The 57,002-nt window shown below is 66.8% G+C and carries 51 protein-coding genes (1 of these 51 running past the window's edge); 21 read left to right on the top strand and 30 right to left on the bottom strand.

Going from position 1 to position 57,002, the window contains the following annotated elements; all coding sequences use genetic code 11:
* Nucleotides 1-583 carry the 3' end of a DUF3142 domain-containing protein gene (locus HV701_RS19875; protein WP_254595217.1) on the top strand. It extends 656 nt beyond the left edge of the window, so only the last 583 of its 1,239 coding nucleotides appear in the window; the start codon falls outside the window, past its left edge; the stop codon is at nt 581-583.
* Entirely contained in the window at nt 570-3,026 is a 2,457-nt protein-coding gene (locus tag HV701_RS19870; protein WP_175134737.1) for a hypothetical protein, read from the top strand. Before HV701_RS19875 ends, HV701_RS19870 begins: the two co-directional genes overlap by 14 nt.
* On the opposite strand, the gene ribD is transcribed toward HV701_RS19870, so the two are convergent.
* Complete coding sequence (gene ribD / locus HV701_RS19865) at nt 3,023-4,144, bottom strand: bifunctional diaminohydroxyphosphoribosylaminopyrimidine deaminase/5-amino-6-(5-phosphoribosylamino)uracil reductase RibD (RefSeq protein WP_175134757.1); 1,122 nt, start codon at nt 4,142-4,144, stop codon at nt 3,023-3,025. The two genes, HV701_RS19870 and ribD, sit on opposite strands and share 4 nt — an antisense overlap.
* 241 nt (nt 4,145-4,385) lie before the next feature.
* Between ribD and HV701_RS19860 the strand changes: the two genes are divergently transcribed.
* Nucleotides 4,386-4,955: a cysteine hydrolase family protein gene (locus HV701_RS19860; RefSeq protein WP_175134736.1), complete on the top strand. Its 570-nt coding sequence runs from the start codon at nt 4,386-4,388 to the stop codon at nt 4,953-4,955.
* A 12-nt stretch (nt 4,956-4,967) separates the two neighbouring features.
* Nucleotides 4,968-5,927: a GlxA family transcriptional regulator gene (locus HV701_RS19855; RefSeq protein WP_175134735.1), complete on the top strand. Its 960-nt coding sequence runs from the start codon at nt 4,968-4,970 to the stop codon at nt 5,925-5,927.
* A gap of 66 nt (nt 5,928-5,993) precedes the next feature.
* On the opposite strand, the gene nrdR is transcribed toward HV701_RS19855, so the two are convergent.
* Both nrdR and glyA read right to left on the bottom strand, forming a co-directional pair.
* The gene (gene nrdR / locus HV701_RS19850; RefSeq protein ID WP_006392798.1) at nt 5,994-6,473 is read right to left on the bottom strand and encodes a transcriptional regulator NrdR; all 480 of its coding nucleotides are present in this window, start codon (nt 6,471-6,473) and stop codon (nt 5,994-5,996) included.
* Between the two features lie 212 nt (nt 6,474-6,685).
* Nucleotides 6,686-7,936 carry a serine hydroxymethyltransferase gene (glyA, locus tag HV701_RS19845; protein ID WP_175134734.1) on the bottom strand — a complete coding sequence of 417 codons (1,251 nt, stop codon included), beginning with the start codon at nt 7,934-7,936 and terminating at the stop codon, nt 6,686-6,688.
* Nucleotides 7,937-8,141: 205 nt separating this feature from the next.
* Between glyA and HV701_RS19840 the strand changes: the two genes are divergently transcribed.
* A complete protein-coding gene (locus HV701_RS19840; RefSeq protein WP_175134733.1) occupies nt 8,142-8,777 on the top strand; it encodes a LysE family translocator in 636 nt (211 codons plus the stop codon).
* 78 nt (nt 8,778-8,855) lie between these two features.
* Here the strand turns inward: HV701_RS19840 and HV701_RS19835 are convergent, their stop codons facing one another.
* The gene (locus HV701_RS19835; protein ID WP_175134732.1) at nt 8,856-9,512 is read right to left on the bottom strand and encodes a YbhB/YbcL family Raf kinase inhibitor-like protein; all 657 of its coding nucleotides are present in this window, start codon (nt 9,510-9,512) and stop codon (nt 8,856-8,858) included.
* A 72-nt stretch (nt 9,513-9,584) separates the two neighbouring features.
* Complete coding sequence (gene tyrS / locus HV701_RS19830; RefSeq protein WP_175134731.1) at nt 9,585-10,814, bottom strand: tyrosine--tRNA ligase; 1,230 nt, start codon at nt 10,812-10,814, stop codon at nt 9,585-9,587.
* Between the two features lie 257 nt (nt 10,815-11,071).
* On the opposite strand from tyrS, the gene HV701_RS19825 reads away from it, so the two are divergent.
* Together HV701_RS19825 and HV701_RS19820 are read left to right on the top strand one after the other, a co-directional pair.
* Nucleotides 11,072-12,481 (top strand): M23 family metallopeptidase, encoded by a 1,410-nt coding sequence (locus HV701_RS19825; RefSeq protein WP_175134730.1) that lies wholly within the window; start codon nt 11,072-11,074, stop codon nt 12,479-12,481.
* 78 nt (nt 12,482-12,559) lie between these two features.
* On the top strand, nt 12,560-13,669 hold the full coding sequence (locus HV701_RS19820) for an anhydro-N-acetylmuramic acid kinase (RefSeq protein ID WP_175134729.1): 1,110 nt from the start codon (nt 12,560-12,562) through the stop codon (nt 13,667-13,669).
* An 84-nt stretch (nt 13,670-13,753) separates the two neighbouring features.
* Here the strand turns inward: HV701_RS19820 and erpA are convergent, their stop codons facing one another.
* The 12 genes from erpA to pmbA form a co-directional block, all read right to left on the bottom strand.
* Nucleotides 13,754-14,125, bottom strand: a complete 372-nt coding sequence (erpA, locus tag HV701_RS19815; protein ID WP_175134728.1) for an iron-sulfur cluster insertion protein ErpA — start codon at nt 14,123-14,125, stop codon at nt 13,754-13,756.
* 85 nt (nt 14,126-14,210) lie between these two features.
* On the bottom strand, nt 14,211-14,984 hold the full coding sequence (locus tag HV701_RS19810; protein WP_175134727.1) for a DUF6776 family protein: 774 nt from the start codon (nt 14,982-14,984) through the stop codon (nt 14,211-14,213).
* Nucleotides 14,985-15,024: 40 nt separating this feature from the next.
* On the bottom strand, nt 15,025-16,089 hold the full coding sequence (gene argC, locus HV701_RS19805) for an N-acetyl-gamma-glutamyl-phosphate reductase (RefSeq protein WP_175134726.1): 1,065 nt from the start codon (nt 16,087-16,089) through the stop codon (nt 15,025-15,027).
* Nucleotides 16,090-16,279: 190 nt separating this feature from the next.
* The gene (rpsI, locus tag HV701_RS19800) at nt 16,280-16,672 is read right to left on the bottom strand and encodes a 30S ribosomal protein S9 (RefSeq protein ID WP_006388641.1); all 393 of its coding nucleotides are present in this window, start codon (nt 16,670-16,672) and stop codon (nt 16,280-16,282) included.
* A gap of 9 nt (nt 16,673-16,681) precedes the next feature.
* Entirely contained in the window at nt 16,682-17,110 is a 429-nt protein-coding gene (gene rplM / locus HV701_RS19795; protein WP_006217309.1) for a 50S ribosomal protein L13, read from the bottom strand.
* A 325-nt stretch (nt 17,111-17,435) separates the two neighbouring features.
* Nucleotides 17,436-18,146, bottom strand: a complete 711-nt coding sequence (locus tag HV701_RS19790; RefSeq protein WP_175134725.1) for an ABC transporter ATP-binding protein — start codon at nt 18,144-18,146, stop codon at nt 17,436-17,438.
* Nucleotides 18,143-18,931 carry an ABC transporter ATP-binding protein gene (locus tag HV701_RS19785; RefSeq protein WP_175134724.1) on the bottom strand — a complete coding sequence of 263 codons (789 nt, stop codon included), beginning with the start codon at nt 18,929-18,931 and terminating at the stop codon, nt 18,143-18,145. The genes HV701_RS19790 and HV701_RS19785 overlap by 4 nt, the downstream gene beginning before the upstream one ends.
* Nucleotides 18,924-19,790: a branched-chain amino acid ABC transporter permease gene (locus tag HV701_RS19780; protein WP_175134723.1), complete on the bottom strand. Its 867-nt coding sequence runs from the start codon at nt 19,788-19,790 to the stop codon at nt 18,924-18,926. The genes HV701_RS19785 and HV701_RS19780 overlap by 8 nt, the downstream gene beginning before the upstream one ends.
* 2 nt (nt 19,791-19,792) lie before the next feature.
* Nucleotides 19,793-20,674, bottom strand: a complete 882-nt coding sequence (locus HV701_RS19775) for a branched-chain amino acid ABC transporter permease (protein ID WP_175134722.1) — start codon at nt 20,672-20,674, stop codon at nt 19,793-19,795.
* A gap of 249 nt (nt 20,675-20,923) precedes the next feature.
* Nucleotides 20,924-22,078: an ABC transporter substrate-binding protein gene (locus tag HV701_RS19770; protein ID WP_175134721.1), complete on the bottom strand. Its 1,155-nt coding sequence runs from the start codon at nt 22,076-22,078 to the stop codon at nt 20,924-20,926.
* 255 nt (nt 22,079-22,333) lie between these two features.
* The gene (locus tag HV701_RS19765) at nt 22,334-23,485 is read right to left on the bottom strand and encodes a TRAP transporter substrate-binding protein (protein ID WP_175134720.1); all 1,152 of its coding nucleotides are present in this window, start codon (nt 23,483-23,485) and stop codon (nt 22,334-22,336) included.
* A 233-nt stretch (nt 23,486-23,718) separates the two neighbouring features.
* Complete coding sequence (gene pmbA, locus HV701_RS19760) at nt 23,719-25,083, bottom strand: metalloprotease PmbA (protein WP_175134719.1); 1,365 nt, start codon at nt 25,081-25,083, stop codon at nt 23,719-23,721.
* Between the two features lie 58 nt (nt 25,084-25,141).
* On the opposite strand from pmbA, the gene yjgA reads away from it, so the two are divergent.
* The 6 genes from yjgA (at nt 25,142) to HV701_RS19730 (ending at nt 30,051) form a co-directional block, all read left to right on the top strand.
* Entirely contained in the window at nt 25,142-25,690 is a 549-nt protein-coding gene (gene yjgA, locus HV701_RS19755; protein WP_175134718.1) for a ribosome biogenesis factor YjgA, read from the top strand.
* A gap of 11 nt (nt 25,691-25,701) precedes the next feature.
* Nucleotides 25,702-26,379: an alpha/beta hydrolase gene (locus tag HV701_RS19750; protein ID WP_175134717.1), complete on the top strand. Its 678-nt coding sequence runs from the start codon at nt 25,702-25,704 to the stop codon at nt 26,377-26,379.
* Between the two features lie 301 nt (nt 26,380-26,680).
* Nucleotides 26,681-27,700 (top strand): ABC transporter substrate-binding protein, encoded by a 1,020-nt coding sequence (locus HV701_RS19745; protein WP_175134716.1) that lies wholly within the window; start codon nt 26,681-26,683, stop codon nt 27,698-27,700.
* Nucleotides 27,697-28,509 (top strand): ABC transporter ATP-binding protein, encoded by an 813-nt coding sequence (locus tag HV701_RS19740; RefSeq protein WP_175134715.1) that lies wholly within the window; start codon nt 27,697-27,699, stop codon nt 28,507-28,509. Before HV701_RS19745 ends, HV701_RS19740 begins: the two co-directional genes overlap by 4 nt.
* 3 nt (nt 28,510-28,512) lie before the next feature.
* Nucleotides 28,513-29,349: an ABC transporter permease gene (locus HV701_RS19735; RefSeq protein ID WP_175134714.1), complete on the top strand. Its 837-nt coding sequence runs from the start codon at nt 28,513-28,515 to the stop codon at nt 29,347-29,349.
* A gap of 9 nt (nt 29,350-29,358) precedes the next feature.
* Nucleotides 29,359-30,051, top strand: a complete 693-nt coding sequence (locus HV701_RS19730) for a cysteine hydrolase family protein (RefSeq protein WP_175134713.1) — start codon at nt 29,359-29,361, stop codon at nt 30,049-30,051.
* A gap of 21 nt (nt 30,052-30,072) precedes the next feature.
* Here HV701_RS19730 and HV701_RS19725 read toward each other — a convergent pair whose 3' ends face one another.
* Nucleotides 30,073-32,514 (bottom strand): bifunctional acetate--CoA ligase family protein/GNAT family N-acetyltransferase, encoded by a 2,442-nt coding sequence (locus HV701_RS19725; protein WP_175134712.1) that lies wholly within the window; start codon nt 32,512-32,514, stop codon nt 30,073-30,075.
* Nucleotides 32,515-32,634: 120 nt separating this feature from the next.
* Between HV701_RS19725 and gltX the strand changes: the two genes are divergently transcribed.
* Complete coding sequence (gltX, locus tag HV701_RS19720) at nt 32,635-34,041, top strand: glutamate--tRNA ligase (protein WP_175134711.1); 1,407 nt, start codon at nt 32,635-32,637, stop codon at nt 34,039-34,041.
* 102 nt (nt 34,042-34,143) lie between these two features.
* Here the strand turns inward: gltX and HV701_RS19715 are convergent, their stop codons facing one another.
* From HV701_RS19715 to HV701_RS19705, 3 genes are all read right to left on the bottom strand, one after another.
* The gene (locus tag HV701_RS19715; protein WP_175134710.1) at nt 34,144-35,337 is read right to left on the bottom strand and encodes an MFS transporter; all 1,194 of its coding nucleotides are present in this window, start codon (nt 35,335-35,337) and stop codon (nt 34,144-34,146) included.
* 130 nt (nt 35,338-35,467) lie between these two features.
* A complete protein-coding gene (locus tag HV701_RS19710) occupies nt 35,468-35,974 on the bottom strand; it encodes a hypothetical protein (protein ID WP_175134709.1) in 507 nt (168 codons plus the stop codon).
* A gap of 189 nt (nt 35,975-36,163) precedes the next feature.
* Nucleotides 36,164-37,063: a LysR family transcriptional regulator gene (locus tag HV701_RS19705; protein ID WP_175134708.1), complete on the bottom strand. Its 900-nt coding sequence runs from the start codon at nt 37,061-37,063 to the stop codon at nt 36,164-36,166.
* 74 nt (nt 37,064-37,137) lie between these two features.
* On the opposite strand from HV701_RS19705, the gene HV701_RS19700 reads away from it, so the two are divergent.
* Both HV701_RS19700 and HV701_RS19695 read left to right on the top strand, forming a co-directional pair.
* Entirely contained in the window at nt 37,138-37,989 is an 852-nt protein-coding gene (locus HV701_RS19700; RefSeq protein ID WP_175134707.1) for an alpha/beta hydrolase, read from the top strand.
* Nucleotides 37,990-38,054: 65 nt separating this feature from the next.
* Entirely contained in the window at nt 38,055-39,035 is a 981-nt protein-coding gene (locus tag HV701_RS19695; protein ID WP_175134706.1) for a Bug family tripartite tricarboxylate transporter substrate binding protein, read from the top strand.
* Nucleotides 39,036-39,396: 361 nt separating this feature from the next.
* On the opposite strand, the gene HV701_RS19690 is transcribed toward HV701_RS19695, so the two are convergent.
* Nucleotides 39,397-39,846 carry an Lrp/AsnC family transcriptional regulator gene (locus tag HV701_RS19690; RefSeq protein WP_049071146.1) on the bottom strand — a complete coding sequence of 150 codons (450 nt, stop codon included), beginning with the start codon at nt 39,844-39,846 and terminating at the stop codon, nt 39,397-39,399.
* A 138-nt stretch (nt 39,847-39,984) separates the two neighbouring features.
* Here HV701_RS19690 and HV701_RS19685 point away from each other — a divergent pair, with 138 nt between their 5' ends.
* The 5 genes from HV701_RS19685 (at nt 39,985) to HV701_RS19665 (ending at nt 49,608) form a co-directional block, all read left to right on the top strand.
* Nucleotides 39,985-43,491, top strand: a complete 3,507-nt coding sequence (locus HV701_RS19685; protein ID WP_175134705.1) for an indolepyruvate ferredoxin oxidoreductase family protein — start codon at nt 39,985-39,987, stop codon at nt 43,489-43,491.
* A 304-nt stretch (nt 43,492-43,795) separates the two neighbouring features.
* Nucleotides 43,796-46,726 carry a ribonucleoside-diphosphate reductase subunit alpha gene (locus tag HV701_RS19680; RefSeq protein ID WP_175134704.1) on the top strand — a complete coding sequence of 977 codons (2,931 nt, stop codon included), beginning with the start codon at nt 43,796-43,798 and terminating at the stop codon, nt 46,724-46,726.
* A gap of 20 nt (nt 46,727-46,746) precedes the next feature.
* A complete protein-coding gene (locus tag HV701_RS19675; RefSeq protein ID WP_175134703.1) occupies nt 46,747-47,946 on the top strand; it encodes a ribonucleotide-diphosphate reductase subunit beta in 1,200 nt (399 codons plus the stop codon).
* 345 nt (nt 47,947-48,291) lie between these two features.
* Complete coding sequence (locus HV701_RS19670) at nt 48,292-48,879, top strand: histone H1-like DNA-binding protein (RefSeq protein WP_175134702.1); 588 nt, start codon at nt 48,292-48,294, stop codon at nt 48,877-48,879.
* Nucleotides 48,880-49,047: 168 nt separating this feature from the next.
* Nucleotides 49,048-49,608: a YggT family protein gene (locus tag HV701_RS19665; RefSeq protein ID WP_175134701.1), complete on the top strand. Its 561-nt coding sequence runs from the start codon at nt 49,048-49,050 to the stop codon at nt 49,606-49,608.
* Between the two features lie 70 nt (nt 49,609-49,678).
* On the opposite strand, the gene HV701_RS19660 is transcribed toward HV701_RS19665, so the two are convergent.
* The 8 genes from HV701_RS19660 to HV701_RS19625 all read right to left on the bottom strand — a co-directional run.
* Complete coding sequence (locus HV701_RS19660) at nt 49,679-51,124, bottom strand: D-alanine--poly(phosphoribitol) ligase (protein ID WP_175134700.1); 1,446 nt, start codon at nt 51,122-51,124, stop codon at nt 49,679-49,681.
* Between the two features lie 16 nt (nt 51,125-51,140).
* Nucleotides 51,141-52,268, bottom strand: coding sequence for an MBOAT family O-acyltransferase (locus tag HV701_RS19655; protein ID WP_175134699.1), 1,128 nt, complete (start codon nt 52,266-52,268; stop codon nt 51,141-51,143).
* 7 nt (nt 52,269-52,275) lie between these two features.
* Complete coding sequence (locus tag HV701_RS19650) at nt 52,276-52,485, bottom strand: hypothetical protein (RefSeq protein WP_175134694.1); 210 nt, start codon at nt 52,483-52,485, stop codon at nt 52,276-52,278.
* A complete protein-coding gene (locus HV701_RS19645) occupies nt 52,482-53,660 on the bottom strand; it encodes a D-alanyl-lipoteichoic acid biosynthesis protein DltD (protein ID WP_175134698.1) in 1,179 nt (392 codons plus the stop codon). Before HV701_RS19645 ends, HV701_RS19650 begins: the two co-directional genes overlap by 4 nt.
* Nucleotides 53,638-53,877, bottom strand: a complete 240-nt coding sequence (locus HV701_RS19640; protein ID WP_175134697.1) for an acyl carrier protein — start codon at nt 53,875-53,877, stop codon at nt 53,638-53,640. Before HV701_RS19640 ends, HV701_RS19645 begins: the two co-directional genes overlap by 23 nt.
* A 418-nt stretch (nt 53,878-54,295) precedes the next feature.
* A complete protein-coding gene (locus HV701_RS19635; protein ID WP_175134696.1) occupies nt 54,296-54,799 on the bottom strand; it encodes an outer membrane lipoprotein in 504 nt (167 codons plus the stop codon).
* 207 nt (nt 54,800-55,006) lie between these two features.
* On the bottom strand, nt 55,007-55,948 hold the full coding sequence (locus tag HV701_RS19630) for a carbohydrate kinase family protein (RefSeq protein ID WP_175134695.1): 942 nt from the start codon (nt 55,946-55,948) through the stop codon (nt 55,007-55,009).
* A 12-nt stretch (nt 55,949-55,960) separates the two neighbouring features.
* Nucleotides 55,961-57,002: DUF3426 domain-containing protein (locus tag HV701_RS19625; protein ID WP_254595216.1), on the bottom strand; the 1,042-nt coding region annotated here is incomplete at its 5' end.

The following is a 57,002-nucleotide window of genomic DNA, read 5'->3' as shown; positions in this document are numbered from 1 at the left end:
TTACGCCCAGCGCACCGGCAAACCTTGGCGGGTGGCGCTGCCGGCCTACGGCAGCCGGGTCGCATGGGACGAACAAGGCCAGATCGTTGCGGTCGAAAGCGAACGGCCAGCGTTGATGCCGGGCGGCCGTTCGGCCGAACTGCTGGCGGCGCCAGGCACCGTCGCGGCCTTTGTCGGTGCGCTCGATCGCGCGCGCCCGGCGCGCCTGGCCGGCATCGTCTGGTTCCGCCTGCCGACCCAGGCCGACACGCGCGCCTGGAGCCTGCGGACCTGGCGCGCGGTGCTGGCGCGCCAGCCCCTGGCGCCGGCGCTGGCAGTCGCGATCAATCCGCCGGACTCCGGCGGCGCGCGCGACGTGCTGCTGGCCAACCGCGGCAACGCCGACATGCCGCTGCCCTTCATGGTCAGACTGGACGCCCGCTGCGCCGCCGCCGACGGCATCAACGGCTATACCCTTGAGTACGATCGCGAGGGCAGGTATCTTCGGCGCGCGCAGGATGGCCTGCTGCGCGCCGGCGCTGAACGCGCCATAGGATGGATCCGCTGTGACTCCCCAACGCCGAGCTTGCATGTACAACCGTAAAACGCTGGCCGTCGCCCTGCTGCTGGCCGGCACTGGCCTCGTCATCGCCTGTGGTCCCGACTTCCCGCCGCAATTGCTGGATGATCGCGCGAGCACCCTGCAAGGCACGCCCGCCAATTCATTCGCCTATGAGGCGGCGCGGCTGGTGCCCGCCACGGATGCGCTGCGGGCCAATGAGTCGCCGCTGCTGCCGGACGGCAGCTACCGCTCCGACGCCATCCCGGAATCCTACGACACCACGCTCACACCAACGCAATACGAACAGGTGCGAACGATGCGCGCGCGCGCCGATGGCGACCAGGCCTACGCCGCAGGCGCGGGCCTGCCCGAAGCCGTCCGCCTCTATGCCGCGGCCGCGGTCGACTACCGCACGGCGCCGCAAGCGCCGGACGAGGACCGTTGGGAACGGGCGCGTCAGCGCCTGCGGGCAATTCTGGCGCTACCCGCCGAACAGGCCGCGACACGCAGCGTCTGGGCCACTTACATGTTGGCCGAGATCACGGATGCGGCAGCAGCGGCGCAGGGCTATGCCCGCGTGCGCGACCTGGCGCGGCATGGGGCTCCCGATCCGCTCGGCCTGGCCGTCGCCAGCTACGGCCAGCAGGCGCGACTGTCGTTGCGCGGCAATCTGGGGCAATGCGCCTACGCAGACGTCGTCAACGCGACGCCCTGTCTGGACGCCGTGGCGCCCCCCGATCTGCAACAGGCGGTGCGCCTGTACGCCGCCCAGGCCGCGCGCGACTCGGTCAGCGGGCGCGAATCGCTGCGCCTGATCGCCGACTGGGCGCTGACCTCGCCGGCCCGCGCCGGCCGGCTGATCGACGATCCGGTCGGTCAGCGCCTGCTGGTGGCGTATGGCCTGGCCCGGATCGGCGACATTGTCGACGGCAAGCCCGACAGCGCGCGCGACCCGTTCGCCAACTTCGAACGCAGCGGCCGCCTGAGCCTGGCCGATGCCGCCGACGGCGCTCCCAACGTGGCGCCGAACCCGGCCCTGCAATCGCTGGCGGCCGCGTTGCAGACCCAGGAACCGCAGCGCATCGCCAACGCTGACCGGGTCGCGGCGCTGGCCTACCGCGTCGGCCGCTACGATCTGGCCCAGGCCCTGGCCAACCGGCTCGACACGGCATTGGCGTGGTGGGTACGGGCCAAGCTGGCCATCCGCCGCGGCGACAACGAACTCGCCGCCCAGGCCTATGCGCGCGCCGTCGGGGCGTTTCCGCGCGCCGATGGCAGCGTCGAACCGGAATCGGGCGCGCGGCTCAAGGCCGAGCAAGGCGTGCTGTCGCTGTCGCGTGGCCAATACGTGGAAGCGCTGGACCAGCTGTATCGCGCGGCCGCGGCCGGCGACGGCGCCAACCGGCCCGCTGAAGGCTGGACCCAGTCGCCTTACTGGAACGACGCCGCCTACGTGGCCGAACGCGTGCTCACCACCGAGGAACTCAAGGCCTATGTCGACCGCCTGCCTGCCGCCACGCCGGCGCCTGCGCGCCCGGCCGGCTTTGGCAGCTATACCCCCGACCAGTTCTATGCATGGCGCCGCCTGAATCCCCCGCCCGCGCACGACCGCCTGCGCCAGCTGCTGGCCCGGCGCCTGGTGCGCGAAGGCCGCGCAGCCGAGGCCCTGCCTTATTTTCCGGCCGATGACGACCCGCGCTTTGCCCGCGTCGACGATGACGACGGCAATTGGACGATCCGGGAGTCCGACGTGCGCCTGCGCGCCGCCCAGTATGCAACCGCGCTGCAGACGGCGGGCAGCGCCTGGGGCCGCACCCGCCGCGCCAGGGCCTGGTATGACGCCGCGGCGCTGGCGCGCCGTGACGGCATCCGCATCATGGGCTACGAGCAGGGGCCTGACTACGCCGTCTACGATGGCAACTACTCGGCGGGCGCCGGCCGCGATGCCAACCCCTGGTGGCGCGAGGCGCGCGCAGACGCCGGGCAGCCAATGGATACTCCCCGGCAACGGGCCGAGGCGGACCTGCCCGGCCCTTACGTGACCCCGGAGGAACGCGCCCGCTACGCGGCCAGCGAGGCGCGCCCCAACGTGCGCTACCACTACCGCCAGATCGCCGCCGGCTACGCACTGAAAGCGGCCGACGAACTGCCCTCCCGCTCGCAGGCCTTCGCGGCCGTGCTGTGCCACGGCGCAAGCTACGTGATCGATGACACGCCGGCGCGCGCCACCGCCATCTACCTGCGGTATGTGGATCAGGGCGCGCGGGTGCCCTTCGGCGACACCTTCGGCCGCGAATGCCCGGAGCCGGATTTCCAGTCGGCCGCGCGCTTTCACTACATCCAGGCATGGAAGGCCTGGGAACACGCACGCCAGCAGCATGCCGGCCTGTTGCTAGCCAGCGGGTTGCTGGCCCTGGCGGCGCTTGGCGCCGGCCTGTGGGCCTGGCGCGATGGCGGCCCGGCCGCCACCGGCAGGAGACGCTAGGGCTCCTCTGCGGCGGGCAACGCGACCCGCCGCAGCAGTCCGCGCCAATGCTCCGGCACCCGCGCACGCACGCGCAGGTCGGCGGCAACCCGCTCGGCCTCGATGAATTCATAACGCGGCGCGCCATCCAGGCGCTCAAGCAGCGGCAGCTTGACCACGCCGGCGGCGTCGCCCAACAGCATCGGCGCCATATAGATCAGCAGTTCATCGATGCAGCCTGCCGCCACCAGCGCGCCGCTCAGGCCCGCGCCGGCCTCGACGTGGACTTCGTTGCACTGCTGCGCGGCCAGCCAGTGCATCATCGCCGGCAGATCGACCCGATCGGGCGTCTCGGCCGGCATCGGCACCACGCGCACATTCCGGGCTTCCAGCCGCGCCTGCTTGGCGGCATCGGCGCGGGCCGTGAACACGATGACCTCGCCGCCATCGAACAGGCGCGCGTCCTCGGGAATCTCGAAGCGGCCGTCGACTACCGCCCGGCGCGGCTGGCGCGGCGTCGCCACGCTACGCACGGTCAGTTGCGGGTCGTCCTTGAGTATCGTGCCGATGCCGGTCAGCACCACGCAGCTGCGCGCGCGCCAGCGATGCCCGTCGGCGCGCGCCTCGGGGCCGGTGATCCATTGCGACAGGCCGTTCTGCAGCGCGCTGCGTCCGTCCAGCGACGTCGCCATCTTGAGCCAGGTCCAAGGCCGCCCGCGGCTCATGCGCGCAATGAAACCGGCATTCAGCGCCAGCGCCTCTTCGCGGCAGATGCCCGTGGTGACGGCAATGCCGGCCTCGCGCAGCCGCGCCAGGCCCTTGCCGTTGACCAGCGGATTGGGATCGCCGATCGCCACCACCACGCGCGCCGGCGCAGCCGCCAGCAGCGCCTCGACGCAGGGCGGCGTACGGCCGAAATGGCTGCACGGCTCCAGCGTGACGTAAACGGTGGCGCCCGCCACCGATTCGCCGCGCGCCTGGGCATCGCGCAGGGCGCAGACTTCGGCGTGCGGCCCTCCAGGCGGCTGGGTCGCGCCTTCGCCCAGGACCCGGCCATCGCGCACGATGACGCAGCCGACTCGGGGATTGGGCGCGGTCGAGTACATGACGGTCTGCGCCAGCGCCAGGGCGCGCCGCATCCAGGACAGGTCTTCGGGTTCGCTGGGGTTCACGCTGGGGTTCATCATCATGCTGGGATTGTATGTCCGCGGCGCGCCGCCGGGGCGTATCGTCGCGGGGCGCGCTATGATGCTTCCCGGGCCTGCCGCTCAATGTCCGTTTCAGGCCGATGCTGGTCTGGAGCCGGCCTCGCCCGGCGCTGCCGGCGGCATCACAATATGCCACAACCCCCTGAAATACCTCGGCAAGGAGCCCGCAGCCATGAAACAGGCATTGATTGTCATCGACGTCCAGGATTCTTTTCGTCAACGTCCGTTTTGGGATGAATCGGAATATCCGGCATTCATCTCGCAACTGCAGGGCCTGATCGACGCCGCCCGCGCCCGCGGCGTCCCGGTGCTGCAGGTATTCCACACCAGCGCCGCCAATGATCCGGCCAACCCGTTCTCGCTGGCCTCCGGCCACGTCAAGACCCTGAAGGAACTGCACATCGAACCCGACGCGGTGTTCCACAAGACCGTGCACTCCTCGCTCTACGCCAGGGATGCCGACGGCGCCACCTTGCAGGACTGGCTGCGCACGCACGGTGTCGAGGGCGTCATCGTCAGCGGCATCCGCACCGAACAATGCTGCGAGACCACCACCCGCCACGCCAGCGACGACGGCTTCAAGGTGGTGTTCCCGACCGACGCCACGCTGACCTTCGCGATGCAGAGCCCGTCCGGCAAGCACTACACCCCGGCCGAGATCCGCGATGCCACCGAACTGGTGCTGCAGGGCCGTTTTGCCCGCATTGCCCGCGCCGCCGACGTCTTCTCCGACGCGCACTGAGGACGAGCCGCCATGATTCCCGTGCACTTCATCCTGCCCCGGGGAATCGTGCTGCTCGACGTGGCCGGACCGGCCGAGGCGTTCCGGGTCGCCAACAAGCTGTGTCCCGGCGCCTTTGAGCAGCATTTCTGCGGCCCCTCGACCGAAATCGAAAGCGGCATTCCCGGCCTGCACCTGGCGCGGATCCAGCCCTTGCCCGAGCAGTTGCCGCCCGAGGCCCTGGTGATCATCTCGGGCGTGGTCGGCAAACCCACCCGGCTGGACGAACCCGAGGCCCGCCGGATCATCGACTGGCTGGCGCGGCGCCACCCGGTCGACGGCTTCACCTTGATGACCGTCTGCGCCGGCGCGCTGTTCGCCGCCGCGGCCGGCCTGACGCGCCAGCGCGAGTGCACCACGCACCACAGCTGCCTGGCGCAGCTCGCCGACATGGATCCGAGCGCCCGATTGCACGACAACCGCATCTTCGTCGAGGATGGCAACCTGGTCAGCAGCGCCGGCATCACCGCCGGCATCGATCTGGCGTTGCACATGGTGTCGCGTCACTGCGGCCCGCGGGTGGCCAGCGAAGTGGCGCGCGACATGGTGGTGTACCAGCGGCGCGCCGGCAGCGACTCGGCCTTGTCCCCCTGGCTGGAGCACCGCAACCATATGCATCCCGGCGTGCACCGGGTGCAGGACGCGGTCGTGCGCAACCCGGCGGCGCCCTGGTCGGCGCAGTCGCTGGCCGAACAAGCCCACACCAGCCCGCGCCACCTGACGCGCCTGTTCCATGAACATGCCGGCTGCACGCCGATGGATTACCTGTATCAGATACGCGTGGCGCTGGCGCGCGACATGCTGCGCGAAACCCGCTTGAATCTGGAAGCCGTGGCGGAAAAATCGGGCTTCGGCTCGGCCCAGCACCTGCGCCGCGTGTGGCGCAGATTTCAGCCGCAGACGCCCAGCATGGCGCGCGCGCCGGCGCCGTAGCCGCCTAGTGCCAGCAGCCGGCCGGCCGGGGCGGCGCGCGCCGCGCCGCTGAAGCGGACGGGCGGCTCACTCCTTGCGCAGCTTGCCCGGCAGCACCGGCCCCTGCATTTCGCGGATCGCCTCGACGAATTCGCCGATGTCCTCGAAGCTCTTGTAGACCGAGGCGAAACGTACGTAGGCCACTTTGTCGAGTTTGCGCAACTCGTTCATGACCAGTTCGCCGATATGGCCAGAAGCCACTTCGCGCAGGCCGCTGGCCAGCAGTTGTTCCTCGATGCGGGCCACGGCGGCGTCCACGTCCTCGGTGCTGACCGGACGCTTGCGCAGCGCCAGGCTCAGGCTGGCGCGCAGCTTGGCGGGATCGTAGTCGCTGCGGCTGCCGTTGCGCTTGACCACGGACGGCAATGCCAGCTCCACCCGTTCATACGTGGTGAAGCGCTTGTCACAGGACTGGCAGCGGCGCCGACGACGAATGGCGTCGCCCTCTTCCGAGACACGGCTGTCAACGACCTGCGTTTCGGAGTTGCCGCAAAATGGACACCGCATGTGTGATCCCTGAAAACACGGAAAGCAATAATTCGCCCATATTGTAACGATGCGACGGCTTGCCCGTGTCGATCATGACAAATTCGTCCCTAATATTTTTGCCCTGGAGGCCGCCGACACGCAAGCGCCATTGGCCCTAAAACAAAAGGACGGCCCCTTGCGGAGCCGTCCCCTCTAGGCGCGGGCGGCGCGGAGCCACCGCCGTGGCGGCATTACTTGCGGCCGTACACCGGCAGGCGCGAGGTCAGTTCGTTGACCTTGGCGCGCACGGCGGCGATATTGGCCTCGTCGCGCGGGTTGTCCAGCACGTCGGCGATCAGGTTGGCGGTCAGCTCGGCCTCGGCTTCGGTGAAGCCGCGGGTGGTCATGGCCGGCGTGCCCAGGCGGATGCCGCTGGTCACGAAGGGCTTTTCCGGATCGTTCGGGATGGCGTTCTTGTTGACCGTGATGTGGGCCTGGCCCAGCACCGCTTCGGCTTCCTTGCCGGTGATGCCCTTGGAACGCAGGTCCACCAGCATGACGTGGCTTTCGGTGCGGCCCGAGACGATGCGCAGGCCACGCTTGACCAGCGTGTCGGCCAGCACCTTGGCGTTCTTGACCACTTGCTGCGCGTAGGTCTTGAATTCGGGTTCCAGCGCTTCCTTGAAAGCCACCGCCTTGCCGGCGATGACATGCATCAGCGGGCCGCCCTGGATGCCGGGGAAGATGGCCGAATTGACGACCTTTTCGAATTCCGCCTTCATCATGATGACGCCGCCGCGCGGGCCGCGCAGCGACTTGTGCGTGGTCGAGGTGACGAAATCGGCGTGCGGCACCGGGTTCGGGTAGGCGCCACCGGCCACCAGGCCGGCATAGTGGGCGATGTCGACCATGAACAGCGCGCCGTTGTCATGGGCGATACGGGCCATGCGCTCGAAGTCGATGTGCAGGGCATAGGCAGAGGCGCCAGCGACGATCAGCTTGGGCTTGTGTTCCTTGGCCAGTTGCTCGACCTGGGCGTAGTTCAGGACTTCGTTTTCGTCCAGGCCGTACGAGATGAAGTTGTACAGTTTGCCCGAGGCGTTGACCGACGCGCCGTGGGTCAGGTGGCCGCCTTCGGCCAGGCTCATGCCCAGCACGGTGTCGCCCGGCTTCAGGACGGCCATGTACACGCCCTGGTTGGCCTGCGAGCCCGAGTTGGGCTGCACGTTGGCGGCTTCGGCGCCGAAGATCTGCTTCAGGCGATCGATGGCCAGTTGCTCGACCACGTCGACGTATTCGCAACCGCCGTAGTAACGCTTGCCCGGGTAGCCCTCGGCGTACTTGTTCGTGAGCTGCGTGCCCTGGGCTTCCATGACGGCCGGGCTGGCGTAGTTCTCCGAAGCGATCAGCTCGATGTGCTGCTCCTGGCGAACGTCTTCCTTCTGGATGGCGGCCCAGACTTCCGGGTCAGCCTTGGAGAGGGTGAGGTTGCGGTCAAACATGACGGGGGGTTCCTGAGGCGGTAAGAGAGGAGGAAACTGCGCCCGGGCGGGTAAACCCGGATAATGACGGATAGTTTACCGCGTCACGCCACTTTGCCTGTCGTCAAAATGCCCCGAATGGAGGCAAAATTCCCCTCAAGGACGCGAAATTTCCGCCATCCCCGCGCGGCCGGAAACCCCTCTCAACCCGACTTGAGAAACTTTCATGCAAACGCAGACTCTGCTTGCCTACACCCTGGTCGCCGCCGTCAGCGTCATCACGCCCGGCCCCGCCAGCATCCTGGCCATGCGCAATGGCGCCGCCGGCGGCCTGCGCGCGGTGTTGCCGTCATCACTGGGCAATGTCACGGGGCTGTTCCTGCTGTCCGCCGCCGCCATGCTGGGCCTGGGCGTGGTGCTGCAGTCGTCGGCCCTGCTGTTCGCCGCCCTCAAGATCGCCGGCGCCGCCTACCTGATCTACCTGGGCCTGCGCCACCTGCTGGGCCGCAGCAGCGTGGCCGCGCCGCCGCCGGGCAGCGCCGGCGCGCCGCGCGGCGCGCTGGCGCTCTATCTGGAAGCGGCCTTCGTGGCCGGCCTGAACCCCAAGCCGATCCTGTTTTTCACCGCGCTTTTTCCGCAGTTCCTGAACGCGGCCGAGCCCCTGCTGCCGCAGTTCTTCATCCTGACCGGCATCTTCATGGGCCTGTCGCTGCCCTCGCTGCTGGCCTACGGACTGCTGGCGCGCCGCGCCCGCCGCCTGTTCCAGCAGCCGCGAGCGGTGCGCTGGATCAACCGGGCGGTGGGGTCGGTGTTCGTGGCCTTCGGCGTGGCGCTGCTGCGGCTGAAACGCGCCAGCGCCTGAAAGCGGCGCGCGGGCGGCAACGGTTCCACAAATGAAAATGGGCCGCAGGGATCGCGGCCCATTTTGACGCCCCGGCGCTCAGGATGCCGAGGTTGCCCCGATCAGCTTGGGCGCCAGCCTCGGGTTGAGCGTGTAGGTGCCGGTCAGCGACGCCTGCGCCAGCACGTGCTTCTGGATGGCGCGCAAGGCATCTTCACCGTTGAACGAGCCTTGCAGGTTCAGCGAATGGACGTCCAGCGCGTACAGCGTGAACACATAGCGGTGCACCAGCGAGTCGTTCCAGGGTGGGCACGGGCCGTCGTAGCCGAAGTAGTCGCCGCTCATGTCGTGGTCGTTGGCGAACCAGGACGAGTACGAGTTGATGCCCTGACGGGCATCCAGCGGCGCCAGCGGCCCGCCCTTGCCACGCGGCGTGATGCCACTGGAGAAGGCGCCTTCCTCGATTTCGCGCATGTCGGCGGCCAGGTCCACCAGCACCCAATGGAAGAAATCCACCCGCGGCAGGTCGGCCGGCACCTCGCGGCCTTCCTGGTTGACGTCGTCGGGCTTGGAGGGGACGTCCGGATCGTGGCAGATCAAGGCGAACGACTGGGTGCCCGCCGGGACGTCGTCCCAGGAAAACTGCGGGTTGTAGTTGTCTGCCAGCGCGACGTGCGATTGCGCATCGATCTTGCCGAAGGCGTAGCGCTCCGGAATCGACTCGTTATCGGAAAAAGACAAACTCGAAAGTTTCATGTCGTGCTCCTTGAAGTGCTGCGAAGGCATCCCAGCCTTGAACGTCCCTCCAGCGTAGCAAAATCTACGCGATTATGGGTTCAACTTAACACGCGCGAACTTGCGCTTGCCCACCTGGACGACGTAAGTCCCTGCGGGCAGTTGCAACGATTTGTCTTCGACCCGGTCGCCATTGACGCGCACCCCGCCTTGCTCGACGTTGCGCTGCCCCTCCGAACCCGATGCCACCAGCCCCGCCTCGCGCAGCAGCTTGAGGATACCGACCGGCGCGCCGCCGATGCTGACCTCGGGCATGTCTTGCGGGATCGCGCCGTCGCGGAAACGCGCCTCGAACGCGGCCAACGCGTCGTCGGCCGCCTTGGCCGAGTGGAACCGGGTGATGATCTCCTGCGCCAGCATGACCTTGGCATCGCGCGGATTGCGGCCGCCATCGATCTCCTGACGCAACGCCGCGATGTCTTCCAGCGAGCGGAACGAGAGCAGCTCGAAGTAGCGCCACATCAGCGTGTCGGAAATCGACATCAGCTTGCCGAACATCGAATCGGGCGACTCCGAAATGCCGATGTAATTGCCCTTGGACTTGGACATCTTCTCGACGCCGTCGGTGCCGACCAGCAGCGGCATCGTCAGGATGCACTGCGGCTCTTGCCCATATTCCTTTTGCAGCTCGCGGCCGACCAGCAGGTTGAACTTCTGATCGGTGCCCCCCAGCTCCAGATCGGACTTCAGCGCCACCGAGTCGTAACCCTGCATCAGCGGATACAGGAATTCATGCACCGAGATCGGAATGCCGCCTTTGAAGCGCTTGGTGAAATCCTCGCGTTCCATCATGCGCGCCACGGTGTAGCGCGACGCCAGCTGGATCATGCCGCGCGCGCCCAGCGGATCGCACCACTCGGAGTTGTAGCGGATCTCGGTGCGGGCCGGATCCAGCACCAGGCTGGCCTGCGCATAGTAGGTCTTGGCGTTGGCCTCGATCTGTTCGCGCGTCAGCGGCGGACGGGTGCTGTTGCGGCCGCTGGGATCGCCAATGGTCGAAGTGAAGTCGCCGATCAGGAAGATGACCGTATGGCCCAGGTCCTGGAGCTGGCGCATCTTGTTGAGCACCACCGTGTGGCCCAGGTGGATGTCGGGCGCGGTCGGGTCCAGCCCCAGCTTGATGCGCAGCGGCACGCCGGTGGCGCGGCTGCGGGCCAGCTTGCGGGCGAATTCGGATTCGACCAGCAGCTCATCGCATCCGCGCTTGGCAATACGCAGATCGGCTTCGACTTCGGGGGTGATGGGGGCTTCTGAGGGTGACATGTAAGGGGGGCCAGGACGGCTTTAGCCGATAAAAGGTGTAAAAAGTGACGAAAACTATCGAAAATTCTAGCCGAATCAGCTAGGATACCGCCCTAATCATACGCAACTGTCATATGTACGCAGTTGCGCTTCCGGTTACCACCCGTTGTTCACAAGATGCGCCCCGCGCCAGCCCTTGCCCCGAAAAACGTGGCGCGCGGGGGCCGTTCGTGTCACGCACCCTGCGAGCTCATGCCACCTGAGAGGGTATCTTCACGATGAATCGTGGCCTCCACGACCTGGCGAGTAGCATCAAGCGCAAAGTTGCCGCCGTATTTGCGCCCGTCGAACCCAAGTCCCATCGTTCAGGGCTTTTCCGCCGCACGCTTCTGGTCACCGCCGTGGGTCTGTTTGCCGGCGCCGCCGCCTTGGGCATGGTGCAGCAACCCGACCGCAGCGAACTCCCCCCCACCCGCGTCATCCAGAGCATTCTGCCGCTCACCACCGAGCAGGTCGAAGTCAGCACGCCCAGCGCCGCGCCCTACATCAGCGAAACCCGCATCCGGCCGGGCGACACGCTGGCCGCCGTGCTGCAGCGCCTGGAACTGGATTCGCCGGGCCTGCAAGCCTTCCTGACCCATGACGCCAGCGCCCGCAGCATCTACAAGCTGTACCCCGGCCGCTCGGTGCAGGCCGCCACCGACGCCGAAGGCAAGCTGATCTGGCTGCGCTATATCCACACCCCGGGCAACGAGGCCGAAGGCCAGGTCGTCACCCGCATGCTGCACGTCGCGCGCACCGACGATGGCTACAAGGCCGAGGAAGTCACCGAGAACACCGAGCGCCAGACGCGCGTGGCGGTCGGCACGATCCGCTCCTCGCTGTTCGGCGCCACCGATGCCGCCGGCATCCCCGATTCGGTCACCATGCAGATGGCCGACATCCTCAGCGCCAAGATCGACTTCTTGCGCGACCTGCGCCAGGGCGACCAATTCCGCGTGGTCTACGAAGTGCGTTCGCACGACGGCCGCTACGCCGGCGCCGGCCGGGTGCTGGCCCTGGAATTCATCAACAACGGCAAGACCTACAACGCCGTCTGGTTCAGCCCCGACGACAAGACCGGCTCGTACTACGATTTCGACGGCACCAGCCTGCGCGGCGCGTTCCTGCGCACCGCCCTGAAGTTCAGCCGCATCAGCTCGACGTTCGGCATGCGCATGCACCCGATCCACAAGACCTGGACCGGCCACAAAGGCGTGGACTACGCCGCGCCCTCGGGCACGCCAATCCACACCACGGCCGACGGCACGGTGGAATTCGCCGGATGGCAGAACGGCTACGGCAACGTCGTGATCATCAAGCACCACGGCAAGTACTCGACCCTGTATGCCCACCAGAGCCGCATCGCCGCGGGAATCACCAAGGGCACCAAGGTCTCCCAGGGCCAGCTGATCGGCTACGTGGGCGCCACTGGCTGGGCGACCGGGCCGCATCTGCATTATGAGTTCCGCGTCGACAACCAGCCCATCGACCCGCTTTCGGTGGACCTGCCCGTGGCCCGCACCCTGGAGCCCGCGGAAGTCCGCGCCTTCAATCAGGCCGTGACGCCGTACAAGCAGCAGATCCAACTGCTGACCCAGTTCCAGCAGACCCTGCCCGACACCCTGACCAACGTGGCCAGCCGCTAGGCTGGCCGGCATGATGCACCCGCAAGGCGGCCCGCGCACCTCGATGCCGGGCCGCTTTTTTTTCAGGCAGCCATCGCCATGACCGCACCCCAGCATTTCATCGGCCTCATGTCCGGCACCAGCGTGGACGGCGTGGATGGCGTCCTGGCGCAACTGCGCCCCGGCCAGCCGCCGCGGTTGCTGGCCAGCGCCAGCCTGCCCATGCCGGCCGCATTGCGCGCCGAGTTCCTGGCGCTGAACCTTGCCGGCGAAGACGAACTGGCCCGCTCCGCCCTGGCCGCCAATGAACTGGCGCGCCTGTATGCGCGCGTGGTGGCCGACCTGCAGGCCCACGCCAGCCTGCCGGCGCGGGACATCGCCGCCATCGGCGCCCACGGCCAGACGGTGCGCCACCGCCCCGATCTCGGCTACACCGCGCAATTGAACGCACCCGCGCTGCTCGCGGAGCTGACCGGTATCGACGTGGTGGCGGACTTCCGCAGCCGCGACGTGGCCGCCGGCGGCCAGGGCGCGCCGCTGGTGCCGCCCTTCCACGCCGCGGTGTTTGGCGCGCGGCAGGGCCGCGCGGTGCTGAATCTGGGGGGTATCGCCAATGTCACTCTGTTGGTGCCGGGCCAGCCGCCGCGCGGCTTCGATACAGGCCCGGCCAATGTCTTGCTGGACGGTTGGTGCCAGCGGCACCTGGGGCGGGCTTACGACACCGATGGCCGCTGGGCCGCCAGCGGCCAGGTGCTGGCGCCGTTGCTGGAGCAACTGATCGCCAGCGAACCCTGGTTCGCGTTGCCGCCTCCCAAATCGACCGGCCGCGACTTGTTCAACCTGCGCTGGCTGGACGACCGGCTGGCCGCCTTCGACGGCCCCACCCCCGCCGCGCAGGACGTGCAGGCGACCTTGCTGCGCCTGACGGCCCGCACCGTCGCCAACGCCATCGACGCCGCGGGCGCCGATGTGCGCGAACTCTATGTGTGTGGCGGCGGCGCCCATAACCCGGGCCTGATGCGCGAATTGGCGTATTGCCTGCAACGCCCGGTCCACCCCACTGACGCGCTGGGCGTGCCGGCGCAGCAGGTCGAAGCGCTGGCTTTCGCCTGGCTGGCCCAGGCCTTCCTGGCGCGGCGGCCCGCCGGCCTGCCCAGCGTCACCGGCGCGCGCGGCCCACGCATCCTGGGCGCCCTCTACCCGGCCTGAGCCCGCCAGGCGCCCAATGAAAAAGCCCTTCGGCTTGCCGAAGGGCTTTTTTTTGACTGGCGGACGATCCGCCGCCAGCGCGGTTTACACCGAGAACGACGAGCCGCAGCCGCAGGTGGTAGTGGCGTTGGGATTGCGGATGACGAACTGCGCGCCCTCCAGGTCTTCCTTGTAGTCGATCTCGGCGCCGACCAGGTATTGGAAGCTCATGGGATCGACCAGCAGTTGCACGCCAGCCTTGTCGAGCACAGTATCGTCTTCGTTGACGACTTCGTCGAACGTGAAACCGTACTGGAAACCCGAACAGCCACCGCCCTGCACGAACACGCGCAGCTTCAACTCGGGGTTGCCTTCCTCGGCCAGCAGGTCCTTGACCTTGGCGGCTGCCGAGTCGGTGAACACCAGGGGAGCAGGCGGGGCGGCCTGCAGGTCGACGGTTTCGGTCACTGCATTCATGATTCACTCCTGGCCGCTGGGGCCATATTCCGATGAGCGGCTGCGCCACTCGCATGTAGTCACTATAGCGCAGCGCCGCCCGGACTCAAAGTTCGAGCTTGACGCTGCGGGAGGCACGGACCACATCGCCCTCCAGCACGCTGATGGTCACGTTTTCAGGGACGAATCCCTCGGGCAGCGCCAGGATGCCCTGGCTGCGCTGGTACTGGTCGAACTGCAAGGCAAGCGATGCAGTCGCGGCGTTCTCGGCCGTGGCCGGCTCGGAGCCGTTCTCGGCCGTGGCCGGCTCGGAGCCGTTCTCGGCCTTGACCTGCATCGGCGCCAGGTCCACGGTAACGATTTCGCCCTTGAGCATGCCGGTGGCCTGGAACCGCAGCGTGCCGGCAAACGGCGCCGCGCCGCCGCGGCCGCTGCGCATCAGCAGCACCTTGTAGCGCAGGCCGGCGCCATCGCGGTCGATCTGGGCGCCGCGGATGCCCACGGTGCCTTCCGGACCAGGCGGCAGCAACTGTTCGTAAAAGGCCAACTGGTCACGCACGCGGCCGAGTTCGGCCTGCGCGCCATGCAATTGGGTTTCGAGTTCCTGACGCGCCGAGCGCTCGATCACCAGCTCGCCATCGGCGGTATCGAGCTGGCCACGCACGTAACGCAATTGGACCGCCTGCTGACGCATGGCCTCGTCACGCGCCTCGACCTGCGCGACGCTGAGCACCACCGCGTCCACTGGCCGGTAGACCACGCGCGCATAGTAGTAACCCGCCGCCGCGCCCGCCAGCGCCCCCGCCAGCACGCCGGCAGTGACCCGCAAGGCAACGCCGGGGCGGGAAGCGCGAGGGAGGCCGGGAGAATCGTCGGACATGGTGAACGGGCCGGCGGCGGACCGCCAGCCCGACCGCAACTCAGGGCAGGATCGCGACCTGATCCAGGCCGAGGGTTTCGGTGAAGCCGAACATCAGGTTCATGTTCTGCACCGCCTGGCCGGCCGCGCCCTTCACCAGGTTGTCCTGCACCACCATGATGATGAGCTGGTCGCCGCCGCCCGGACGCGACAGCGCGATACGCAGGTTGTTCGAGGCGCGCACCGAGCGCGTCTCGGGCAGGCTGCCGGCGGGCATGACGTCGACGAACGGCTCGTCGGCATAGCGCTGCTCGAACAGAGCCTGGAAGTCGGTGTCGCGCGCCTCGGGCTGGATGCGGGCGTAGAGGGTCGAGTACATGCCGCGGATCATCGGCACCAGATGCGGCACGAAAGTCAGGCCGACCTTGCCGCCAGCGATCTTCTCGAGCTGGGCAACGATTTCCGGATGATGGCGATGGCCAGCCACGCCGTAGGCCTTGAAGTTGTCCGACGCTTCGGAGAACAGCGAGCCGACCTCGGCCTTGCGGCCGGCGCCGGACACGCCCGACTTGCAGTCCGCGATCAGGGTCTGTACGTCGACCAGCTGTTTGCCGCCTTCGAGCAGCGGAGCCAGGCCCAGCAGCACCGTGGTCGGATAGCAACCCGGGTTGCCGATGACGCGCGCCTTGGCGATGGCTTCGCGGTTCAGCTCGACCAGGCCATACTGCGATTCAGCCAGGATGTCGGGGCAGGTATGGGGGATCTTGTACCAGCGCTCGAAGGTAGGCACGTCCTGCAGGCGAAAGTCCGCGGCCAGATCGATGACCTTGGTGCCGGCGGCGATCAGTTCCTGGGCCTGGGCCATGGCCACGCCATGGGGCGTGGCGAAGAACACCACATCGCAGTCGGTCAGCGTGGCCTTTTCCGGCGCGGAAAAGGCGATCCGCACGCGGCCGCGCAGGTTCGGGTACATGTCGGCCACCGGCAGCCCGTCTTCCTTGCGGGACGTGATGGCGGTCAATTCCACATGGGGATGCTGCGACAGCAAGCGCAGCAGTTCGACGCCGGTGTAACCGGTGCCGCCGACGATACCAACCTTGATACGGGAGTTCGATGCTTGGGCCATGATGTGTGCTCTACGTAGAACGAGGCTCGATTGTATCGCTCGGACAACCGGCCTTGCCGCCGCACGCTTGAAAGCGCGCGGCGACCGGAGTCCGACCGGACGAAGCCCGCGGAGTTCCGCGGGCCTGGATCGGGGCCGGGGCCCCGGAATGTAAAAAAAGCCCGCACGAGGCGGGCTTTTTTCGCAGCGATTAACGCTTGCTGAACTGCTTGCGACGGCGCGCCTTGCGGAAGCCGACCTTCTTGCGTTCGACTTCGCGGGCATCGCGGGTCACAAAGCCAGCTTGCGACAGCGCGGGCTTCAGGGTCGCGTCGTAGTCGATCAGGGCACGCGTGATGCCGTGACGGACTGCGCCGGCCTGGCCGGTTTCACCGCCGCCGTGCACGTTGACCTTGATGTCGAACGATTCCAGGTGGCCGGTCAGTTCCAGCGGCTGGCGCACGACCATGCGGCCGGTTTCACGAGCGAAGAACTCGTCGACGGGCTTGCCGTTGACGACGATCTTGCCGGTGCCTTTCTTGATGAAAACGCGAGCCACCGAAGTTTTGCGACGGCCGGTTCCGTAGTTCCAGTTACCGATCATGGCGTTTCCTTAGATATCCAGCGTCTTGGGCTGCTGGGCGGTGTGCGGGTGCTCGGCACCGGCATAGACCTTCAGCTTCTTGATCATGGCGTAGCCCAGAGGACCCTTGGGCAGCATGCCCTTGACGGCCTTCTGAATGGCGCGACCGGGAAAACGCTCTTGCATCTTCTCGAAGTTCGTTTCGCGGATACCGCCCGGGTACGTGGTGTGGCGGAAGTACTTCTTGTCCTTCGCCTTGGTACCGGTGACGACGATATCGGAAGCGTTGATGATGACGATGTAATCGCCGGTATCAACGTGCGGCGTGAATTCAGGTTTGTGCTTGCCACGCAGACGACGTGCGACTTCGCTGGCCACACGACCGAGGACTTTGCCCTTGGCGTCGATCACAAACCAGTCACGTTGGACTTCATGCGGCTTGGCCACAAAGGTCTTCATGATGGTTCCTAGATATGAAAAATGGTCTCCGGCTGGACGATCCAGCCAGGTTTTTCCCTCAACTAGACGGCGGAACCCGCGTCTTCCCAGAAACTGGGTTTCAGCCGACTCCGTCATCCCTATCGACGTCCCGCCTAAGCGTTATTACCCGCCCGTGCAATGGTCAAAATGAGGGAAAGCCCGAAATTCTACCACGGATGCTCAAAAATTGGGCAAGCATAGGGAGATCCAGGCAAACCGACTGCCGTACCCTGGCGGGCGGCTGTCGCATTCTTAAAAAGGGACGCAATCATGACCTCTCGGCCATGCCTGCGCCCCCGTCGAATCAAGCGCCCAGGTAGGCTTCCAGCACCCGCGGGTGGCCCAGCAGCCCGCGACCGGTACCCGACAGCGCCATGGCGCCATTCTCCAGCACATAGCCGTGTTGCGCGATCTTGAGCGCCTGGCGCACATTCTGCTCCACCAGGAACAGCGTCAGGCCGTCGGCATTGATCGCCCGCAGCGAGCGGAAAATTTCCTGCACCACGATCGGCGCCAGGCCCATCGACGGCTCGTCCAGCAGCAGCAGGCGCGGCTTGGCCATCAGGGCGCGGCCGATCGCCAGCATCTGCTGCTCGCCGCCGGAGAGGTTGCCGGCGATGCCGGTGATCCGCTCTTTCAGGCGCGGGAACAGATTGAAGACATATTCCAGGTCCGAGTCGACATTCTTCAGGCCGCGGCGGTAGGCGCCCAGCTCGAGGTTCTCCAGCACGGTCATGGTGGTGAGGATGGCCCGGCCTTCCGGCACCTGCACGATGCCGCGCGCCACCAGTTGGTGCGGCGCCAGGTTGGTGACGTCCTCGCCTTCGAACAGGATCTTGCCGCGCGCCTTGGGCAGCAGGCCCGACAGCGCCAGCAGCGTGGTCGATTTGCCGGCGCCGTTGGCGCCGACCAGGGCGGTGATTTCCTTGGCTTGCAGGTCCAGGTCGATGCCGCGGACGGCTTCGATGTGGCCGTAGTTGACCTCGAGTCCGCGGACTTCCAGCATCGTGCTCATTGTGCGGCCTCCGCGTTTTCGGTGTCGTCGTCGTCTTCGCGGCCCAGGTAGGCCTCGATGACCTGCTCGTTGTTGCGGATCTCTTCGGGCCCGCCGCAAGCGATGATCTTGCCGAAGTTCAGCACCGCGATGCGCTCGCACAGCCCCATCACGAAGCGCATGTCGTGCTCGATCATGAGGATCGTGTAGCCGCGGTCGCGGATCGCCAGAATCTCGCGCATCAGCTCGGCGCGCTCGCCGGTGTTCATGCCGGCGACCGGCTCGTCCAGCAACAGCAGCTTGGGCTCGGTGGCCAGCGCGCGCGCCAGCTCCAGGCGGCGCTGTTCGCCGTAGGACAGGTTGTCGGCCAGGTCATTGGCCTTGTGGTCCAGCCGCATCCAGGTCAGCAGCTCGTGGGCGCGCTCGCGGGCGCGCTTTTCGTGCTCGCGGTAACCCGGCAGACCCAGCAGCAGGCTGGGAAAGCCGTAATTCATGTGGCGGTAGGCGCCCACCACCACGTTTTCCAGCAGCGTCATCTCCTTGAAGAGACGGATGTTCTGGAAGGTGCGGGCGATGCCCATGCGGGTGATGGCATGCGGCTTCCTGCGCAGCAGGCTTTCACCATTAAAGGTGATGCTGCCGCCGCTGGGCGGCAGCAGGCCGGTGATCAGGTTGAACACCGTGGTCTTGCCGGCGCCGTTGGGGCCGATCAGGCCGAAGATCGCGCCTTCGGGCACCGACAGGCTGACGTCATGCAGCACGTGCAGGCCGCCAAAGCTCTTGGAAACGGAGGTCAGCTCAAGCATGGCGCTTGCCTCCTTGACGCATCCAGCGCTTGAAGCGCGCCGGATCCCAGATGCCTTGCGGCAGGAACAGCACAATCACCACCAGGATCACTCCGTTGATGACCAGGCGGAAATCCGCGAAACCGCGCAGCAGTTCGGGCAGCACGGTAATGATGAAGCTGCCCAGCACGGGACCGGCCAGACCGCCGATGCCGCCCAGGATGGCCATGGTCAGGATTTCCACGCCCCGGTCAAAGCCGTATTCGTTGGGGCCGATGAAGAACGTCAGGTGGGCATTCAGCGCGCCGGCCAGGCCGGCGATCATCGCGCCCGCCACGAAGGCCAGCATCTTGTTGGCGCGCACGTCGATGCCCATCAGGCCGGCCGCGGTTTCGTCGCCGCGGATGGCCTCGAAGGCTCGGCCGATCTTGGACGCGCGCACGCGCCACAGCACCACCAGGACGATGACCAAGGCCAGGATGACATGCCACCACTGGGTCAGTTGCGGGATGCCGTTGAGGCCGAGCGCGCCGCCGGTGAGCGACTCGGTGTTCAGCACCGTCACGCGCACCACCTCGCCAAAGCCCAGCGTGGCCATGGCCAGGTAGACCCCGGACAGGCGCAAGGTCGGCAAGCCGATCAGCGCCGCCACCAGGGCCGGCGCCGCCATGCCGCCGGCCAGCGCGACCGGAAACGAGACGTCGTAGTTCATGGTGAGCAACGCCGCGGCGTACGCGCCGATGCCCATGAAGGCCGCATTGGCCATGGCCAGCATGCCGCAGGCAAGCGTCAGCCAGATGGAGAGGGCCAGCAGGGCGTTGGTGCCGAGGGTCAGCACCAGGTTGCCATAGATGGCCCAGAAATTTTCGAATCCGCTCATACTCAAGCCTTGCGTTGAACCACTTTGCCGAACAGACCCTGCGGACGCACCAGCAGAATCAGGAACAGCAGGCCGAATGCCACCGCGTCGCGCATGGTGGAGCCGATATAGGCCACCGACAGCACTTCGGCGAAGCCCAGGAACAGCCCGCCCAGCATGGCGCCGCGAATGTCGCCCATGCCGCCCAGGATGATGACCGCGATGCCCTTGTGCAGCATCGGCTGGCCCATCAGCGGGAACAGCGCGTTCGAGTACAGGCCGATCAGCACGCCCGCGACCCCGCCCAGGGCGGCCGCGGCGAACGAGGTGGTGATGAAGAGCTTTTCGACGTTGATGCCCAGCAGCCAGGCGGCCTTGGGCGATTCGGCGATGGCGCGCAGGGCGCGGCCGAATTGGGTGCGCCGCATGACGAACATCAGCAGCGCCATGAGCGCGAACGACAGGAAGATGATGCCCAGTTCGATCACGGTCAGGTGCAGGCCGGCGATCTCGATCACATCCTCGGGGACGGTGCCGTGCGGGAACCGCATGTTGCCCGCGCCGAAGATGCCTTGCGCGCCGTTGTTCAGGATGATGCCGACGCCGATCGTGGCGATCATGGGGATCAGGTGCGGCGCATTGCGCTTGCGCAGCGGCTTGAGCACCAGGTAGTCGATGATGACCCCGGTGAAACCGGCGACGAAAAATGCCACCATCAGGGCCGCCCACAGGGGCAGGCCGAAATGCTGCACCACGGAGAGCGCCGCGTAGGCTCCCACCATGAAGACGGCGCCATGCGCGAGGTTGATGACCCCGAGCACGCCGAATACCAGCGTGAAGCCCAGCGCGAACAGTGCGTACACACAGCCCAACGACAAGGCGTTAACGAATTGTTGTTCCAACATGATGGGACATATTCCAAATCAAAAAAGAGCCTCCACGCCGCGCCCCCCGCGTGGACTTGCCGCTCGCCAGGCTCGGCTTCGGGACCCGGGGCAGGCCTGTGTAAGGCCTTCCACGCCGCGCATTGCGTGGACCTGCCGCCCTGAGAGAGCCGTTCTATTCCTGGGGAGTCCTACGATAAAAAGCGCCTTGCGGACCGCGGCCAGCCGCCGTCCGCAAGGCGCATCCCCCCGCGCGGGGATGCCGACTGCTTACTTCTCGATGACGTACTTGCCGTCCTTGGTCACGCTGACGATCGGTGCCTGGTCGGCGTCATAGCCAGCGGGCTTGCCGGCGCGGTCCTTGGCCTGGCGGAACTTGAACGGGCCGGTGGCGCCGCTCCATTGCACCGAGGGCAGCGCATCGCGCAGGGCGGCGCGGTCCTTGGCCAGTTCACCGGTCAGCTTGGTGTTCTTCAGGGCCTGGGCCACGATGTGCATGGCGTCATACGACTGGGCCGCGAACTGGTCGGGCGCGCCGTTGAACTTGGCCTTGTAGGCGTCGATGAACTTGACGTTCGCGGGGGCCTTGTTCTCGATCGACCACGGGCTGCCGATCCACAGGTTGTTCGACGCGCCGCCGGGGGCCAGGTCGAAGATCTTGACCGAGTTCATGCCGTTGCCGCCGATGACGGGCACGTTCAGGCCCAGTTGGCGGGCCTGCACCATGATCGGGGCGCCTTCGGCCAGCAGCGCCGACAGCACGATGGCGTCGGGGTTGGTGCCCTTGATCTTGGTGAGCTGGGCCTTGAAGTCGACGTCGCCCTTGGCAAAGGTTTCGGTCGTGGTGACCGGAATCTTCTGGTCTTCCAGGGCCTTCTTGAAGTTGTCGTAGCCGCTCTTGGTGAAGACGTCGTCGTTGCCGTAGAGCACCGCCACGTTCTTCAGGCCGGTCTTGGCCTTGACGGTGGCAATGGTGGCCGGCAGCACGTCGGCTTCGGTGACCGAATTGCGGAACACGTAGTTGCCGATGGAGGTGATGCCGTCGGCGGTGTTGGAGGTGCCGAAGGCGACCGTCTTGGCAGCCTGGGCGATCGGGTCGGCGGCTTGGGCCGAGTTCGACAGCGTCGGACCGAAGACCATCAGGACGTTGTCCTTGAAGATCAGCTTCTTGAAGACGTTGATCGCTTCTTCTTTCTTGCCCTGCTCGTCTTCGACCACCAGCACGATCTTGTTGCCGTTGATTCCGCCGGCGGCATTGATTTCGTCGGCCGCCAGTTGGAAACCATTGCGGATCGACACGCCGTATTGCGCGGCGCCGCCGGACAGGGCTTCGGCCACGCCCAACTTGATGTCAGCCGCATGGGCGGCCGGGACGATACCGGCAGCGATCAGCGCGGCCAGCAGCTTCTTGGTCTTGGATTGCATGGTTGATACCACCTTAAAGTCTGTCTCGGAATGTTGGTTATCCAGGCCGGGATGTACCCGCCGGATTGACGTCCAATGGCGCGTGAAGGCGTCACGTTTGCGCGTCAAGACCCGGGATATTACTCCTTTGTATCAGGCCGAAACTCGAATGCCGTTCAACAAAAGGAGCAAAACCGCCCATTTTTTTGTAAAAAACACGGGGTTGTCAGCGAAAACCCCACCTCCTACCGAATGCCATTCGGCACCCGGGCCTGCTCACCCCCGCGCCGACAACGCCACGCCCAGATACTGGTCGTAGGCGCCTTGCGTCAGGCGGAACCAGGGCATCGCGTGGTCGCGCCAGCCCATGTAGTTGTCGTGGATTTCCTTGAACTTCGGATCTTTCTCGCCCAGCGCCGCGTAGACCTGCTCGGCGGCCTCGAAGGCGGCGTCCATGACCGAGCGCGGCAGGGCGCGCACCTGGGCGCCGGCGGCGACCAACTGGGCCAGCGCCGCCGGATTGCGGGCGGCATAGGCCGCAGTGGTGCGGGTATGCGCGGCCAGGGCGGCGGCCTCGAGCGCCGCCTGGTAGTGCTTGGGCAACTTGGCCCAGGCCTCTTCATTGATATAGAGCGACAGCTGTTCACTGGGGGCCCACCAGCTCGGGCCGTAATAGAACTTCGCGGTCTTGTTCAGGCCCAGTTTGGCGTCGTCGTAGGCGCCCGCCCCGGCCACGGCGTCCGGGCCGGCGGGCGCGGCGCCCGCTTCCGGCTTGCCGTCCTGGGATGCCCTGGCGGCCCCGGCCTGCTTGGCGGCCTCTGCCTGCGCCGCCGATTCGGCCCCCTGCGGCGCCACGCCCAGACGCGCCAGCACCTGCGCCGCCAGGCCGTCGACGCGCATCTTCAGGTCTTTCAGGTCGGTGGCGCGCTTGATTTCGCGGTTGGACCACAGGCCCATCTGCGGCCCGGTGTTGCCCAGGGGGAAGTTGAGGATCTTGTGCGCCTTGAACAGCTCGCGCGTCAGGCGCAGGCCGTCGCCCTCGAGCATCCAGGCGTCCATCGAACCGGTGTCGAGCCCGAATGGCACGGCGGAATCGAAGCAGAAGGCGGGATTCTTGGCGAAACAGGCGGCCGAGGAGACGTGGGCGCATTCCACCTTGGCGGCGCCGACGGCATCCAGCAGTTCGGCCGCGGACGCGATTGCGCCGTCAGCCTGCGGGCGGATGCTGAATTTGCCGCCGGTGGCATCGGCGACGAACTTGCAGAACATCTCGCCGGCGCCAGTACGCAGATCCAGCGCGGCGGGAAAGCCGGACGCCAGGCGCCAACTGATGGAGGGCGAGTCCTGGGCCAGGGCGGGCGCGCTGACCGCCGCCCCCGCCGCCATGGTCCCCAGGCCCGCCTGCTTCAGGAATGAACGTCGTTGCATCTCTTTGCTCCTCTACACCGATACGCGTTCGAGCAATACCCGCCGGATATTACACGTTGCAAATGGGCCTGACGGCTAGAGGAATTCCCAAGCGATAAAGGATTGCAAAGACGGGCTGGGTGCCGTGGCCGGCGCGAAGCGCCGCGACCGGCCCCGGCCGCGCCAATGAAAACGCCCGCCCCGTGGGCCGAAGGCCCCGCGTGGGCGGGCGACATGGCGCGGGCGCGGAGCAATCAGGTGCCGGCGATCGCCATCTGCTCGATCAGGATCGAGCCGGTGGTCTTGGTGCCGCGCGAGATGGTATCGGCGCCCACCGCGACGATCTGGCGGAACATGTCCGACAGGTTGCCTGCAATGGTGACTTCCTGCACCGCGTGCTGGATCTGGCCGTTTTCGACCCAGTAGCCGAAAGCGCCGCGCGAGTAGTCGCCGGTGACGTAGTTCACGCCCTGGCCGATCAGTTCGGTGACCAGGAAGCCCGTGCCCATCTTCTTGAGCATGGCTTCGAAATCGTCGCCGCGGCGCGTCAGCGTGGAACTGAAGACCAGGTTGTGCGAGCCGCCGGCGTTGCCGGTGGTCTGCATGCCGAGCTTGCGCGCGGTGTAGGAGGACAGGAAATAGCCTTCCAGCACGCCGGCCGACACCACGTTGCGCTTGCGCGTGCGCACGCCTTCGTCGTCGAACGGCGAGCTGCCCATGGCGCCGCGGATGTGCGGGTCCTCGGTCAGGTTGATGTGTTCGGGGAAGATCGGCTTGCCCAGCGCATCGAGCAGGAAGCTGGCCTTGCGGTACAGCGCGCCGCCGTTGGCGGCCTGCGTCAGGGCGCCGACCAGGCCGAGCGCCAGCGGCGCCTCGAACAGCACCGGGAACTTGCCGGTGCGGATGCGGCGCGCCGACAGGCGCGACAGGGTGCGTTCGGCGGCGTAGCGGCCGACGGCCTCGGGCGTGGCCAGCTTGGCCGGGTCGCGCTCGGAGGTATACCAGTAGTCGCGCTGCATGCCGTTGCCGCGGCCGGCGATGGGCGCCACCGACAGGCTGTGGCGCGAATACGGGTAGCCGCCCAGGAAGCCACGGGTGTTGCCCATGACGAACTGGCCTTCATAGGTGCCGACCGTGGCGCCGTCGGTATTGGTGATGCGGGCATCGACCTCGCGCGCGGCGCGTTCGGCGCGCAGCGCCAGCTCGGCGGCTTCCTCGGTGGAGACCGCCCAGGCGCGGTGCAGATCGAGGTCGGGGAATTCGGTGGCCAACTGGTCGGCGTCGGGCAGGCCGGCGGCCGGATCGGCGGCGGTGTGGCGGGCGATGTGCCAGGCGGCTTCGACCGTCTGGCGCAGCGCGGCTTCGGAGAAGTCGGAGGTCGAGGCGGAGCCGCGGCTCTGGCCGGCGTAGACCGTCAGGTCGAGCGAGCGGTCGCGGGTCTGTTCGACGGTTTCGATGTCGTTCTTGCGCACCGATACCGACAGGCCCAGGCTTTCGGAAACTTCGGCCGCGGCGTCCGAGGCGCCGATCTGGCGCGCGTAGGCCAGGGTTTGCTCGACGAGTTCGGAAAAACGCGCGTGATTGGCCGCCAGCGGCAAGGAGGAGGAGGATTTGACCATTGCTGTCCAATTTGCAGAGACGGTTATCATAGCCAAGTCTGTCATTGCGCAGTTTTCCATGAATTCCCACATCGAAGAAGAACCCACCGACGGCTACGACGAGAACGGCTACGATCGTCCCAGCAAGTCGCAGATCAAGCGCGAAATGCATGCGCTGCTGGATCTCGGCAAGCAACTGATCGAACTGTCCCCCGAACGCCTCAAGCAACTGCCCCTGGCCGAGCGTCTCTACGAGGCGATCCGCGAGGCGCAGCGCACCACCAGCCGCGAAGGCCGGCGCCGTCAGACCCATTTCGTGGGCAAGCTGATGCGCGACGCCCCCGCCGACGAGATCCGCGCCCAGCTCGACGTCTGGGAAAACGGCTCGCGCGAGGAAACCGCGGCCATGCATCGCCTGGAAACCCTGCGTGACCGCCTGCTCGACGATGACGAGGCGCTGACCAAGCTGCTGAACGACAATCCGCAGGCGGACGTGCAGCAATTGCGCTCGGTGATCCGCGCCGCGCGCAAGGAAAAGCTGGCCAATGCCGCCCTGCTGCAAGGGCAGGAGCCGCAGAAGAAGCATTACCGCGCCCTGTTCCAGGCGCTCAAGACCCTCAACCACTGATGCCGCCGTCCATGAACGCCCCGACCGACCTGCTCGATTGCATCGAGATCGAAACCGCCTCGAATCCCACGCACGCCGTGATCTGGCTGCACGGCCTGGGCGCCGACGGCAACGACTTCGCGCCGATCGTGCCGGAACTGGACCTGCCGGCCGACCTCGGCGTGCGTTTCGTGTTTCCCAACGCCCCGGTGCAGCCCGTCACCATCAACAATGGCATGGCGATGCGTTCCTGGTACGACATCCTGGTGATGGACCTGGTGCGGGTGGAAGACGCCAAGGGCATCCGCGCCTCGGAAGCGGCGATCCACAAGTTGATCGCGCGCGAGAATGCGCGCGGCATCCCGACCGCGAACATCGTGCTGGCGGGCTTCTCGCAAGGCTGCGCCATGACGCTGCACACGGGCTTGCGCCTGCAGGACAAGCTGGCCGGCATGATGGGCCTGTCGGGCTACCTGCCGCTACTGGACAGCGCCGAGGCCGAGCGCGCGCCAGCCAACCAGCGCACGCCGATCTTTCTGGCTCACGGCCTGTACGACCCAGTGGTAGCGCTGCCGCGCGCCGAGGCCTCGCGGGCCGAACTGGAACGCCTGGGCTATGACGTGCGCTGGCACACCTACCCCATGCCGCACTCGGTCTGCGCCGAGGAAGTGGCCGATATCTCGCGCTTCCTGCAGCAGGTACTGGCCTGAAACCGGCAGCGCCCTCCGCCCTGCCCGCCCGTCACGCCGCTTGACGGGCTGATTCCCCCTTTTTGTATACCAAGTGGTATCCCAGCTTCGGGTTCTCCGAGGCAGGACGGCGCTCGCTCATAGAGAAAACACCAATCCCCAAAAGTCTTGTGGCCTGTTTGTATTGAATATAGTATTCGATCCAAGCCGTATCGGCCCGGGCCACCCAAGTTCGGGCTTCCCTGTTGTTGCAGTCGCTCCATCCCCATTTGGCCGTGTCGCGCCGGGTCCGGCGAGGCATATAGACGCAGGAGAAAGTCCCGTGAAATCCTTGTCATCGCCCCGCCGGGCAGCCGTTGCGCTGCTCGCTACGCTCAGCGCCGCGTTCGCCCCTCTCGCCAGCCATGGCCAGGCCCTGAATCCCCCCGTCAAAGTGCGCTACGAAGAAGTGGTGCGCTCCATCCTCTATGTGCCCAAGTATGTCGCCCTGTCGCAGGGCTACTTCAAGGACGCCGGGCTGGACGTATCCATGAAAACCTCGCAAGGCACGGACAAGGGCATGACCGCCCTGCTCTCGGGCAGCGCCGACATCGTGCTGATCGGCCCCGAGGCCTCGATCTACGTGCAGAACAGCGAATCGCCGGTCAAGCCGAAGATCTTCGCCGGCCTGACCGCCACGGACGGCTTTTTCCTGCTGGCGCGCAAGCCGGTCGAGAAATTCGACTGGAACATGCTCAAGGGCAAGGCAGTGATCGGCTTTCGCCCCGGCTCGAACCCGGTCGTGTTCTTGGAAACGGCGCTGCGCAAGCACGGCCTGGACCCGCAAAAGGACGTCAAGCTGCTCAACAATATCGGCATCCCGGCGCGCGCCGGCGCCTGGATGGCCGGCCAGGGCGACTACGGCATATTCCTGGAGCCCGAGGCCGGCGAGCTGGTGCGCAACGGCAAGGGATATATCGTGGCCTCGGTCGGCCACGAAGTCGGCCAGGTGGACTACACAGTATTCACCGCCACCGACAAATACATCCACGACAATCCCAAGGTCATCCAGGCCTGGACCAACGTGGTGGCACGCGCCGAAAAGTACGTGCAGGACACGCCGGCGGCCACGCTGGCGCCGCAGATCATGGCCTATTTCCCCGGCATGGACGCGGCCGCGGTGACCGAGGCCATCGAGCGCTACAAGCGGTACCGGATCTGGAAGACGTCGCCGCTGGTGACGGCCGACGCCATGAACCGGCTGCAGGACATGCTGGTGGCCAGCGCGGTCATGAAGGACAGCGCCCGCGTCAAGTACGAGGACGTGGTGGTGGCGGACTTCGCCAGGAAGGTGCCGCAATGAACGCCGTCGTCCATAACCTGAAGCCGGACGCGGCCACCGCCAAGATCGAGCTGCGCGATGTCTGCCTGAGCTATTTCACGCCGGAAGGCGAGACCGAAGCCCTGTCCAAGGTGTCGTTCACGCTGGCGCCAGGCGAATTCGTCAGCCTGATCGGCCAGAGCGGCTGTGGCAAGAGCACATTGCTGTCGCTGATCGCGGGGCTGATCACCCCCACGTCAGGCGCCGTGATGATCGATGGCCAGGCGGTCACCGAACCGAATCCGCGTATCGGCTACATGCTGCAGCAGGACTATCTGTTCGAGTGGCGCAGCATCCTGGAAAACGTCATGCTGGGCGCCGAGATCCAGGGCCGGCGCGACGCGCGCAGCGAGGCGCGCGCGGTGCACCTGTTGGAAAAATGCGGGCTGGGCGCATTCCTGTCGCACACGCCGCGCCAGCTGTCGGGCGGTATGCGCCAGCGCGCGGCGCTGGCGCGCACGCTGGTCACCGAGCCCGATGTGATCCTGCTGGACGAGCCGTTCTCGGCGCTCGATTCGCAGACCCGGCTGGCGATCTCCGACGAGGTGGTCGATATCCTGCGGCGCGAGGGCAAGACCGTGGTGCTGGTAACGCACGACATCGGCGAAGCCATCGCCATGACCGACCGCGTCATCGTGCTGTCGCGCCGGCCCGGCCGCCTGAAAAGCCAGTATCGCATCCACTACGGGGAAGGCGCGCGGCCGACCCCGTTCCAGGCCCGCTCCCGGCCGGAATTCAATGCCTATTTCAAACAGCTCTGGGACGAGCTGGATGTCCATGTGGAGGGTTGAGCCGTGAACGCACCTGTCGCCAATACCGTGCCGCTGCGCGCCGTGCCCGCGCCCAGCCAGAAGTACCTGGACTATCTGCGGCGCGACCGCGCCCGCCGCCGCCACATCCGCGTCGCCCAGGCGCTGCTGCTGGTGGTGTTCCTGTGCGCCTGGGAAATCCTGCCGCGCATGCACATCCTCAATCCGCTGCTGACCAGCTATCCGAGCGCGCTGTGGCCGACCTTCCTGGAACTGTGGAACCAGGGCAACCTGGCGCATCACATCGCCACCACGCTGTGGGCCACGCTGGTGGGCTTCACCCTGAGCATGGTGATCGGCATCATCGTCGCCGCCGCGCTGTGGTGGTCGGACTTCCTCTACAAGGTGCTGGACCCATTCCTGGTGGTGGCCAACGCGATGCCCAAGATCGCCTTCGTGCCGATTTTCTACCTGTGGCTGGGGTCGGATTACGCGGTCTACGGCATGGCCGTGGCGATCGCGGTGTTCGTGACCATCATGGTGGTGTATGCCGGCTTTCGCGCCATTGACCTGAACAAGGTCAAGCTGGCGCGCACCTTCGGCGCCAGCCGCTGGCAGGTGCTGACCAAGGTGGTGCTGCCGGGCAGCGTGCCGACGCTGATTGCCGCCGTGAAGATGAACATCGGCCTGGCGCTGGTGGGGGTCATCGTCGGTGAATTCCAGTCGGCCGACTCGGGCCTGGGCTTTCTCATCATGAACGGCAGCCAGGTCTTCAAGCTGAACATCGTCATGACCGCCATCACCATGCTGGCGCTGATCTCCAGCGCGATGTATCTGGTGGTGTATCGCATCGAAGCCGCCGTGGCGCGGCGCTACGGATAAGGAACCGCTATGCAGATCCCGCAATGGGTCCAGGACCGCGTCATCGCCCGCCAGGGCTGCCTGCATCCCTATGACACCCTGCCCGGCGCCCGCACCGCGGTGGTGGTAATCGACATGCAGCAGTACTTCACGCTTCCCGGCTACCAAGGCGAATGCGCCGCGGCGCGCGGCATCATCGCGCCAGTCAACCGCCTGTGCGAGGCGGTGCGCGCGGCCGGCGGCACGGTGGTGTGGGTGCAGACCGCCTCCGACAACGCCGACGCCTTCTGGTCGCACCACCATGGCGTGATGCTGACACCCGAGCGCAGCGCGCGGCGCCTGGAAACCCTGCGCCGCGACTCGCCGGGCTTCGCCCTGCATCCCGAACTGCGGCCGGCCGACAGCGATCTGCGCGTGGTCAAGCGCTTCTACAGCGCCATGGCGACGGGCTCGTCGGAACTGGAGCCGCTGCTGCGCGGACGGGGCGTGGATACGCTGCTGATCGCCGGCACGGTCACCAACGTCTGCTGCGAATCGACCGCGCGCGACGCCATGATGCGCGACTTCCGCACCATCATGGTGGACGATGCGCTGGCCGCGGTGACACCGGCCGAACATGAGCACGCGCTGCACGGCTGGCTGCTGTTCTTCGGCGACGTGCTGTCGGTGGACGAAGTGGCGACGCGCCTGCGGCCGGCGCAGGCCGCCCGCAGGACGGCCTGACACATCCGCCGCGGCGCCGGCTCAGGCCAGGTTGAGCCAGACCCGGCGCATGGTCGGGTCTTCCGGGTCCGGATCGTTGGTGAAGCCCAGGCTGGTCATCAGCGCCAGCATCGGCCGGTTGGTCGACAGCACCAGGCCGTCGATGTATTCCAGCCCCTGCTCGCGCGCCGCGTCGATCAGCGCCGTCATCAGCTGGCGGCCCAGGCCGCGCCGCTGCCAGTCGTCGCCGATCACCAGCGCGTATTCGGCGCCACGCCCATCCGGGTTGCGCAGGTAGTGGGCGAAGCCCACCAGCACCTCGTGCGGATGGCCGCGATTGGCGGGATTGGGCACCTGGGTGGCGGCCACCAGCGCCAGTTCGCGGTGATAGTCCACCTGGGTATAGCGCGACACCATGCGCGGGGTCAGCTCGCGCATCATCGATACGAAGCGCATGTAGCGCGAACGCTCCGACAGGCCGCGGATGAAATCCTGCAGCGGCTGGCCGTCCTCGGGACGGATCGGCCGCAGCACCCAGGGGATGCCATCGGCGAAACGGCGCACCTGCACCAGGCGCGCCGGGTACGGATGGATCGCCATGTGCGGATAGCCGGCGGTCTGCGGCGCTTCGCAGCCCGGCTTTTCGGCCAGCGTCAGGCGCAGGCCGCCGGCGCGCAGATGGGTCTCGCCGGCGTAGAGCGGGTCGATATCCAGGGTCTCGATGTCGGGCAGTTCGGACACCATTTCCGACACCAGCACCAGCGCCTGCTGCAGCGCCTCGGCGGCCAGGTGGCCGACGCGCGGCGCCAGCACCCGGCGCCACAGCCGGCTGCGCTCGATCATCTGGCGCGCCAGGAAGCCGTTGAGCGGCGGCAGATCGATTCCCCGATCGGATGGCGACAGCTCCGCGTCCGGCCCGCCGGCGCCGAAACGGATGACCGGCCCGAACTGCGGGTCGCGCCGTACCCGGATCGCCATGGGCCGGGATTCCGGCTCGGCCGCGGCCACGTCCAGCGGCATATCGCGCAGCGGCACATAGAACAGGGACAGCAGCGAGCGGATTTCGGAGGTGGTCAGTTCGCGCCGGCAATCGGCCCGCACCCGCGCCAGGATGTCGCGCGCGGCGGCCAGGTCGGGCACATGGGTGGCGGGTTCGGGAGGCTGGGTCTGCAGCAGCAGTTGCTGGTTGTAGTGGTGCGTCGCCAGCACGCCGAAGGCGTCGGCCGCCGACTCCGGCGTGCGAAAGGCCGACGTGCCGGCATCGTCCAGCATGCGCCGCAGCGGCCGCATGCCGGCATCGCCCATGAAGCAGGTGACCACGGGCTTGCGAGCCTTGGGCGCGATCAGCGCCAGCTCGCGCGCCACTGCGGGCAAGTCGGCCAGGGCGTCGGGCGCCAGCAGCACCAATACGCCGTCCACGCCGGCGTCGTCCAGCACCACGTCGAGCATGGCGCGGATCCGTTCCGGCGTCAGCGGCACATAGGTGATGACCGGATTGGCGCTGGCCGCGTCCGGCTCCAGCATCGCCGCCAGGGCGCGCTGCGTGGCCGGCGCCAGTTCGGCGCGCAGCACGGCCGCTTCGGGGCCGATCAGGTCCATGGCCAACTGGGGCGGCCCGCTGCCGTTGGAGATCAGCGCCACGCGCCGGCCCTTGGGACGGCGCGTGTAGCCCAGAACCTTGACCGCCGAGAACAATTGCACGAAGTAGCGCACCCGCACCGCGCCCGCGCGCCGCAGCGCGGCATCGAAAATGGCGTCGCCGCTGTCGCTGTCGGCGCGCCCGGCCTTGAGCACGATGACCGGCTTGACGCTGGCCGCGGCCCGCAGCGCGCTCATGAATTCGCGCGCCGGGCCGACGTCTTCCAGATACAGCACGATGCTGTCGGTGCGCGGGTCGCTGGCCAGGTAGTCCAGCACCTTGGACAGGCCCACTACCGCCTCGTCGCCCAGCGACACGGCAGTGGAAAAGCCGATGTGCACGTCTTCGGCCCAGTCCATCACGGCGGCCATGATGGAGCGCGACTGCGCCAGCAGCGCCACCCGGCCGGCGCGCGCCAGCACCGGGTGCTGGCTCAGGTTCAGGCCGGCATGCGGGCGTTGCGCGCCGAACGAGCGCGGCCCGAGCAGTTCGCAGCGGTTTTCCTCGGCCCAGGCGCGGCACAGCGCCAGGGTGCCGCGCGGGTAGGGATCGGGCAGCTCGTGCGGCAGCAGAATGACCGCGCGTGGCGCCAGCGGCGACAGCCGGCGCAGGGTCTCGGGCAGCACCGCCGGCGAGACGCAAACCAGGGCCAGATCGGGCCGCTCGCCCGCGGCCAGGCCCTGCAGCGTATCCGGCAGGTCGGGCGCGGCGCCGCTTGCGCAGGCCACCAGGGTGGTTTTGGCCTTGAGCGCGGGCGACAGCGAATTCGCCGCCGGCAGCGGCCGATCGGAGACGATCACCAGCGAACCGGGTTCGAACATCGGGGCAAGAGCGTGTCGCAGCATGGCGGGAACAGGCACTAATCTAAAATAGCGTTCATCGTAACAAGACAACCCCGCCATCCGCTTGATCCGGGCCAGCCCGGCGCCATATCCGTGGCGCCGCAGCCGCTATCATTGCCACCTATGACCTCCAACGCCACCTCCCCCATCCGTACCCGCTTCGCGCCTTCGCCCACGGGCTTCCTGCACCTGGGCGGCGCCCGCACCGCGCTGTTCTCCTGGGCCTTCGCGCGCCATCACAAGGGCACGTTCGTGCTGCGCATCGAAGACACCGACGTCGAGCGCTCCACGCCGGAAGCGGTGCAGGCCATCCTGGACAGCATGGAATGGCTCGGCATGCAGCCGGACGAGGGCCCGTTCTACCAGATGCAGCGCATGGACCGCTACCGTGAAGTGGTGGCGCAGATGCTGGCCGCCGGCACGGCGTACCACTGCTATAGCTCGCCCGAGGAAGTCGAGGCCATGCGCGAGGCCGCCCGCGCCCGCGGCGACAAGCCGCGTTACGACGGCACCTGGCGCCCCGAACCGGGCAAGACCCTGCCGCCGGTACCGGAGGGCCGCAAGCCGGTGGTGCGCTTCAAGAACCCCCAGGACGGCGCCACCGCCTGGAACGACATGGTCAAGGGCCCCATCAGCTTCGACAACACCGAGCTGGACGACCTGATCATCGCGCGCCCGGACGGCACCCCCACCTACAACTTCTGCGTGGTGGTGGACGACTGGGACATGGGCATCACCCACGTGCTGCGCGGCGATGACCACGTCAACAACACCCCGCGCCAGATCAACATCCTGCGCGCGCTGGGCGCCACCCTGCCCGAATACGGCCACGTGCCCATGATCCTCGGCCCGGACGGCGAAAAGCTGTCCAAGCGCCATGGTGCGGTCAATGTCATGGAATATGACAACGAGGGCTACCTGCCCGAGGCCATGATCAACTACCTGGCGCGCCTGGGCTGGAGCCACGGCGACGACGAACTCTTCAGCCGCGACCAGCTGGTGCAATGGTTCGACACCCGCCACCTGTCCAAGTCGGCTTCGCAATGGGACCCGAAGAAACTGAACTGGGTCAACGCCCACTACATCAAGCAGATGGACAACGCCGAACTGGCCGAGCGCGTGGCCCCGCGAGTCGCCCAGCGCGGCGGCCATCCGGAAAAGATCGACCTGCCGGGCGTGATGGGCCTGCTCAAGGACCGCGCCGAGACCCTCGAACAACTGGCCGACGGCGCCATGCTGTTTTGCGGTGAATTCAAACCGGCCGCGCCGGAACTGGTCGAACAGCACCTGACCGCCGCCGCGCGCGAAGCGCTGGCCGATTTCGCCCAGCGCGCCCAGGGCGCCGACTGGACCCGCGAGGCCATCTCGGCCCTGATCAAGGCCGTGCTGGCCGACCGTGGCCTGAAGATGCCGCAGCTGGCGATCCCGCTGCGCGTGGCCGTGACCGGCCAGCCCCAGACGCCCGCGGTCGACGCGGTGCTGGCCCTGCTGGGCAAGGATGTCGTGATCAAGCGCCTGGCCGCGATCTGACCCTGGCGTCGCCCGCGAAGCCCCGTCCGGCCAGGCCGTTCGGGGCTTTTTTTGCGGCCTCCCGGCCGGCGCCGAGCGCTCGCGCCGCGCCGCCGGAGGTTCTTAAGCCGCCTTGGGCCGCGCCTTCAGGGCCCGCGAGAAAAACGCGCCCAGCAGCGGCAAGAGTACCGCCGCGCCGCCGAACAGCACCGCCGCGCCAGCCTCGTCCACCACCGAGCCGGCCAGCGCCACCCCCGCCGCCTGTCCCATGAAGAGGCAGGACGCGAACCAGGCCACCGCCGTACCGCGCGCCGACGGCACCATCTGGGTGGCGTTGGTCTGCAGCGTCGCGTGCAGCAGGTAGTAACCGAAGCCCGCCAGCACGCTGGCCAGCAGGCTCCACGCCCAGACCGGCCCCAGCAGGTAGGACAGGAATGCCACGCCCAGCACCAGCCCGCCCGCCACCGCCAGGCCGCGTTCGCCCAGGCGCTTGAGGATGCGGCCGGCCACCACCGTGTAGAGCAGCCCGCCCACCGCGTACACCGCCACCAACGCGCCGGCCGCGGTCAGCGAAATATCGAAGCGTTCGTGCAGGTAAGAAGGCGCGAACGCCAGGGCGCCGAACACCAGCAGGCCCTCGATGAATACCGTGGCCAGCACCACGCGCGCCCACGGCACGCCCAGCACCAGCCGCGCCTGCGCCACGAAGCCCTGCCGTGGCGCGTTCGGATCGACCACGCCCAGCCCCAGCGCACGCTGGCGCCGCACTTCCCGCAGCAGCAGCATGCCCACCACCAGGTAGCCGCACACCAGCGCCGCGAAGGCCCAGCGCCAGCCCAGGGTGTCGGCGAACAGGCCGCCGGCCAACTGACCGGTCGCCATGCCCAGGATGGTACCGGTCAGGAACCGCGCCAGCGTCGCCTGGCGGCGCTCGTAAGGCACGGTGTCGCCGATCCAGGCCATCGACAGCGGCACGATGCCGGCCCCCGCCGCCCCCGACAGCGCCCGGCACACCACCAGCATGTCCAGCGTCTCGGCCAGGAACGCGCCGGCGCTGCCCAGCGCGCAGGCGAACGTCGCCACGCTGACGACACGGTACTTGCCGTAGCGGTCGCCGACCGGGCCGAAGAACATCTGCAACACGCCATAGGCCACCGCGAACGCGGTCACGGCGCGCGCGGCCTGGCCGGTGGTGGCGCCGAATTCGGCGGCCAGCTGCGGCAGCATGGGATCACAGATACGGAAAGCGCTGGCGCTGACGAAAGCGGCCAGGGCAAGCAGCGCAATGGCGCGCGCTTCGGAAGAGAGGGCGGGCATGACGGGCCGGCGGCGGAATGGAGGACGAAGTCCGCACCTTACCGCAGCCCGGTCCGCTTGGCGACGCCGGACGCCGGGTTCCGTCCGTGCGGCGCAACGCGGCGCGTGGACCCAAGCCCCCCCGGGTCGGTCAATATGGCAGGCGGTAGCCCTGCGGCATGCGGCGTGCGGTGACCACCTGGCCGCCGCTCTTGAGCTCGCGCAGCGTCAGCCTGGCCTGCTCGACCCTCTCGACGCGATAGCGATTGATATAGATCGGATCGGTGGCGTCGACGATTTCGCCGTTCGATTGGGTGGTCTGCATCGTATAGATGCCGTCCACCACGCTCCAGCAGCCCGTCTCGCGTAGTGCCGGGCGCGTCTTGCGGCCGATCTTCAGTTGGGTCTCGTAGGCCATGCGGCCGTCGGCATACAGCACCGTGAGCGTTTGGAAGTCACCGCTGACGCCCTTCGGCCTGGAATTCGAATACCAGGTGCCGATCATGGGATCGCCGCCCTTGGCGGGTGTGCAAGCGACCGGCTTGGGTGGCGCTTCCGGCTGGGCCTCGGTGATGGCGGCGGGTTTCCTGGTGGCGCAGCCGGCCACGACCAGAAGGGCGCAGGCCACGCCCGCCGAACGCAAATACACACTGCTCATGACTTCCTCAACACGTCTGCCGACGCGCCGCGCCGTACGAACCGGCACGCTCTTCGCGCAGCAAACATCACGCACTCTAAAGAGGCGCGCATGAAGAATCAACGACGATCCGCGCCGTGTGCAATTGCGCAACAGTCCTTGCCGGAAAGCCCCTGTTTTAAGGCCTCAACACGCAAAAATGCGTTGGTTTCAAGCGACATCGCGCGAGCCGCGCGCCCCTTTGGCACGCAGCATTTCCTCCATGCGCGCGGCGGCCGGCGACAGGCTGCGGCCAGCCAGGCGCGTGATACCCAGCTCGCGCTCGATGCGCGGCCGCGCCAGTGGCACGAAAACCAGACCGGGCGAATCCGGCGGCACCCCCAGCCGCGCCAGCACCGTCACCCCCACCCCGCGTTCGAGCATAGCCAGCAGCGACATCATGTTGGACACGAACACCTGGCGTTCCATCATGAACGCGGCCTGCGGATAATCCGCCAGTTGGCGGTGCGCCACCGTGCCCACCAGCGGCAGCCCGGCGATCTCGCGCCAGGTCACGGACTTGCGGCCCGCCAGCGGATGGCCGCGATGGCAGACCAGGCCGAAAGCATCACGCAACAGCGGCTCGAACGCCAGCCGCCGGTCGCGCAGCACCGGGCTGCAGACGCCCAGTTCGACCTCGCCGGCCAGCACCATCCGTTCCACGCCCTCCGAGTTGTCGTCGAACAGGCGCAGCGCCACCGCCGGAAAGCGCTCGCGGTAGGCCGCCACCAATTCGGGCAGCCAATGCGTCGCCACGGTCGCCACCGAGGCCATGGTCAAGGTGCCGGCCTCGTTGCTGGCCAGCCCCGCCAGCGTTCCCGCCACCCGGTCATGGTGTTCCACCAGTTCGCGCGCCAGCGGCAGGCAGTCCTGGCCGAAGCGCGTCAGCGCATTGCCGTTGCCGCGCTCGAACAGCGGCTGGCCCAGGCGCTGTTCCATTTCGCGGATCGACAGCGACAGCGCCGGCTGCGAACGGAATGCGCGCGCGGCGGCGGCGCGGAAGCTGCGCAATTCGGCCACCAGCAGGAAGTGCCGGTAATGGGAAATGGACAGCTCGGGCAAGGCGGGCATCGCGGCATCTTATTTGAAGAACTTATCAAATCATAGGAAAAATAAAGTTTTCTCATCATAGGGCGGCCCTTAACATGGCCGCAATGACTACCGCCGCCGTTTCCCCCGCCGCCGCCCACGCCGTCGATCCGCTGGACTTCAGCCTGGCCGACCGGCTGCCCGCCCGTCCCGCCGGCCAGGGACGGTTGCTCACCGCCGCCGCGCCGAATGGCCGGCCCGGCCTGTTGTTCGTGCCGGGCGCCTATCACGGCGCCTGGTGCTATGCGCATTACCTGGATTACTTCGCCCGCGCCGGCCTGGCCTGCGCCGCCGTCGATCCGCGCGGCCACGGCCCTTTGCCGCAGGACGCCGGCTTTGTCGACGCCGGCATCGCCGATCTGGCCGCCGACGTGGTCAGCGCGCTCGACCTGCTGGACGCGCCCACGGTGGTGGCGGGCCACAGCATGGGCGCCCTGCCCGCGCTGCTGGCCGCCAGCCAGCACGACGTGGCCGGCGTGGTGCTGATGGCGCCGTCGCCGCCGGCCAACCTGCCCGGCGCGCTCGGCCTGCCGCCCGTGCCCGCCGGCATCGCGCGCGCCGCGCCGGCCGCCAGCGAAATCCGCGCCCGTTTCCTGGCCACCTCGCCAACCCGCGACGTCGGCCGCGTGATGCAACGCCTCAATCCCGAAAGCCCGCGCGTGCTCAACGACCGCTACCTGCTGCGCGTCCCGGTCGATCCGGCCGCCATTACCGCGCCCGGCCTGTGCCTGGAGGCCGGCCTGGACACCCACGACCGCCATCCGCCGGGCCAGGACCACGCCATTGCGCGCCTGTACGGTTTTTCCCACGCCGTCCTCGCCGGACAGCCGCATTGCATGATGTACGGCGACCAATGGCAGGTCGGCGCGAACGCCATCCTCGACTGGTATCGCCGGCAGTTCGGCTGAACCGCGATGCCCTCTTCCAGACACCACAAAACATGACGGCGCCACCGCCGCTCCAGGAGACAACCATGACCCGCACCGCCTTCGCGCCCCGCTCGATCCTGCGCCACGCGCTCGCCGCCGCCAGCCTGCTGCTGGCTGGCGCGTCCCACGCTGCCGGCTGGCCCGAGAAACCCATCACGCTGATCGTGCCGTCCGCCTCCGGCGGCGCCGCCGACCTGACCGCGCGCACCTTCGCCCAATTCCTGGGCCAGCAGACCGGCCAGACCGTGATCGTCGAAGACCGGCCTGGCGCCGGCGGCATCGTCGGCACCAACGCCGCCAAGAACGCGCCCGCCGACGGCTACACCTTCCTGCTGTCCACCAACTCCACCCATGCCGCCAACCAGTTCCTCTACAAGCGCCTGCCTTACGATGCGCAAAAGGACTTCGTGCAGGTCGGCATGCTCGGCACCTTCGGCACGGTCGGCATCGTTTCTCCCGACAGCCCCTATCGCACCGTGCCCGAACTGGTCGAGTACGCCAAGAAGCATCCGGGCGAGGTCTTCTTCGGCTACTACAGTTCGTCCTCGCAAGTGCCGTCCGAACTCTTCAAGCAACGCGCCGGCATCAATATCAGCGGCGCCGGCTACAAGAACATCACCCAGATCATCACCGACCTGCGCGGCAAGCAGATCAGCTTCGCCTTCGTCGACTACCTGACCGCCATGGGCCAGATCGACGGCAAGGGCCTCACCCCGCTCGCCGTCACGGCCGCCAAGCGCCACCCCGCCTGGCCCGACGTCCCCACCATGTCGACCTACTACCCTGATTTCGTCGTCGCCGGCTGGCTCGGCCTGTCAGCCCCCGCCGGCACCCCGCCCGACATCGTCGCCAAAATGAACGCCGCCACCCAGGCCGCCGTCAACGACCCCGCCACCGCCGCCAAGCTGCGCGCCCTCGGTCTCACCCCCGAAGCCATGGACGTCACCCGCTTCGACACCTTCGTCAAGGAAGACACCGCCCGCTGGAAGGAATGGATCAAGATCTCCGGCATCCAGCCCCAGTAACCCCCCAGCGCAAATAAAGAAACGCCCTCTATATATATAGGGCGTCGCGATACAGAGACCATCACAAGACCGAGCACATCGAATCAAAGCGATGATGCGCAGGTCGCCGACTCAAGTCACCCAAATGCCACAAGGCGGCCGTTAAGCCTCATCGCGAGCGGGTGACGGGGCAGGCGGGGGATGGCGGGGCTACGATTGCGGCCCGGAGCGTTCGCTCCGGACTGCCCCTGCGTCAACCTCGTCCGCCTGCGGCTCCCTTCGGTTTCCCTTGGGCGCATCTACACGCCCCGCCATCCCCCGCCTGCCCCGTCACCCGCGCCTTAAGAACCCCACCCCTCGCAAGCAACCAAAGAAGCCCCCCCTACAAAGGCAACTTCAACTCATGCTTGATCTCCCGCAACGCCACAATCGTGCGCGTCTGCCGGATCCCTGGCATATTGAACAAGAACCGATGCAAGAACCGGTCATAAGCCTCCGGGCTCTCCACCAGAATCTTCAGCAGAAAATCCGAATCCCCGGTGACCGCGTAGCATTCGAGAATCTCCGGCGCGTCCCGCACCGAGCGCTCGAAGTTCTCCACCGTGTTCGCCGAATGCCGCTCCAGGCTGATCTGCGCGAACATGCACCCCAGCCCCACCTTGCTGCGGTCCACCTGTGCGCTGTAGCCCTGAATCACCCCGCTGGCCTCCAGCGCCTTCACCCGGCGCCATACCGGCGCCGCCGATAAGCCCACCTTTTCTGACAACTGCTGCGCCGAGGCCCGGCCGTCCTCCTGCAGGGCCTTGAGGATGCCGATATCGGTCTTGTCCATCGTTTTGTCTCCTGTTTGGGTCGAAATTCCGAGAATACGAAATATTCATTGCGAATTATAGGGATTGCACGATCCAAAAACGCAATAAACCTGCGGTCAGGCGAACCTATCATGGTGCCGACTACAGGAGCATTCATCATGGACGGCACCCCCGCCCCCGAGCCCACGCTGGACCTCGATTACCAGCTCGCCGATAACCTCACCCGCGAGACCGGCCGCATTTTCCTGACCGGCACCCAGGCCCTGGTCCGCATCATGCTGACCCAGCGCCGGGTCGACCGCGAGCGCGGCCTGAACACCGCCGGCTTCGTCTCCGGCTACCGCGGCTCGCCCCTGGGCGGCGTGGACATGGCGATGTGGAAGGCGCAAAAGGCGCTCGACGCCAACCAGATCTCGTTCCTGCCCGGCATCAATGAAGACATGGCCGCCACCGCCGTCATGGGCACGCAGCAGGCCGGCGTGCGCGCCGACCGCAAGGTCGATGGCGTCTTCGCCATGTGGTACGGCAAGGGCCCCGGCGTGGACCGCGCCGGCGATGCCCTGCACCATGGCAATGCCGCCGGCGCCTCGCGCCACGGCGGCGTGCTGGTGGTGGTGGGCGACGACCACACTGCCGTCTCCTCCTCGATTCCGCACGCCAGCGAGGCCTCGCTGATTGGCTGGCAGATGCCCATCGTGCACCCGGCCTCGATCGACGAATACGAAACCTTCGCCCTGTGGGGCTGGGCCCTGTCGCGCCATTCCGGCGCCTGGGTCGCCTTCAAGGCCGTGTCCGAAACCATCGAGAGCGGCCACTCGTTCACGCCCGCGCCGGTGCGCAACTACGACATGCCGGCCGACCCGGACTTGCCGCCCGAAGCGCTGGAATACTCCGCCCGCGACTTCCTGTCGCTGGCGGTCGAAACCCGCATGAACCTGCGCATGAAGGCGGTTGCCGCCTTCGCCCGCCGCCACAGCATCGACCGCCTGACCTGTCCGGCGCCCAAGGCCACGGTCGGCATCGTCACGGTCGGCAAGGCCCACCTGGACACCATGGAAGCGCTGTCGCGCCTGGGCGTAGACACCGTCACCGCCAATGCGCCGGTGCGCATCTACAAGCCCGGCCTGACCTGGCCGCTGGATGCCGAACGCATGCTCGATTTCGCGCGCGGCCTGTCGCATATCCTCGTGGTCGAGGAAAAAGGCGCCGTGGTCGAGACGCAGCTCAAGGATCTGCTGTTCAACCTGCCCGAGCGCGCCACCGTGGTCGGCAAAAAGGGCTTCGACGGCGAGGTGCTGGTGCCGTCCGCCGGCCAGTTGCGCCCGTCGCTGCTGGCGCGCCCGCTGGCCATGTGGCTGTCGCGCAGCGCCGGCCTGCAACCCGGCGTCGACCTGGCGACCTTCGATTGCCAGGACATGCTATCCAACGACGCCGACGGCATGCGCCGCCGTCCCTACTTCTGTTCCGGCTGTCCGCACAGCACCTCGACCAAGGTGCCCGAAGGCAGCCAGGCGCTGTCGGGCGTGGGCTGCCATTACATGGCCGCCTGGATGGACCGCGACACCGGCGGCCTGACCCAGATGGGCGGCGAAGGGGTCGACTGGATCGGCCTGTCGCGCTATACCAAGATGCCGCACATCTTCCAGAACATGGGGGAAGGTACCTACTACCACTCCGGCTATCTGGCGATCCGCCAGGCCGTGGCCGCCAAGGCCAACATTACCTACAAGATCCTGTTCAACGACGCCGTCGCCATGACCGGCGGCCAGCCGGTGGACGGCCCGATCTCGGTGCCGCAGATCTGCCAGCAGTTGCGCGGCGAGAACGTGGCCCGCATCGTCGTCACCAGTGACGAACCGGAAAAATACCGCGGCGTCGATCTGGGCGCCGGCATCAAGGTGCACCACCGCCGCGAACTGGACGCGCTGCAGCGCGAGCTGCGCGAGATTCCCGGTGTCACCGTGCTGATCCACGACCAGACCTGCGCCGCCGAAAAGCGCCGCCGCCGCAAGAAGAACCAGTTCCCCGACCCGGCCCGCCGCATGCTGATCAACAGCGCGGTGTGCGAGGGCTGTGGCGACTGCGGCGTGCAATCGAACTGCCTGTCGGTGGTGCCGCTGGAAACGCCGTATGGCCGCAAGCGCGCCATCGACCAGTCCAGCTGCAACAAGGACTACTCCTGCGCCGAAGGCTTCTGCCCCAGCTTCGTCTCGGTGATGGGCGGCAAACCCAGAAAGAGCGCCGCGCCCAAGGCCGACCAGGAACGTCTGCAGCAACTGATTCGGCAACTGCCGCTGCCGCAGCCGCCGGCGCTGGAGCGTCCCTACCGCCTGCTGGTGGCGGGCATGGGCGGCACCGGCGTCATCACCATCGGCGCCATTGTCTCGATGGCGGCCCACCTGGAAGGCCTGTCGGCCGCGGTGCTGGACCTGACCGGCCTGGCGCAAAAGGGCGGCACCGTGGTCAGCCACATCCGCCTGGCGCCCGCCGGCGCCGCCGCCGGTCCGGTGCGCCTGGACTGGCAGCAGGCCGACGCCGCCATCCTGTGCGACCCGGTCGCGGCCGTGGCGCCCGACTCGCTGGGCGCGCTGCGCCGCGGCCACACCCAGGTCACCGTCAATACCTACGTCGCGCCGGTGTCCGATTTCACCCGCAATCCGGACGCCGCCATGCGGCCGGCAGCGCTGCTGGCCAAGATCCGCCACGCCGCCGGCGAGGACCACACCGCCGCCATCGACGCGCACGAAGCCGCGCTGGCGCTGTTCGGCGACAGCATCCTGTCGAACATGTTCATGCTGGGCTACGCCTGGCAGCGCGGCGGCGTGCCGCTGTCGCAGGCCGCCATCAACCGCGCCATCGAACTGAACGGCGTCGCCGTGGCCGCCAACCGCGCCGCGTTCGACAGCGGCCGCCTGGCCGCGCACCAGCCCGAGGCGCTGGAAGGCGCGCTGCGTCCGCGCGCCCAGGTGGTGCAACTGCATGTGCCGGAATCGTTCGAACGCGCCGTGGCGCGCCGCGTCGACGACCTGACCGCCTACCAGGACGCCGCCTACGCCCAGTCCTACCGCGAGCTGGTCGAGCGCGTGGCCGCGCGCGAGCGCGAACTGGCGCCCGACGCCAAAACCCCGCGCCTGGCCATGGCGGTGGCGCGCGGCCTGTTCAAGCTGATGGCCTACAAGGACGAATACGAAGTCGCCCGCCTGTACACCGGCGACGCCTTCCAGGCGCAGCTCAAGGGTCAGTTCGAAGGCGACTACAGCCTGCGCTTTCACATGGCGCCGCCGATCTTCGCGCGCAAGGACCCGCGCACCGGCGTGCCGCGCAAGATGACGCTGGGCCCGCGCACCATGACCGCGCTCAAGCTGCTGACCCGCTTCAAGCGCCTGCGCGGCACCTGGTTCGATCCCTTCGGCCACACGGCCGAACGCAAGATGGAACGGGCCCTGGTGAGCGAGTACCGCCAGACCATAGACCAGTTGCTGGCAGGGTTGAATCGCGACAATCTGGCGCAAGCGGCTACAATCGCCGCCCTTGCAGAAACCATCCGCGGCTTTGGCCACGTGAAGGCTGCCAACGTCGACAAGTACAGGACGGAGCTGGCGCGCTTGATGCAAAGCTATACGGCGCCTGCCCCGCGCGATGTGCCCCTGCGGAAAACCGCATAAACACTCGCGTTGAGCCGCAATATCCTGGGCGCGCCTTGCTAGGCGCGCCCAGTGCATTTAGTAACAATGTTTTGGGAACCCGATCCTATCTTCTTCTTGTAGCCACCGGACTCGATCACTAGAATTAGTGTCCAACGAGGGGTGCTACACTACATATTGTGGTCGCCTAACTGCTGATTCTCGTCGGCCACGCCACACGGATTCGTCCGTCCAAGCGTTGCGACCCCCTCAATAAGATCCAGATTTCGTACCTGACATGACGTCGTCATGTCGCTATCTACGCGCTTTTCGCACAGGAGCTTCCATGCAGACTACGATCGCCTCTGTGACCCGGCCCTCGGCCGTGCCGCCCTCTCAAACCGATTCCCCGGCCGACGCCAACGGCGGGCAATGGGCCAGCTACAACATCATCCGCCGCAATGGCTCGGTGGTCGGGTTCGAACCCGGCAAGATCGCCATCGCCATGACCAAGGCCTTCCTGGCCGTCAACGGCGGCCAGGGCGCGGCCTCGGCGCGCGTGCGCGAGCTGGTCGAACAGCTGACCACCCAGGCCGTCAACGCGCTGGTGCGCAACCGTCCGGGCGGCGGCACCTTTCATATCGAAGACGTGCAGGACCAGGTCGAACTGGCCCTGATGCGTTCGGGCCAGCATGACGTCGCCCGCGCCTATGTGCTCTATCGCGAAAAGCGCACCCAGGAACGCGCCGCCGCCGCGGCTGCCGAAGGCCAGCAAAAGGCCGACGCCGCGCCGCAGGAAAACGTGCTGCACGTCACGGACGCGGGTGTCCGCCGTCCGCTGGACATCGCCGGCCTGCGCGCCACCATCGTCGCCGCCGGTGAAGGCCTGGCCGAGTTCATCGACTCCGAAACCATCCTGAAGGAAACGGTCAAGAACCTGTACGACGGCATCCCCGTCGACGAAGTGTTCAAGTCCGCCATCCTGTCGGCGCGCGCGCTGGTCGAAAAGGACCCGGCCTACAGCCAGGTCACCGCCCGTCTGCTGCTGCACACGATCCGCAAGGAAGTGCTGGGCGAGGAAGTCTCGCAGGACGGCATGGTCGCGCGCTACGCCGAATACTTCCCCACCTTCATCGCCCGCGGCATCGAAGGCGGCCTGCTGTCGCCCGAGCTGGCCAGCTATGACCTGACCAAGCTGGGCCACGCCCTGAACGCCAAGCGCGACCTGCAATTCGGCTACCTCGGCCTGCAGACCCTGTACGACCGCTACTTCCTGCACATCCGCGGCACCCGCATCGAACTGCCGCAGGTGTTCTTCATGCGCGTGGCCATGGGCCTGGCGCTGCGCGAGACCGATCGCGAAGCCCGCGCCATCGAGTTCTACGAAATCCTGTCGTCGTTCGACTTCATGAGCTCGACCCCGACGCTGTTCAACTCGGGCACCCTGCACTCGCAGCTGTCGTCGTGCTACCTGACCACTGTCTCCGACGATCTGGAAGGCATCTACGACGCCATCAAGGAAAACGCGCTGCTGGCCAAGTATGCCGGCGGCCTGGGCAACGACTGGACCCCGGTGCGCGCGCTGCGCAGCCACATCAAGGGCACCAACGGCGAAAGCCAGGGCGTGGTCCCGTTCCTGAAGGTCGTCAACGACACCGCCGTGGCGGTGAACCAGGGCGGCAAGCGCAAGGGCGCGGTCTGCACCTACCTGGAATCGTGGCACCTGGACATCGAGGAATTCCTCGAACTGCGCAAGAACACCGGCGACGAGCGCCGCCGCACCCACGACATGAACACGGCGAACTGGATTCCCGACCTGTTCATGAAGCGCGTCATGGAAGGCGGCGAATGGACGCTGTTCTCGCCGTCCGACTGCCCCGACCTGCACGACAAGTACGGCAAGGCTTTCGAGGAAGCCTATGTCGGCTATGAAGCGCGCGTGGCCAGCGGCGAACTGAAGCTGTTCAAGAAGATGCCGGCGCTGACCCTGTGGCGCAAGATGCTGTCGATGCTGTTCGAAACCGGCCACCCGTGGATCACCTTCAAGGATCCTTGCAACATCCGTTCGCCGCAGCAGCACGTCGGTGTGGTCCACAGCTCGAACCTGTGCACCGAGATCACGCTGAACACCAACGAATCGGAAATCGCGGTTTGCAACCTGGGTTCGGTGAACCTGGTGGCGCACATGAAGCCGGCCGCCGGCGGCGGTTTCGAACTCGACCACGACAAGATCAAGCGCACGGTCAGCATCGCCATGCGCATGCTCGACAACGTCATCGACATCAACTATTACGCCGTCGACAAGGCCCGCAACTCCAACGCGCGCCATCGTCCGGTGGGCATGGGCATCATGGGTTTCCAGGACTGCCTGCAAATTATGCGCGTGCCGTACGCGTCGCAAGCCGCCGTCGAATTCGCCGATCGCTCGATGGAAGCGGTGTGCTATCACGCCTACTGGGCTTCGAGCCTGCTGGCCGAAGAACGTGGCCGCTATCAATCGTATGAAGGCTCGCTGTGGTCGCGTGGCATTCTGCCGCAAGACACGTTGAAGATGCTGCGCGATGAACGCGGCGGTCATGTCGAGGTCGATGAATCGAGCACGCTCGATTGGGATACGTTGCGCGCGCGCATCAAACAACATGGCATGCGCAACTCCAATTGCATCGCAATCGCCCCAACCGCGACTATTTCCAATATCATTGGTGTATCTGCGTGCATCGAACCCACTTTCCAGAACTTGTACGTCAAATCGAATCTCTCCGGCGAGTTCACGGTCGTTAACGATTACCTCGTGCGTGACCTGAAGAAACTCGGTCTCTGGGACGAAGTCATGGTCGCCGACCTCAAGTACTTCGACGGCAGCCTGTCCCGCATCGATCGCGTACCTTCCGAACTCCGCGAACTCTACGCCACCGCGTTCGAAGTCGAACCGAGCTGGCTGGTGGAATGCGCGTCGCGTCGCCAGAAGTGGATCGATCAAGCCCAGTCGCTGAACATCTACATGGCCGGCGCCTCCGGCAAGAAGCTGGACGACACCTACAAGCTGGCCTGGAAGCGTGGCCTGAAGACGACCTACTACCTGCGTACCCTTGGCGCCACCAGCGCCGAGAAGTCGACGGGACGCGGCGGCGAACTGAACGCCGTCAGCGCCGGTGGCCAGTCCACCTCCGCGCCCGTGTCCGCTGCACCTGTTTTGCCGGAACCCGAAGTTCTCGGGGCGGTTTGCACCATGCGGCCGGGCGACCCCGGCTTCGAAGAGTGCGAAGCCTGCCAATAACCGCCTCCGGAGAATGAATCATGATTAATTGGGAAGACGACACCCTCGCCACGCAACCTGCACAAGCCCCCGCGCCCGCGGCGGGCGGGCAGGCTGCGCCCGAAGTCCGGGCGGCGACCGGCGTGTTCGGTGACGCCGCCATGCCGACCCCGGCCGCGCCGCAACACGCGGCCGGCCTGGCCGCCAGCGGCAGCGCCGCCTCGCAACGCGTGAAGGTGGCCGACAAGCGCATCATCAACGGCCAGACCGACGTCAACCAGCTGGTGCCGTTCAAGTACAAGTGGGCATGGGAGAAATACCTGGCCACTTGCGCGAACCACTGGATGCCGCAGGAAATCAACATGTCGCGCGACATCGCCCTCTGGAAGAACCCGAACGGGCTCACCGAGGACGAGCGCCGCATCGTCAAGCGCAACCTGGGTTTCTTCGTCACGGCCGACTCGCTGGCCGCGAACAACATCGTGCTGGGCACCTACCGCCACATCACGGCGCCCGAATGCCGCCAGTTCCTGCTGCGCCAGGCCTTCGAAGAAGCCATCCACACGCACGCCTATCAATACATCGTCGAAAGCCTGGACCTGGACGAAGCGGAGATCTTCAACGCTTACAACGAAGTGCCGTCCATCCGCGCCAAGGACGAGTTCCTGATTCCGTTCATCGACGCGATCGCGGACCCCAACTTCAAGACGGGCACGCCCGAAGCCGACCAGACGCTGCTGAAGTCGCTGATCGTCTTCGCTTGCCTGATGGAAGGCCTGTTCTTCTACGTTGGCTTCACGCAGATCCTGGCGCTGGGCCGCCAGAACAAGATGACCGGCGCGGCCGAGCAGTACATGTACATCCTGCGCGATGAATCCATGCACTGCAATTTCGGCATCGACCTGATCAACACCGTCAAACTGGAAAATCCGCATCTGTGGACGCCGGAATTCCGCGAAGAAATCCGCGAACTCTTCCGCAAAGCGGTCGAACTCGAATACGCTTACGCCGAAGACACGATGCCGCGCGGTGTGCTGGGCTTGAACGCCCCCATGTTCAAATCCTACCTGCGCTTCATCGCCAACCGTCGTTGCCAGCAAATCGGTATCGAACCGCTGTACCCGCAGGAAGAAAATCCCTTCCCGTGGATGGCGGAAATGATCGACCTTAAGAAGGAACGCAACTTTTTTGAAACTCGCGTGATCGAATACCAAACCGGTGGCACGCTGAGCTGGGAGTAACGTAGTTCGCCTTCGGGCCAGGCGCGGGCACGCTCTACCAAAGAGCGTTGCGTTCGCGCCAGGCTCGAAGACGATCTCCCAGGTCAGGGTGTTTTCGAACACGTAGAACAAGCGGTAGGCGGTCTGTGATCAGACTGCCCACCGGCGCCATTTGAAATGGCTCGCGCCAAAGGAGCGGGGGCCATATCAAATGGCTGTGCCGAATTCATTAGCGCAAACCGTAGTAGCTGTTGCTCGCACAGGACAGCGGCATGCGCCGATGAATAGCCCGGGCACGGTTCGCCTTGTTGGCGGATCGGGGCACGGGTTTAAGTTCTGGGACCCCTGAACCTAAGGAGCATGACCATGGCAACAGCCAAGAAAGCCGTAAAGAAAGCGGTGAAGAAGCCCGCCGCCAAGAAGGCAGTAGCGAAGAAGGCCGCCCCGGCCAAGAAAGCTGCCGTCAAGAAGGTAGCAGTCAAGAAGGTCGCCGCCAAGAAGCCGGCGGTGAAGAAGGTTGCCGCCAAGAAGCCGGCCGCCAAGAAGGTCGCCAAGAAAGCGGTAGCCAAGAAGGCCGTCGCCAAGAAAGTCGCGGCCAAGAAGCCGGTAGCCAAGAAGGCCGCTGCCAAGAAGGTCGTCGCCAAGAAAGCGGTAGCCAAGAAGGCCGTTGCCAAGAAAGCCGTCGCCAAGAAGGCCGTCGCCAAGAAAGCGGTTGCCAAAAAGGCCCCCGCCAAGAAAGCGGTAGCCAAGAAGGTCGTCGCCAAGAAGGCTCCGGCCGCCAAGAAGCCCGCTGCCAAGCCGGCAGCCAAGCCCGCCGCCGCCAAGAAGCCCGCCGCGAAGAAAGCCGCTCCGAAGAAGCCCGCCACGCCGCCGTCCACGGCTGCCGCCCCGGGCGCGAAGACCGCGCTGAATCCCGCCGCGTCGTGGCCGTTCCCGACGGGTGGCCGTCCGTAATCGGACGAGTCTCCGCGGTCGCGGTACCTCAAGCCGCCTGGCCCTGGCCAGGCGGTTTTTGTTTGCCGCCAGCACGCGCCGGGGGGCTCCCCGCCGGGGCCTCGGGTATCACCATTGCCGCATTGGCGTGAGACAATAATTGCTGTCTTCATTAGGTAGATCGCGCCCATGCTCGGTGAAATTCTCCGCTTCCTGCTCGAAATTGCGTTCACGCTGTTCGGCGCCGCCCTGATCGCGCGCGCCTGGATGCACGCGATACGGATGCATCCGTTCAATCCGCTGGCCCGCGCCGTCTACCAGGCCACGAATTGGCTGGTGATGCCGCTGCGCAAGATCATCCCCGCCGGCAACAAGATCGACTGGACCAGCCTGGTCGCTACCTGGCTGGCCGCGCTGGTCTATATGGTGCTGTCCTGGCTGGTCGCGCTCGGCGCGCTGATTCCCGCCGTGCTGCTGCCCTCGGCCATGCTGTCGGCGCTGCTGATGGCGCTCAAGTGGGCGCTCAACCTGGTGGTGTGGCTGACGCTGATCCAGGCGGTGCTGTCGTGGGTCAACCCGATGGCGCCCATGATGCCGCTGTTGCAGACGCTGACTGCGCCCATGCTGGACCCCATCCGCCGCTTGCTGCCGCGCAGCTCGATCGACTTCTCGCCGCTGGTGCTGCTGATCATCGCCCAAGTGCTGCTGATGGTCCTGGCGCGCCTGAGCTACGGCCTGATGGGCATTTGAAAACGAAAACGGCCCGGCAAGCCGCGCGGGCCGTTTTGCTGGCGCGCCGCTGGCCGCGCGCGCTGGCGCCTCACGCCGGGATCGTGGCGTAGATGTCGAGCAGTTTCTTGCGGTCGATCTTATGGTTGTTCGACATCGGCAACGCCGCGCACGACACCAGCTCGGACGGCACCATATAGGGCGGCAGACGCCGGGCCAGCCGTTCCTTCCAACCCGATAGCGCATCCTGGTCAAGCAGCTGGTTGGCCTGCGCTTGCGTCAGTCCGGCGACAAAGCCGATCAGGCGCACCGCCGTGCCATCCGGCCGGCGCAATACCGCGCAGGCCCCGCCCTGCACCCCCGGCAACCCATGCAAGGCCTCGTCGATCTCCGCCAGCTCGATGCGATAGCCATTGAGCTTGATCTGGTCGTCCATGCGGCCGCGGCATAACAGCAACCCGTCCGCCTCCAGTTGCCCCAGGTCGCCGGTGCGAAAGCCGCGGCGGCCATCCTCGGCCACGAACAGCTTGGCCGCGTTCAGGTCCTGGCGATTGAGGTAGCCGCGCATGACGTGATCACCGATGATGCAGATCTCGCCGTCCAGGATCCGCAGCTCGCATGCGGGCTTGGCGTGGCCGACCGGCAGCGGGTCGTGCGCCGCCAGGACCGCATCGGTGATAGCGATCCAGGTGGTGGCGACGGTGGCCTCGGTGGGGCCATAGGTGTTCAGGATCACCGCATCCGGGAAACGCTGGCGCAGCTTTTTCGCCAGCGCCGCCGGCAGGGGCTCGCCGCAGAACAGGAAGGTACGCAGGGTCGGCAGCGTGGCCGGCGAGAAATCGCGGTTGGCCAATTGCTGGTGCGCGAATGACGGCGTCGACACCCACACAGTCACATCGTGCTGCGCCAGGCGGTTCATCCAGGTGGCGGCCGCGCCAATCTGCTCACGCGCGTTGAGCACACAGGTGCCGCCGGCGGCCAGCGTGGCGAACACCTCATACATCGACAGGTCGAAGCTGAACGGCGCCTGGTTCATGAACACCGGCGCCTCGCCCAGACCGAAACTGCCCAGCATCCAGTCGCCCAGCAGGCCCACGCTTTCGCGGCCGATCTGCACGCCCTTCGGATCGCCGGTGCTGCCGGAGGTGAACATGACGTAGGCCAGGCCGCGCTCGGCCAACTCGGCGCCCTCGCCCGGCTCGAATACCTGGGTGGCGGCATCGTAGATGGCGGCGGCGCGCACGATCTCGACGATGCGGCCCAGCCGTTGCGGCGGATAGATCGTGTCGACCGGCACGAATGGTGCGCCAATCAACAGCGCGCCGACCATGGCAACGAAGAATGCCGCCTGTTTGTGGCCATAAATGGCCACCGGCACGTCCGGCGCCACCCCATACTGGCGCGCCTGCTCGGCCCAGGCCTCGGCCTCGGCGCGCAGTTGCGCCCAGCTCAGACTGCGGTCGGCGCCAATCACCGCCGGCGCGTCGGGCGCGCGCACGGAGTCAACGAACTGGAAGGTCTTCAGGTCGAAACGCATGCCGAAACTCCCGGCTTCAGATGGGGCTGCGGCCGCTGAACACGTAGAGCGCCAGCGCAGCCAGGATCAGCGTGAGCACACGCCCGAGAAAACGCATGGTGGGCCGGGCCAGGACGGCCTGCAGCGCGGGCCGGGTCCGGGCGGCGTTGACCAGCAGGTTGTGGCCCACGGAGTAAGTGCCGAACATCAGGCCGCTGACGATGTAGTGCAGCGACAGCCCGTTCCACACGCCCATCGCCAGCAGCGTGGCGAAAATACCGATGTTCTGCGCCGCCATGCGGTGGCGCGAGAAGAATGCGTTCTTGCTCAAGGCCTTGTAGATCGGCATGAACACGACATCGCGCAGCCACTCGGACAGGCTGATGTGCCAGCGGCGCCAGAAGTCCTGCGGATTGAGCGTGGCCAGCGGGTTGCGGAAATTGATCGGCAACGAGAAGCCGAACAGCATGCCGATACCAATGGCCATGGTGGAATAGCCGGCGAAATCGAAGAACAGATAGGCGCTATACAGCGACGCGTTGAGCGCCACGCCGCTGAATGAGTAGTCATGCGCGTCCAGCGTTGCCAGACCATAGCGCCAGATCAGCTCGGCCAGGCCGAACTTCTGGATCACGCCCAGCATGATCAACTCCAGGCCGGTCAGCCAGGTGTTCAGGTTGACGCCTTCGTAGCCGCGCTTGAGGTCGGCCTGGAAATTGCGCCAGCGATACATCGGCCCGGCCAGCAGCGTCAGCGGGAAGAACAGATAGATGAAGTAGTCCAGCGGCGACAGGCGCTCGTTGCGCGGCGCGAACAGCAGTACGTCGATGGCGCGGAAGGTGGCAAACGACAGGCCCAGCATCGCGCCCAGGTGCGATACGCCGGTCTTGACCAGCAGCAGCGGCGTCATGGTGATGATGACTGCCAGCCAGGTCGGGATGTAGCGGCGGCGCATGGCCCACAACGCCCCGCCCGAGATCGCCAGCAGCGCGATGGGCTGGTACGGGCGCGCCCAGAACACCGCCATCCACACGCCCAGGCAGATCACGCCGATGATGTGGCGATAGCCGATGCGCAGCGGCATGCCGAACGAACGGTAGGCCAGCAGCCCCAGACCACCGCACAGGGCGCCGCCGAAAAAACTCAAGCTTGCGAACAATTCCATGCTGCGGTCAGAACTGTTGGTATTGGAATTCGACCTTGATCGGTCCGCCGCCGCCCGTGGTGGGCTGCGCCTGCAGCACGAACACCAGGATCACCCCGACATACAGGCAGAGATGCCAGAGAAAGCGACGGCCCCAGGCCCGGGCGGCCGCCTTGCGGGCCATCCGGCCTTCGCCGGCGTCGCCCTGCGCCGCGTCGGCTTCGTGAGAGAGTTTCATCGGGAAAAGTACTCCGCAATGCCTTGGTCCGCCAGCGCCCAGCCGAGCTCGGCCAGGTGCATGTCGTCGCGCACCATGCCTGGCTCGAAGGGAATGCTGTACAAGTCCAGGCACCCCATCTGATAGCGTTGGCACATGCCGGTGATGGCGGCCACCACCGGGTCGAAACGCTCGACGTCCAGGATGAGCTTGGGATTGAACGGCTGGATCACGAAGTAGGCCTTGACCTTGCGCCGTTGCAGCAGGGCCATGACACGCGACAAGTCACCCAGCTCGGTGCGGGTGAGCGGATCGACGTTGGCAAACTCGTTGCGGGCCGGGGAATACAGCGGCGCCAGGTATTGCTTGTAGTAGTCGTCGCGCACGTCGTAGGGGTTGTTGCCGCCGAGCTGGTGTTCCACCACGCGCGCCTCGTGCGTCAGCCGCGACCACTGGCCGGGGTTGAGCCGCGCCGACGACGGCCACGTCACGAAACGGTGCGCGGGCACCGACAGCTTGCTGCGCGGGCGATCGGGCGCGGGTTCCTTGCGCGCGTTCCACCATAGCGACAGCTTGTCCTTGAGCTCGGCGACCTGGCCGTTGGCGATCAACCACAACAGGCCCCAATTGGCGTTGTCGCTGATCCAGTTCTGCATCTGCTCGCGCGTGCTGGGCTTGTCCCACAGCCGGTCCCAGACCGGCCCGGTGACGTGCTCGGCAAACGCGCTGCGCGGCAGCTGGCCGCCGGAGGCGAACCAGGCCGGCGACACCATGATCACCAGGCGAGTATTGGGGGTCAGCGAGTCCGCCACCGATTCCAGCACGCTGACGATGCCATAAGACTGGAACATCGCGTGCCCATAGGCCAGCGTCGGCACCTTCAACTCCTCGGGAAAGAAGCGATAGGGCACAAAGCGCAGGTCGTGGCTGGACAGTTCGGACGAACCCAGCACTACCAGGGTGCCGTCGCTGAGCGCATTGCCCAGGCGGTTGAGGTTGACGTGCTGGGTGCCCCAGTCCGGCCCCAGATTCGGCAGATAATTGCTGCTGGACGCCGGCGCCGTCGAAACCGGGCGGACGACGCGCGACAGCAGGTCGTCCGCGCCGCAAAATGCCCCATAGGCCAGCGCCACCGCGGTGGTCGCGGCCGCGACATGGGACAGCAGGCGGGGGTTACGAAAGATTGGCAGCGACATAGCCGGCGAGCGCGCGTACCGACTGCAGGTGCTCCGCGATCTCGGGAGCCGGGATGCTGCAGCCGTACTCCGCCTCGACCGCCAGCGTGATATCCACCGCGGCGAGCGAATCGACCAGGCCGGAGGCAATCAGTTGCGTATCGGGAGTGACTTTCTTCATGACGATCGACTCGACGATCGCGCCGATCTTGGTGTGGAGTTCTTGCTCGGTGTGCATAGATGGTACGACGTTACATTGCCTCGTCGGCAAAATCCTCCCCGCCCCGAGTTCAGGACGGCGAGTATACGGAAAACAGCTGAAAATCGACTGACGGCTACGGCACCAGAGATTACCAAGACGATGCACTTGGTTACATCAAAATCACGCTGCGGCGCCGGGCACGGGTGCAATCATGGCATTGCAAACGTCGAATCGCCATGAAACTTGCGCGCCAAATCGCCATAAAAGGCTGGGAAACGTAACGCTTGCGGGTAAACACCCGGAGCCGCGTTGCGGCCGAGCGACAGATTCCGGCCAGGCCAGGCCACCCCGCCCTGCGTCTTGCCCCAGGGGGGCAAGCCCCGCACGCGGGCAAAAAAAAAGCCCGCGCGAGGCGGGCTTTTCGGTGCTGGCCGCAGCCAGGGAGACGGCAGGGTCACATCGGCGTAACGCGGGTCGGGCCGGCGCCGCTGATGACCTGCACACGCTGGCCCACGCTGATGGGCACATCCGCTTCCTGCGCGACGACGCGGGTTTCACCGTTATCCAGCCGCACCGTGATTTCGTAGCCGGAATTCTTGCCAACCTGATTTTCCACGGCATTGCCGGCCAGGGCACCGAGAATGGCGCCGCCCACCGTGGCGATGGTGCGGCCCGTGCCGCCGCCGATGGCGTTACCTGCCACGCCACCCAAGGCCCCTCCGGCCAGCAGGCCGGCGCCGCTGGACTTGTCGTTCTGGATGACGATGGGACGCACGCCCGTCACGGTACCCGTGCGGACGATCTGTTCGCGTTGCGCCTGGTCGTAGCTATACACGCCGCTGGAGGCACTGCGATTGGCACAACCGCCCAGGACAGCCATCGAGGTCACGACGGCCGCCACGGCCAGCCATCGGCCGGTACGCGGCGTCAACAAGGAAAAGGTTTTGCTTTGGTTCATTTGGACTCCTCGATCGGGCATTGCCGACGCTCTGATCATACTCCGCCCTGGCAGGGCGACAGCCTAACGTGCAACACACTGAAACGCCCCGCCACGGGCAGAAAAGCGGCTGACAACGCGGCCACGATGGAAAAATCGTAGCCGGTTGCGCGACGGCAATTCGACCATGCCGGCATGCCCGGGTTCCCGAGAAACCTGGATGAGGAATCAGGCCGGCAGGCGGATGCCATAGGTGGCGTGCAGCACGGCGTCGATCTCGGCGCGCGAAGGCGCATGGTTCTGCGGGCCGCGCGAGGCAATCTTGATGGCGCCCATGACATTGCCCAGGCGGCAGCTGTCTTCCCAGCTCCAGCCGCTGGTCAGGCCGTAGAGCAGGCCGCCGCGCTGGGCATCGCCGCAGCCAGTGGGGTCGACTACCTGCGCGGCGCGCACGGGTTCGATCTGGATGGTCTTGCCTTCCGTGAGCAACGTGGCGCCTTCGGCGCCGCGCGTGACGACCACGGCCTGCAGCCGGGTCGCGATCTCGGCCACGCTGCGGCCGGTGCGCTGCTCGACCACGCCGGCTTCGTAATCGTTGACGGTCAGGACCTGTGCCAGGCCCAGCATGCGTTCCAGGTCGGCGCCGTCGAACAGCGGCATGGCCTGGCCCAGGTCGAAGATGAAGGGAATGCCGCGCTGGTGCAGGCGCTCGGCGTGGGCGAACATGCCTTCCTTGGCGTCCGGGGCGACGATGCCCCAGGCGGCCTTGGCATCGCTCAGGTCGTTGCTGGCCGAGAATGACATGGCGCCCGGGTGGAAGGCGGCGATCTGACTGTCGTCCAGGTCGGTGGTGATGAAGCACTGCGCGGTGAAGGTGCCGGGCACTACCTTGACGCGGCTGACGTCGATGCCCAGTTCGGTCAGGCGTTCGAGGTATTCGCCGGCATCCTCGCCCACGGTGGCCACCGGCACCGGATGGCCGCCCAGCAGATTCAGGTTGTAGGCGATGTTGCCCGAACAACCGCCGTATTCCTTGCGCATGCTGGGCACCAGGAACGACACGCTCAGGGATTGGATGCGATCGGCCATGATGTGCTCTTTGAAACGGCCTTCGAACACCGCGATGGTGTCGAACGCCATCGAACCGCAGATCAGGACAGGAGGTGCCATGAATGTCATCCTTCAGGGAAAGAATTTGTCGAGTTGGTAGCCGTTGACTTGAACGCCTGTCACTTCAATCGGCACGGAGATCTTCAGTTCGCCCGCCGGTTCGAACGGGCCCCGCAATTGCTCGGGCGTGAGGTAATTCTCGGGCATCAGCACCCGCCGCACCACCACGGTATCCGACAAATCAGTCAGGTCCAGCACCAGCGCCGGCCAATGCTGCGGCTTGTCGTAGCGGTTGCGCAGCACCAGGTTCAGCACCAGCCGCGTGCGGCCGTCATCAATGGCGGCCGCACCGGCGGGCGGCTGCAGCGATGACGACGAGATGGCGATGCGTTCGAGGCGGCGCGCGTAACCGACCGTGCAGCCCAGCGGCTGGCAGGCGGCTTCGAGCGCGGGCCGCAGGACCGGCACCGAATTGGCCAGGTCGATGCGATACACATACAGCAGTTGCAGACCCAGCGCGAGCAACCCGGCCAGGCAGGCATAGCCCCACAGCCTGCGCAGCAGGCCACGTCGCTCCTGGCGATCCTGGTCGAGGAATTCGGGCGGCGCGCGGCCGACATCGGTGGCGCTGGAGTAGCGCGTGCGCAGGTCGCCCAGGATCGGCTCGGCCCCGCCATCGTCGTGGTCGCGCGGGCCGTCGTCATCCCGATCGTCATGATGGCGGTATCCACCGGCGCCCTCGCCGTGGCCGGGTTGCCCAGGCCGGGGGGATTCAGGCACCACGAACACCGGCTCGGCCGGACGGGGGCTGCGCGGCGCGTCCCGGCGCGCGCTGTCGCGCACCGCCACGAGGGGCTCGTCGCGCGGCCCGGCGGGCGCTTGCCAGGGTGGCGCGGGGTCAGGCCGCGATGCTTCGTCGTAGCGGTCCAGATCTTCGTTTTCGTCCTCGTCGTCGTCGCCCTCTTGCGCCAGCACGGCGTCCGGTTCGATGCGCCGCCGGATATCCTCGCGGCCGCGCAGCACGGCGGGCGGCACGGCAGGGGCGGCAGGCGCCGGCGCGGCGGCGCGATGAGCGGCGCTCTCCGGTGCGCCCGGGGCCGCGGGCAGGTCGTCC

This window comes from Achromobacter pulmonis (assembly GCF_902859765.1).
GTDB classification, from domain to species: domain Bacteria; phylum Pseudomonadota; class Gammaproteobacteria; order Burkholderiales; family Burkholderiaceae_B; genus Achromobacter; species Achromobacter pulmonis.
The sequence above is the reverse complement of the archived record's forward strand: the minus strand, read 5'-3'. Positions and strand labels throughout refer to the sequence as shown.

Bases quoted from the DNA above. Each gene is read 5' to 3' on its own strand.
- HV701_RS19870 (WP_175134737.1), top strand. From the start codon at position 570: ATGTACAACCGTAAAACGCTGGCCGTCGCCCTGCTGCTGGCCGGCACT.
- ribD (WP_175134757.1), bottom strand. From the start codon at position 4,144: ATGCGGCGCGCCCTGGCGCTGGCGCAGACCGTCATGTACTCGACCGCG.
- HV701_RS19860 (WP_175134736.1), top strand. From the start codon at position 4,386: ATGAAACAGGCATTGATTGTCATCGACGTCCAGGATTCTTTTCGTCAA.
- HV701_RS19855 (WP_175134735.1), top strand. From the start codon at position 4,968: ATGATTCCCGTGCACTTCATCCTGCCCCGGGGAATCGTGCTGCTCGAC.
- nrdR (WP_006392798.1), bottom strand. From the start codon at position 6,473: ATGCGGTGTCCATTTTGCGGCAACTCCGAAACGCAGGTCGTTGACAGC.
- glyA (WP_175134734.1), bottom strand. From the start codon at position 7,936: ATGTTTGACCGCAACCTCACCCTCTCCAAGGCTGACCCGGAAGTCTGG.
- HV701_RS19840 (WP_175134733.1), top strand. From the start codon at position 8,142: ATGCAAACGCAGACTCTGCTTGCCTACACCCTGGTCGCCGCCGTCAGC.
- HV701_RS19835 (WP_175134732.1), bottom strand. From the start codon at position 9,512: ATGAAACTTTCGAGTTTGTCTTTTTCCGATAACGAGTCGATTCCGGAG.
- tyrS (WP_175134731.1), bottom strand. From the start codon at position 10,814: ATGTCACCCTCAGAAGCCCCCATCACCCCCGAAGTCGAAGCCGATCTG.
- HV701_RS19825 (WP_175134730.1), top strand. From the start codon at position 11,072: ATGAATCGTGGCCTCCACGACCTGGCGAGTAGCATCAAGCGCAAAGTT.
- HV701_RS19820 (WP_175134729.1), top strand. From the start codon at position 12,560: ATGACCGCACCCCAGCATTTCATCGGCCTCATGTCCGGCACCAGCGTG.
- erpA (WP_175134728.1), bottom strand. From the start codon at position 14,125: ATGAATGCAGTGACCGAAACCGTCGACCTGCAGGCCGCCCCGCCTGCT.
- HV701_RS19810 (WP_175134727.1), bottom strand. From the start codon at position 14,984: ATGTCCGACGATTCTCCCGGCCTCCCTCGCGCTTCCCGCCCCGGCGTT.
- argC (WP_175134726.1), bottom strand. From the start codon at position 16,089: ATGGCCCAAGCATCGAACTCCCGTATCAAGGTTGGTATCGTCGGCGGC.
- rpsI (WP_006388641.1), bottom strand. From the start codon at position 16,672: ATGATCGGTAACTGGAACTACGGAACCGGCCGTCGCAAAACTTCGGTG.
- rplM (WP_006217309.1), bottom strand. From the start codon at position 17,110: ATGAAGACCTTTGTGGCCAAGCCGCATGAAGTCCAACGTGACTGGTTT.
- HV701_RS19790 (WP_175134725.1), bottom strand. From the start codon at position 18,146: ATGAGCACGATGCTGGAAGTCCGCGGACTCGAGGTCAACTACGGCCAC.
- HV701_RS19785 (WP_175134724.1), bottom strand. From the start codon at position 18,931: ATGCTTGAGCTGACCTCCGTTTCCAAGAGCTTTGGCGGCCTGCACGTG.
- HV701_RS19780 (WP_175134723.1), bottom strand. From the start codon at position 19,790: ATGAGCGGATTCGAAAATTTCTGGGCCATCTATGGCAACCTGGTGCTG.
- HV701_RS19775 (WP_175134722.1), bottom strand. From the start codon at position 20,674: ATGTTGGAACAACAATTCGTTAACGCCTTGTCGTTGGGCTGTGTGTAC.
- HV701_RS19770 (WP_175134721.1), bottom strand. From the start codon at position 22,078: ATGCAATCCAAGACCAAGAAGCTGCTGGCCGCGCTGATCGCTGCCGGT.
- HV701_RS19765 (WP_175134720.1), bottom strand. From the start codon at position 23,485: ATGCAACGACGTTCATTCCTGAAGCAGGCGGGCCTGGGGACCATGGCG.
- pmbA (WP_175134719.1), bottom strand. From the start codon at position 25,083: ATGGTCAAATCCTCCTCCTCCTTGCCGCTGGCGGCCAATCACGCGCGT.
- yjgA (WP_175134718.1), top strand. From the start codon at position 25,142: ATGAATTCCCACATCGAAGAAGAACCCACCGACGGCTACGACGAGAAC.
- HV701_RS19750 (WP_175134717.1), top strand. From the start codon at position 25,702: ATGAACGCCCCGACCGACCTGCTCGATTGCATCGAGATCGAAACCGCC.
- HV701_RS19740 (WP_175134715.1), top strand. From the start codon at position 27,697: ATGAACGCCGTCGTCCATAACCTGAAGCCGGACGCGGCCACCGCCAAG.
- HV701_RS19730 (WP_175134713.1), top strand. From the start codon at position 29,359: ATGCAGATCCCGCAATGGGTCCAGGACCGCGTCATCGCCCGCCAGGGC.
- HV701_RS19725 (WP_175134712.1), bottom strand. From the start codon at position 32,514: ATGCTGCGACACGCTCTTGCCCCGATGTTCGAACCCGGTTCGCTGGTG.
- gltX (WP_175134711.1), top strand. From the start codon at position 32,635: ATGACCTCCAACGCCACCTCCCCCATCCGTACCCGCTTCGCGCCTTCG.
- HV701_RS19715 (WP_175134710.1), bottom strand. From the start codon at position 35,337: ATGCCCGCCCTCTCTTCCGAAGCGCGCGCCATTGCGCTGCTTGCCCTG.
- HV701_RS19710 (WP_175134709.1), bottom strand. From the start codon at position 35,974: ATGAGCAGTGTGTATTTGCGTTCGGCGGGCGTGGCCTGCGCCCTTCTG.
- HV701_RS19705 (WP_175134708.1), bottom strand. From the start codon at position 37,063: ATGCCCGCCTTGCCCGAGCTGTCCATTTCCCATTACCGGCACTTCCTG.
- HV701_RS19700 (WP_175134707.1), top strand. From the start codon at position 37,138: ATGGCCGCAATGACTACCGCCGCCGTTTCCCCCGCCGCCGCCCACGCC.
- HV701_RS19695 (WP_175134706.1), top strand. From the start codon at position 38,055: ATGACCCGCACCGCCTTCGCGCCCCGCTCGATCCTGCGCCACGCGCTC.
- HV701_RS19690 (WP_049071146.1), bottom strand. From the start codon at position 39,846: ATGGACAAGACCGATATCGGCATCCTCAAGGCCCTGCAGGAGGACGGC.
- HV701_RS19685 (WP_175134705.1), top strand. From the start codon at position 39,985: ATGGACGGCACCCCCGCCCCCGAGCCCACGCTGGACCTCGATTACCAG.
- HV701_RS19680 (WP_175134704.1), top strand. From the start codon at position 43,796: ATGCAGACTACGATCGCCTCTGTGACCCGGCCCTCGGCCGTGCCGCCC.
- HV701_RS19675 (WP_175134703.1), top strand. From the start codon at position 46,747: ATGATTAATTGGGAAGACGACACCCTCGCCACGCAACCTGCACAAGCC.
- HV701_RS19670 (WP_175134702.1), top strand. From the start codon at position 48,292: ATGGCAACAGCCAAGAAAGCCGTAAAGAAAGCGGTGAAGAAGCCCGCC.
- HV701_RS19665 (WP_175134701.1), top strand. From the start codon at position 49,048: ATGCTCGGTGAAATTCTCCGCTTCCTGCTCGAAATTGCGTTCACGCTG.
- HV701_RS19660 (WP_175134700.1), bottom strand. From the start codon at position 51,124: ATGCGTTTCGACCTGAAGACCTTCCAGTTCGTTGACTCCGTGCGCGCG.
- HV701_RS19655 (WP_175134699.1), bottom strand. From the start codon at position 52,268: ATGGAATTGTTCGCAAGCTTGAGTTTTTTCGGCGGCGCCCTGTGCGGT.
- HV701_RS19650 (WP_175134694.1), bottom strand. From the start codon at position 52,485: ATGAAACTCTCTCACGAAGCCGACGCGGCGCAGGGCGACGCCGGCGAA.
- HV701_RS19645 (WP_175134698.1), bottom strand. From the start codon at position 53,660: ATGTCGCTGCCAATCTTTCGTAACCCCCGCCTGCTGTCCCATGTCGCG.
- HV701_RS19640 (WP_175134697.1), bottom strand. From the start codon at position 53,877: ATGCACACCGAGCAAGAACTCCACACCAAGATCGGCGCGATCGTCGAG.
- HV701_RS19635 (WP_175134696.1), bottom strand. From the start codon at position 54,799: ATGAACCAAAGCAAAACCTTTTCCTTGTTGACGCCGCGTACCGGCCGA.
- HV701_RS19630 (WP_175134695.1), bottom strand. From the start codon at position 55,948: ATGGCACCTCCTGTCCTGATCTGCGGTTCGATGGCGTTCGACACCATC.